This is a genomic window from Umezawaea sp., assembly GCF_057122925.1.
The window spans coordinates 1-55,990 of record NZ_DBNGPQ010000043.1 but is presented as its reverse complement, the minus strand read 5'-3'; the positions used below and the strand labels follow the sequence as shown (position 1 = coordinate 55,990).

At 72.9% G+C, this 55,990-nt stretch carries 56 protein-coding genes (1 of these 56 cut by a window edge); 24 read left to right on the top strand and 32 right to left on the bottom strand.

The window, feature by feature from the left end; genetic code table 11:
• The 14 genes from AC156L_RS07995 to AC156L_RS07930 all read right to left on the bottom strand — a co-directional run.
• Window positions 1-220, bottom strand: the 5' portion of a protein-coding gene (locus AC156L_RS07995; protein ID WP_330873892.1) for a beta-ketoacyl-[acyl-carrier-protein] synthase family protein. 1,001 nt of this gene lie to the left of the window's left edge; the window shows 220 of its 1,221 coding nt (coding positions 1-220); it begins with the start codon at window positions 218-220; its stop codon lies off the left edge, out of view.
• On the bottom strand, window positions 204-938 hold the full coding sequence (gene fabG, locus AC156L_RS07990; RefSeq protein WP_330873891.1) for a 3-oxoacyl-ACP reductase FabG: 735 nt from the start codon (window positions 936-938) through the stop codon (window positions 204-206). The genes AC156L_RS07995 and fabG overlap by 17 nt, the downstream gene beginning before the upstream one ends.
• Window positions 938-1,990 (bottom strand): beta-ketoacyl synthase N-terminal-like domain-containing protein, encoded by a 1,053-nt coding sequence (locus tag AC156L_RS07985; RefSeq protein WP_330873890.1) that lies wholly within the window; start codon window positions 1,988-1,990, stop codon window positions 938-940. The genes fabG and AC156L_RS07985 overlap by 1 nt, the downstream gene beginning before the upstream one ends.
• Entirely contained in the window at window positions 1,990-3,225 is a 1,236-nt protein-coding gene (locus AC156L_RS07980) for a beta-ketoacyl-[acyl-carrier-protein] synthase family protein (protein WP_330873889.1), read from the bottom strand. The genes AC156L_RS07985 and AC156L_RS07980 overlap by 1 nt, the downstream gene beginning before the upstream one ends.
• Window positions 3,222-3,506 (bottom strand): acyl carrier protein, encoded by a 285-nt coding sequence (locus AC156L_RS07975; protein WP_330873888.1) that lies wholly within the window; start codon window positions 3,504-3,506, stop codon window positions 3,222-3,224. The genes AC156L_RS07980 and AC156L_RS07975 overlap by 4 nt, the downstream gene beginning before the upstream one ends.
• Window positions 3,487-4,488, bottom strand: a complete 1,002-nt coding sequence (gene sbnA / locus AC156L_RS07970; protein WP_330873887.1) for a 2,3-diaminopropionate biosynthesis protein SbnA — start codon at window positions 4,486-4,488, stop codon at window positions 3,487-3,489. Before sbnA ends, AC156L_RS07975 begins: the two co-directional genes overlap by 20 nt.
• 32 nt (window positions 4,489-4,520) lie before the next feature.
• Window positions 4,521-5,240, bottom strand: coding sequence for a nitroreductase family protein (locus AC156L_RS07965; protein WP_330873886.1), 720 nt, complete (start codon window positions 5,238-5,240; stop codon window positions 4,521-4,523).
• The gene (locus tag AC156L_RS07960) at window positions 5,237-6,607 is read right to left on the bottom strand and encodes a salicylate synthase (RefSeq protein ID WP_330873885.1); all 1,371 of its coding nucleotides are present in this window, start codon (window positions 6,605-6,607) and stop codon (window positions 5,237-5,239) included. The genes AC156L_RS07965 and AC156L_RS07960 overlap by 4 nt, the downstream gene beginning before the upstream one ends.
• The gene (locus AC156L_RS07955) at window positions 6,604-8,274 is read right to left on the bottom strand and encodes a (2,3-dihydroxybenzoyl)adenylate synthase (protein ID WP_330873884.1); all 1,671 of its coding nucleotides are present in this window, start codon (window positions 8,272-8,274) and stop codon (window positions 6,604-6,606) included. Before AC156L_RS07955 ends, AC156L_RS07960 begins: the two co-directional genes overlap by 4 nt.
• A complete protein-coding gene (gene aroF, locus AC156L_RS07950) occupies window positions 8,271-9,173 on the bottom strand; it encodes a 3-deoxy-7-phosphoheptulonate synthase (RefSeq protein ID WP_330873883.1) in 903 nt (300 codons plus the stop codon). Before aroF ends, AC156L_RS07955 begins: the two co-directional genes overlap by 4 nt.
• A gap of 31 nt (window positions 9,174-9,204) precedes the next feature.
• Window positions 9,205-10,590, bottom strand: coding sequence for a helix-turn-helix transcriptional regulator (locus AC156L_RS07945; RefSeq protein WP_330873882.1), 1,386 nt, complete (start codon window positions 10,588-10,590; stop codon window positions 9,205-9,207).
• A 286-nt stretch (window positions 10,591-10,876) separates the two neighbouring features.
• On the bottom strand, window positions 10,877-11,596 hold the full coding sequence (locus tag AC156L_RS07940; protein WP_330873881.1) for a PucR family transcriptional regulator: 720 nt from the start codon (window positions 11,594-11,596) through the stop codon (window positions 10,877-10,879).
• The gene (locus AC156L_RS07935; protein WP_330873880.1) at window positions 11,593-12,357 is read right to left on the bottom strand and encodes a thioesterase II family protein; all 765 of its coding nucleotides are present in this window, start codon (window positions 12,355-12,357) and stop codon (window positions 11,593-11,595) included. The genes AC156L_RS07940 and AC156L_RS07935 overlap by 4 nt, the downstream gene beginning before the upstream one ends.
• A 518-nt stretch (window positions 12,358-12,875) precedes the next feature.
• Window positions 12,876-13,952, bottom strand: coding sequence for an HD domain-containing protein (locus AC156L_RS07930; protein WP_330873879.1), 1,077 nt, complete (start codon window positions 13,950-13,952; stop codon window positions 12,876-12,878).
• Window positions 13,953-14,022: 70 nt separating this feature from the next.
• On the opposite strand from AC156L_RS07930, the gene AC156L_RS07925 reads away from it, so the two are divergent.
• Complete coding sequence (locus tag AC156L_RS07925) at window positions 14,023-15,012, top strand: GlxA family transcriptional regulator (protein WP_330873878.1); 990 nt, start codon at window positions 14,023-14,025, stop codon at window positions 15,010-15,012.
• Here AC156L_RS07925 and AC156L_RS07920 read toward each other — a convergent pair.
• Window positions 14,936-15,424 (bottom strand): SDR family oxidoreductase, encoded by a 489-nt coding sequence (locus AC156L_RS07920; protein WP_330873877.1) that lies wholly within the window; start codon window positions 15,422-15,424, stop codon window positions 14,936-14,938. The two genes, AC156L_RS07925 and AC156L_RS07920, sit on opposite strands and share 77 nt — an antisense overlap.
• A 29-nt stretch (window positions 15,425-15,453) precedes the next feature.
• On the bottom strand, window positions 15,454-16,314 hold the full coding sequence (locus tag AC156L_RS07915; protein WP_330873876.1) for an SDR family oxidoreductase: 861 nt from the start codon (window positions 16,312-16,314) through the stop codon (window positions 15,454-15,456).
• A gap of 90 nt (window positions 16,315-16,404) precedes the next feature.
• On the opposite strand from AC156L_RS07915, the gene AC156L_RS07910 reads away from it, so the two are divergent.
• On the top strand, window positions 16,405-16,974 hold the full coding sequence (locus AC156L_RS07910) for a TetR/AcrR family transcriptional regulator (protein ID WP_330873875.1): 570 nt from the start codon (window positions 16,405-16,407) through the stop codon (window positions 16,972-16,974).
• A 120-nt stretch (window positions 16,975-17,094) separates the two neighbouring features.
• Here the strand turns inward: AC156L_RS07910 and AC156L_RS07905 are convergent, their stop codons facing one another.
• Window positions 17,095-17,283 carry a hypothetical protein gene (locus AC156L_RS07905; protein ID WP_330873874.1) on the bottom strand — a complete coding sequence of 63 codons (189 nt, stop codon included), beginning with the start codon at window positions 17,281-17,283 and terminating at the stop codon, window positions 17,095-17,097.
• Window positions 17,284-17,663: 380 nt separating this feature from the next.
• Here AC156L_RS07905 and AC156L_RS07900 point away from each other — a divergent pair, with 380 nt between their 5' ends.
• From AC156L_RS07900 to AC156L_RS07880, 5 genes are all read left to right on the top strand, one after another.
• Window positions 17,664-17,963, top strand: coding sequence for a DUF2089 domain-containing protein (locus tag AC156L_RS07900; RefSeq protein ID WP_414719783.1), 300 nt, complete (start codon window positions 17,664-17,666; stop codon window positions 17,961-17,963).
• Between the two features lie 2 nt (window positions 17,964-17,965).
• A complete protein-coding gene (locus tag AC156L_RS07895; RefSeq protein WP_330873872.1) occupies window positions 17,966-18,217 on the top strand; it encodes a hypothetical protein in 252 nt (83 codons plus the stop codon).
• A gap of 10 nt (window positions 18,218-18,227) precedes the next feature.
• Complete coding sequence (locus AC156L_RS07890) at window positions 18,228-18,650, top strand: SHOCT-like domain-containing protein (RefSeq protein WP_330873871.1); 423 nt, start codon at window positions 18,228-18,230, stop codon at window positions 18,648-18,650.
• 41 nt (window positions 18,651-18,691) lie between these two features.
• Window positions 18,692-19,942, top strand: coding sequence for a serine hydrolase domain-containing protein (locus AC156L_RS07885; protein ID WP_330873870.1), 1,251 nt, complete (start codon window positions 18,692-18,694; stop codon window positions 19,940-19,942).
• A 242-nt stretch (window positions 19,943-20,184) separates the two neighbouring features.
• Window positions 20,185-20,835, top strand: coding sequence for a TetR/AcrR family transcriptional regulator (locus AC156L_RS07880; RefSeq protein ID WP_330873869.1), 651 nt, complete (start codon window positions 20,185-20,187; stop codon window positions 20,833-20,835).
• 13 nt (window positions 20,836-20,848) lie between these two features.
• On the opposite strand, the gene AC156L_RS07875 is transcribed toward AC156L_RS07880, so the two are convergent.
• Entirely contained in the window at window positions 20,849-21,661 is an 813-nt protein-coding gene (locus AC156L_RS07875; RefSeq protein WP_330873868.1) for an SDR family oxidoreductase, read from the bottom strand.
• A 119-nt stretch (window positions 21,662-21,780) separates the two neighbouring features.
• Between AC156L_RS07875 and AC156L_RS07870 the strand changes: the two genes are divergently transcribed.
• Window positions 21,781-23,172, top strand: coding sequence for an MFS transporter (locus AC156L_RS07870; RefSeq protein WP_330873867.1), 1,392 nt, complete (start codon window positions 21,781-21,783; stop codon window positions 23,170-23,172).
• 51 nt (window positions 23,173-23,223) lie between these two features.
• On the opposite strand, the gene AC156L_RS07865 is transcribed toward AC156L_RS07870, so the two are convergent.
• Window positions 23,224-24,000 (bottom strand): DUF2306 domain-containing protein, encoded by a 777-nt coding sequence (locus tag AC156L_RS07865; RefSeq protein WP_330873866.1) that lies wholly within the window; start codon window positions 23,998-24,000, stop codon window positions 23,224-23,226.
• Between the two features lie 296 nt (window positions 24,001-24,296).
• Between AC156L_RS07865 and AC156L_RS07860 the strand changes: the two genes are divergently transcribed.
• The gene (locus AC156L_RS07860) at window positions 24,297-24,962 is read left to right on the top strand and encodes a TetR/AcrR family transcriptional regulator (protein ID WP_330873865.1); all 666 of its coding nucleotides are present in this window, start codon (window positions 24,297-24,299) and stop codon (window positions 24,960-24,962) included.
• 10 nt (window positions 24,963-24,972) lie between these two features.
• Here AC156L_RS07860 and AC156L_RS07855 read toward each other — a convergent pair whose 3' ends face one another.
• Window positions 24,973-27,084 (bottom strand): 2Fe-2S iron-sulfur cluster-binding protein, encoded by a 2,112-nt coding sequence (locus tag AC156L_RS07855; RefSeq protein ID WP_330873864.1) that lies wholly within the window; start codon window positions 27,082-27,084, stop codon window positions 24,973-24,975.
• 179 nt (window positions 27,085-27,263) lie between these two features.
• Between AC156L_RS07855 and AC156L_RS07850 the strand changes: the two genes are divergently transcribed.
• The 4 genes from AC156L_RS07850 (at window position 27,264) to AC156L_RS07835 (ending at window position 31,600) form a co-directional block, all read left to right on the top strand.
• Window positions 27,264-27,836 (top strand): TetR/AcrR family transcriptional regulator, encoded by a 573-nt coding sequence (locus AC156L_RS07850; protein ID WP_330873863.1) that lies wholly within the window; start codon window positions 27,264-27,266, stop codon window positions 27,834-27,836.
• A 247-nt stretch (window positions 27,837-28,083) separates the two neighbouring features.
• Window positions 28,084-28,851 (top strand): hypothetical protein, encoded by a 768-nt coding sequence (locus AC156L_RS07845; RefSeq protein ID WP_330873862.1) that lies wholly within the window; start codon window positions 28,084-28,086, stop codon window positions 28,849-28,851.
• A complete protein-coding gene (locus AC156L_RS07840; RefSeq protein WP_330873861.1) occupies window positions 28,848-29,891 on the top strand; it encodes a nucleotidyltransferase domain-containing protein in 1,044 nt (347 codons plus the stop codon). The genes AC156L_RS07845 and AC156L_RS07840 overlap by 4 nt, the downstream gene beginning before the upstream one ends.
• Window positions 29,892-30,043: 152 nt before the next feature.
• Window positions 30,044-31,600, top strand: a complete 1,557-nt coding sequence (locus AC156L_RS07835; RefSeq protein ID WP_484406718.1) for a GMC oxidoreductase — start codon at window positions 30,044-30,046, stop codon at window positions 31,598-31,600.
• 24 nt (window positions 31,601-31,624) lie between these two features.
• On the opposite strand, the gene AC156L_RS07830 is transcribed toward AC156L_RS07835, so the two are convergent.
• From AC156L_RS07830 to AC156L_RS07820, 3 genes are all read right to left on the bottom strand, one after another.
• Window positions 31,625-32,104 carry a carboxymuconolactone decarboxylase family protein gene (locus AC156L_RS07830; protein ID WP_330873860.1) on the bottom strand — a complete coding sequence of 160 codons (480 nt, stop codon included), beginning with the start codon at window positions 32,102-32,104 and terminating at the stop codon, window positions 31,625-31,627.
• Window positions 32,101-33,180, bottom strand: coding sequence for an NAD(P)H-dependent amine dehydrogenase family protein (locus tag AC156L_RS07825; protein ID WP_330873859.1), 1,080 nt, complete (start codon window positions 33,178-33,180; stop codon window positions 32,101-32,103). Before AC156L_RS07825 ends, AC156L_RS07830 begins: the two co-directional genes overlap by 4 nt.
• Window positions 33,181-33,310: 130 nt before the next feature.
• A complete protein-coding gene (locus tag AC156L_RS07820; protein WP_330873858.1) occupies window positions 33,311-34,297 on the bottom strand; it encodes an aminoglycoside phosphotransferase family protein in 987 nt (328 codons plus the stop codon).
• A gap of 160 nt (window positions 34,298-34,457) precedes the next feature.
• On the opposite strand from AC156L_RS07820, the gene AC156L_RS07815 reads away from it, so the two are divergent.
• Window positions 34,458-34,904 (top strand): MarR family winged helix-turn-helix transcriptional regulator, encoded by a 447-nt coding sequence (locus tag AC156L_RS07815; RefSeq protein WP_330873857.1) that lies wholly within the window; start codon window positions 34,458-34,460, stop codon window positions 34,902-34,904.
• A 50-nt stretch (window positions 34,905-34,954) separates the two neighbouring features.
• Here AC156L_RS07815 and AC156L_RS07810 read toward each other — a convergent pair whose 3' ends face one another.
• Both AC156L_RS07810 and AC156L_RS07805 read right to left on the bottom strand, forming a co-directional pair.
• Window positions 34,955-37,657 (bottom strand): MFS transporter, encoded by a 2,703-nt coding sequence (locus AC156L_RS07810; protein ID WP_330873856.1) that lies wholly within the window; start codon window positions 37,655-37,657, stop codon window positions 34,955-34,957.
• Entirely contained in the window at window positions 37,654-38,175 is a 522-nt protein-coding gene (locus tag AC156L_RS07805) for a MarR family winged helix-turn-helix transcriptional regulator (protein ID WP_330873855.1), read from the bottom strand. The genes AC156L_RS07810 and AC156L_RS07805 overlap by 4 nt, the downstream gene beginning before the upstream one ends.
• A 540-nt stretch (window positions 38,176-38,715) precedes the next feature.
• Here AC156L_RS07805 and AC156L_RS07800 point away from each other — a divergent pair.
• Window positions 38,716-40,509 (top strand): glycosyltransferase, encoded by a 1,794-nt coding sequence (locus AC156L_RS07800; RefSeq protein ID WP_330873854.1) that lies wholly within the window; start codon window positions 38,716-38,718, stop codon window positions 40,507-40,509.
• A 274-nt stretch (window positions 40,510-40,783) separates the two neighbouring features.
• Here the strand turns inward: AC156L_RS07800 and AC156L_RS07795 are convergent, their stop codons facing one another.
• Window positions 40,784-41,221, bottom strand: coding sequence for a nitroreductase family deazaflavin-dependent oxidoreductase (locus tag AC156L_RS07795; RefSeq protein ID WP_330873853.1), 438 nt, complete (start codon window positions 41,219-41,221; stop codon window positions 40,784-40,786).
• Between the two features lie 284 nt (window positions 41,222-41,505).
• The gene (locus tag AC156L_RS07790) at window positions 41,506-42,183 is read right to left on the bottom strand and encodes a class I SAM-dependent methyltransferase (protein ID WP_330873852.1); all 678 of its coding nucleotides are present in this window, start codon (window positions 42,181-42,183) and stop codon (window positions 41,506-41,508) included.
• Window positions 42,184-42,272: 89 nt separating this feature from the next.
• Between AC156L_RS07790 and AC156L_RS07785 the strand changes: the two genes are divergently transcribed.
• From AC156L_RS07785 to AC156L_RS07765, 5 genes are all read left to right on the top strand, one after another.
• Entirely contained in the window at window positions 42,273-43,178 is a 906-nt protein-coding gene (locus AC156L_RS07785) for an NAD(P)H-binding protein (RefSeq protein WP_330873851.1), read from the top strand.
• On the top strand, window positions 43,175-43,927 hold the full coding sequence (locus tag AC156L_RS07780; RefSeq protein WP_330873850.1) for a CPBP family intramembrane glutamic endopeptidase: 753 nt from the start codon (window positions 43,175-43,177) through the stop codon (window positions 43,925-43,927). Before AC156L_RS07785 ends, AC156L_RS07780 begins: the two co-directional genes overlap by 4 nt.
• A gap of 568 nt (window positions 43,928-44,495) precedes the next feature.
• The gene (locus AC156L_RS07775) at window positions 44,496-44,888 is read left to right on the top strand and encodes a GntR family transcriptional regulator (protein WP_330873849.1); all 393 of its coding nucleotides are present in this window, start codon (window positions 44,496-44,498) and stop codon (window positions 44,886-44,888) included.
• Window positions 44,885-45,760: an ABC transporter ATP-binding protein gene (locus tag AC156L_RS07770; protein ID WP_330873848.1), complete on the top strand. Its 876-nt coding sequence runs from the start codon at window positions 44,885-44,887 to the stop codon at window positions 45,758-45,760. Before AC156L_RS07775 ends, AC156L_RS07770 begins: the two co-directional genes overlap by 4 nt.
• Window positions 45,757-46,719, top strand: coding sequence for an ABC transporter permease (locus AC156L_RS07765; protein WP_330873847.1), 963 nt, complete (start codon window positions 45,757-45,759; stop codon window positions 46,717-46,719). The genes AC156L_RS07770 and AC156L_RS07765 overlap by 4 nt, the downstream gene beginning before the upstream one ends.
• 45 nt (window positions 46,720-46,764) lie before the next feature.
• On the opposite strand, the gene AC156L_RS07760 is transcribed toward AC156L_RS07765, so the two are convergent.
• The gene (locus AC156L_RS07760; RefSeq protein WP_330873846.1) at window positions 46,765-47,289 is read right to left on the bottom strand and encodes an AMIN-like domain-containing (lipo)protein; all 525 of its coding nucleotides are present in this window, start codon (window positions 47,287-47,289) and stop codon (window positions 46,765-46,767) included.
• Between the two features lie 214 nt (window positions 47,290-47,503).
• Here AC156L_RS07760 and AC156L_RS07755 point away from each other — a divergent pair, with 214 nt between their 5' ends.
• Window positions 47,504-48,463, top strand: a complete 960-nt coding sequence (locus AC156L_RS07755) for a DUF7669 domain-containing protein (RefSeq protein WP_330873845.1) — start codon at window positions 47,504-47,506, stop codon at window positions 48,461-48,463.
• 63 nt (window positions 48,464-48,526) lie between these two features.
• The gene (locus tag AC156L_RS07750) at window positions 48,527-48,760 is read left to right on the top strand and encodes a hypothetical protein (RefSeq protein WP_330873844.1); all 234 of its coding nucleotides are present in this window, start codon (window positions 48,527-48,529) and stop codon (window positions 48,758-48,760) included.
• A 4-nt stretch (window positions 48,761-48,764) separates the two neighbouring features.
• On the opposite strand, the gene AC156L_RS07745 is transcribed toward AC156L_RS07750, so the two are convergent.
• The 3 genes from AC156L_RS07745 to AC156L_RS07735 are packed head-to-tail and all read right to left on the bottom strand — an operon-like array spanning window position 48,765 to window position 53,247.
• Complete coding sequence (locus AC156L_RS07745; RefSeq protein ID WP_484406715.1) at window positions 48,765-51,575, bottom strand: AfsR/SARP family transcriptional regulator; 2,811 nt, start codon at window positions 51,573-51,575, stop codon at window positions 48,765-48,767.
• 31 nt (window positions 51,576-51,606) lie between these two features.
• On the bottom strand, window positions 51,607-52,005 hold the full coding sequence (locus AC156L_RS07740) for a hypothetical protein (protein WP_330881506.1): 399 nt from the start codon (window positions 52,003-52,005) through the stop codon (window positions 51,607-51,609).
• A gap of 30 nt (window positions 52,006-52,035) precedes the next feature.
• Window positions 52,036-53,247 (bottom strand): FAD-dependent monooxygenase, encoded by a 1,212-nt coding sequence (locus AC156L_RS07735; RefSeq protein WP_330881505.1) that lies wholly within the window; start codon window positions 53,245-53,247, stop codon window positions 52,036-52,038.
• 118 nt (window positions 53,248-53,365) lie between these two features.
• On the opposite strand from AC156L_RS07735, the gene AC156L_RS07730 reads away from it, so the two are divergent.
• Both AC156L_RS07730 and AC156L_RS07725 read left to right on the top strand, forming a co-directional pair.
• Window positions 53,366-53,812, top strand: a complete 447-nt coding sequence (locus AC156L_RS07730; RefSeq protein ID WP_330881504.1) for a MarR family winged helix-turn-helix transcriptional regulator — start codon at window positions 53,366-53,368, stop codon at window positions 53,810-53,812.
• 44 nt (window positions 53,813-53,856) lie between these two features.
• Window positions 53,857-54,879: an LLM class flavin-dependent oxidoreductase gene (locus AC156L_RS07725; protein WP_330881502.1), complete on the top strand. Its 1,023-nt coding sequence runs from the start codon at window positions 53,857-53,859 to the stop codon at window positions 54,877-54,879.
• On the opposite strand, the gene AC156L_RS07720 is transcribed toward AC156L_RS07725, so the two are convergent.
• Window positions 54,845-55,768 (bottom strand): SDR family NAD(P)-dependent oxidoreductase, encoded by a 924-nt coding sequence (locus tag AC156L_RS07720; protein WP_330881500.1) that lies wholly within the window; start codon window positions 55,766-55,768, stop codon window positions 54,845-54,847. The genes AC156L_RS07725 and AC156L_RS07720 overlap by 35 nt on opposite strands.
• Window positions 55,769-55,990 lie beyond the last annotated feature (222 nt).

The window sequence follows — 55,990 nt, the reverse complement described above, 5'->3', positions numbered from 1 at the left end:
TCCGCGTGGCGCGGCCGTACTCGGACCGCTCGTCGTCGGCGAAGTCGGGGACCTCGCAGGACAGTCCGTGGGCGAACCCCTCGGTGTCGAAGGCGGTGACCGGTCCCGCGCCGTCCCGGCCCGCCCGCAGGCCGGCGAGGAAGCCCTCCCGGCCGCTGCCGATGGCCGAGATCACGCCGAAGCCGGTGACCACGACCCGCCGCTCAGGCACCGTACCCACCGTGGACCTCCACGACCGAGCCGGTGACGTACGTTGCGCGGTCGGAACTCAGGTACGCCACCAGGTCCGCCACCTCCTCCGGCCTGCCCGCCCGTCCGAGCGCGATCCGCTCGGACATCTCGCGCCGGACCGCCTCGGACAGGTCCTCGGTCATCCGGGTGTCGATCAGTCCCGGCGCGACGACGTTGGCCCGGACGCCGCGGGGGCCGACCTCCCTGGCCAGCGACTTGGCGAAGCCGATGATCCCGGCCTTCGCCGCCGCGTAGTTGGCCTGCCCAGCCCTGCCGTGCACGCCGGAGACGGACGAGATCATGGTGATCGACCCGGACCTCCGCTTCACCATCGGGAAGAGCACGGCCCGGCAGACGTGGAAGACGCCGTCCAGGTTGGTCCGCAGCACGTCCTCCCACCTGGCCGAGGACATCGACACCACGAGGCCGTCGGAGACGATGCCCGCCGACGTGACCGCCGCGCTGATCGGGCCGAGTTCGCGCTCGGTGCGCGCCACCCAGTCCGCGACGGCCCCGGCGTCGGTGACGTCGACCCTCGCGGCGAGCGCGCGCACGCCGAGTTCGCCGATCTCCTTCTCCAGCTCGACCGCGCTCGCCTCGTCCGACCGGTAGGAGAACCCGACGTCGAACCCGTCGGCCGCGAGCCGCAGGACGCAGGCCCGACCGATGCCGCGCGAGCCGCCGCTCACCAGCGCCACGCCCGCCATCAGCGCTCACCCGCCAGGCGCAGCAGGACGGCGGCGACGGTGCCGTGCGGATCGCCCGACACGACCACCACCGGTCGGCCCGCCGCCTCCGGCAGGCGTTCGGCGATGCTGAGCACGGACGCGATGGCGAACGCCGAGGACGCCGCCCCGGTGTCGCCGATCTGGTGGCCACCGGGAACGCGGGTCAGCGTCCTGAGGTCGAACAGCTCGGCCAGCGCCTCCCGCTCCGGCTCGGACGCGGTGGTGGACACGACGGCCCACACGTCCGCCGCGGGCACGGACGCCCGGTCCAGCAGCGCGCGCACGCAGTCGTGCAGCGCCGGACGGGCGGAGCCGTCCAGGCACACCCTGGTCTCGACGCCCAGCACCTCGGCCAGCGCCGCGCGGTGCGTGGAGCCCGGTTCGAGCCGGAAGAACGCGCCCCCCTCGCCCAGCGGTGACCCGGAGCCCCTGCCGTGGTGCGCGAGCCAGGCCCTCGCCGACGAGTACTCCTCGACCGCGCCGACGATCACCGAGTCCGCCCGGCCCGCGGCGAGCAGCCTGTCGGAGTAGCGCAGCGCGTGGACCGCGGCGCTCCGACCACCGGCCAGGGTGGTGTTCGGTCCGGTGATGCCGTAGCGGATGGCGCACTGGGCCGCCGCGCAGTTCATCGACCCGCTCGCCAACGTCTTGGTGTTCAGCAGGTGCGGCCTGCTCTTCACCAGCGAGTCGCGCATGTGGTCCATCTCGGTCTGGACGCTGCCCGACGTGGTGCCGAGCACCACACCGGCGCGCTCCCCCGTGTCGACGCCCTGCTCGACCAGTCCGCCGACGGCGACCAGCGCCAGCGCGCTCGCCCGGTCGAGGTGCCGGAGCCCCTTGCCGCCGACGAGTTCCTCCACGTCGAAGTCGGGCACCAGGCACGCCCGGTCCTCCGGCACCGACCACCGCTCGGGGTCGACCGGGACGGCCGTCGGCCGTCCCGACCGCACGCCCGCCGCGTAGGCCTCGCGGCCGTGGCCGAACGGCGACACCGCCGACCATCCCGTGATCACCGGCGCAGCGCCCGCCATCAGACCGTCCTCCCGTGCTTGCCGAGCACCAGTACCGCGTTGTCCCCGCCGAAGGCGAGGCCGTTGTTCTGCACCACCCGGAGATCCGCGTCCACCGCGTGGTTGGGCACGCAGTCGACCCCGCACGCGGGGTCGGTCACCCGGTGGTTGGTGGTCGGGGGGATGAACCCCCTCGTGATCGCCAGCGTGCTGGCGACGGCCGCCAGCGCGCTGGCGGCGCCCATGGTGTGACCGAGCATCGACTTGATCGACACCGTCCTCGGCGGCTCGTCCCCGTGGACGTCGCGGATCGCCTCGCACTCCGTCACGTCGTTCAGCTTCGTGCCGGTGCCGTGCGCGGAGATCAGGTCGACCTCGTCGGGCTTCACCCCCGCGTCGTCGAGCGCCAGTTGCACGCACCTGGCGACGCTGGACCGCGACGGGGACACCGGGTGCCGGGCGTCGCAGTTCAGGCCGTAGCCCAGCACCTCGGCGTGGATCGTCGCGCCCCGCTCCAGCGCGGAGTCCAGGCTCTCCAGCACGAGCACCGCCGACCCCTCGCCGGTGAGGATGCCCCTGCGGTCGCGGTCGAACGGCCTGCACACGTCCGGGGCGACCAGCCCCAGCCGGTGGAAGGTCGCGAACGTCCGCCTGCTCAGCGCGTCCGAGCCGCCGCACAGCGCGAAGTCCACCTGGCCGAGCCGCACCGCGTCGACCGCGTCGCCGATGGCGTAGTTGCCCGCCGAGCAGGCCGTCCCGATGACGTAGGCGTCCACATCGGACAGCCGCAGCTCGCGGGCGATCGACAGGGCCAGGTTCTGGGCCGACACCCGGTCGACGAGGTCCGGGTCCATCCGCTCCGGGCCGTCCACGACCGCGGTCTCGGCCAGCCGGTCGACGTCCTGCGACTCGCCGCTGGTCGTGCCCATCACCACCAGGCCGCGACGTTCACCCAGCGCGCAGGCGTCGCCGCCCGCGTCCTCCACGGCCATCCGCGCGGCGGCGACCGCGAACCGGCTCGCCCGGCCGAGGTTCGCCGCCGGGACGGTGCGGATCCACCGGTCGGGGTCGAACCCCGTGACCTCGCAGGCGACGTCGGACGGGAAGCCCGAGGCGTCGAACGCGGTGATCGGACCGGCGCCGCTGCGACCGGAGCGCAGGCCGTCGGCGAACGCGTCGACGCCCACACCGATGCTCGACACCACGCCCATGCCGGTCACCACCACCCGGCGGCGTTCCTCGACCCGCGCGGTCATCGCACCGCGACGTTCTCGTCCACGGTCGACGACCACCCGGCGAACTCCGCCACGACCTCGTAGACCGAGTCGAGGTCGACCATGCGCGGCAGCTCGTCCTGGTCGATCGCGATGCCGAACTCGGTCTCCAGGTTCGCCAGCAGGTCGATCGTGCTCAGCGAGTCGACGCCGAGGTCATCGGTGAACAGCGTCGTGTCGTCCAGCTCGTGCGGTTCGACCTCGAAGGCCGCGCACGCCAGTCTCTTGATGGTGGCCTTGCGCTCATCGACTACCGCGCTCATCGGCGTATCCCTTCGTTCGTCCTGCCGGTGGCCGCGGAGCGGGGTCGAAGTTGCTCCGCAGCCAGTTGTCGTCGTAGATCGAGTCCAGGTAGCGCTCACCGAGGTCCGGCGAGATCAGCACCGCGGTGCCGCCGCGCGACTCCTCGTGGGCGTCCAGCCAGGACATCGCGCCCGCCAGCACCGTGCCGGTCGAGCCGCCGAGCAGGAACCCGTGCGCCGCCAGCTCCTGGCACATCGCGATGGAGTCCGGTTCGGCGACGTGCACCACGTCGTCCACGTAGGACCGGTCGAAGATCTCCGGCCGGGTGCTCGTGCCGAGGCCGGGGATCAGCCTGCGGGCCAGCGGTGTCCCGAAGGTCACCGATCCCACCGCGTCGACCGCCACCACCGTGACCGGCAGCCCCTCGTCGCGGAAGTACCTGGCGCAGCCCATCAGGGTCCCGGTGGTCCCGGCCCCGACGAACAGCACCTCGACGTCGGGGAACTGCTTGACGATCTCCGGGCCCGTGGTCCGGTGGTGCGCCCGCCAGTTGCCGGGGTTCGCGTACTGGTTCAGCCAGAGGTTCCGCTCGTCCCGCGCGCACAGGTCCCGCACGTGCTCCAGCCGCGCGCCGAGGAACCCGCCGTCGGCGCCCGGCTCGGTCACCACGTGCACCACGGCCCCGTAGCTCTCCATGAGCCGCACCGCCGCCCGGTTGCACCGGACGTCGGTGACGCAGGTGAACCGGTACCCGCGGCTCGCGGCGATCATGCTCAGCGCCACGCCGAGGTTGCCGGAGGAGGACTCCACCAGCGTCGTGCTCGACGTGAGCAGGCCCGACCGCTCCGCGGCGTCGACCATCTCGGTCGCCGCCTTCAGCTTGATCGACCCGGCGAAGTTGAAGCCCTCGCACTTCATGTAGAGCCGACGGCCGACGACGTGTTCGAGATCGATGTACAGATCCTCAACGTTGAACTCGTGTGGCGCGGTGATGACCGGCACGGCAAACCTCCTCGGGGCGTCTCTTCCGCTGGTCAGTCACTGGTCCACGCCTCTCCCCACCGCTCCCGGTAGGCGACCTCGGGCACGGGTGTGCGCCTGCCGACCGAGAACCGCCCCACCGGCCAGCCGACCGGCACCAGCGCGGCGGGCACGACCCCGCTCGGGATGTCGAGGATCTGCCTGAGCTCGTCGTAGATCGACACCGGACCGGCGGCGTCGCCCTCGGGCGTGATGCCGCCCAGTGCCTGCAACGTGGTCAGGGTCGCCCCGAGCCCGACGGCGCGGGCGGCGAGCAGCATGTTCTGCACGGCCGGGTAGATCGACGCGGCGTTGAAGAAGTCGGCCGGGTTGCGCCGGGTCGGCAGGTAGCACACGACGATCACGACCGGGACCTCGTCGAAGTGCGCGGCCAACTGGCCGGCCGCGGCCATCTCGCGCCCCTCGTCGGGTGCGGCGTCGTTGCGGACCACCTCGGTGCGGGACCACGCGAGCACGTCCTGGTAGCCCTGCTGGTACCACTGGCCGAGCCTGGTGCGCTGCGCCGGGTCGCGGACCACCACGAACCGCCACGGCTGGCGGTTCTTCGCCGACCCGGCCTGGATCGCGTGCCGCAGCACGAAGTCCACGAGTTCCGGTCCGACGTCGGCGCGCTGGAAGCGGCGCACGGCGCGCATCGTGGTGATGCAGTGCGACACCGCGGAGATCGCGCTCGCGGACAGCGCCTCGCTGTTCGGCGCCTTCACGACGGTCATGACGTGCCTCCCTCGTACGGCGTCAGCGGAACCAGGTGCCGCGAGATCGTGCGGAGCTTCTCGCGGGTCTCCTCGCGCTCCCGCTCCGGACGGGACCGCGAGACGATCCCGGCGCCCGCGCGCAGCCACGTGCGGCCCCGGCTGTGGAACAGCGAGCGCAGCGCCAGCGCGGCGTCGAGGTCGCCCCGCGCGCCGCAGGTGAAGACCGTTCCGCTGTACAGGCCCCTCGGTTCGGTCTCGAACCGGTGCACGGCCTCGTACGCGGCGTCCCTCGGGATGCCGGAGACCGCCGCCGCCGGGAACAGCCGGGCGAACGCGTCCCAACAGGACAGTCCGAGGTCGAGCCGCCCGGTGATGGTCGAGTCGAGGTGCTGCACGCTGCCGCGCTGCCGCACCGACATGAAGTCCTCGACGTGCGCGGTCCCCGGCAGGCAGATCGTCGCCAGGTCCTCGCACGCCGAGCGCACGGAGATCGCGTGCTCGAAGACCTCCTTGGGGTCGTTGAGCAGGTCGTGGCGCAGCCGCGCGTCGGTCGCGTCGTCGCCGGTGCGGGCGCACGTGCCCGCCACCAGCCTGGTGGTGACGCGGCCGTCCGGTTCGACCTCCAGCAGCGTCTCCGGGCTGAACCCGGTCGCGGCCAGGCCGCCCATGTCCAGCAGGAACGACCGGGCGGGCGTGTTGGCCCGCCTGCCGACCACGTAGGTGCCGACGAGGTCGACGTCGAAGTCGACCGGGACGACGCGGGACACGACGACCTTGTCCAGCTTCCGCGCGCGGACCTCCTCCACGGCCGAGGCCACCGCGTCGAGGTACTCCGCCCCGTCGTCGTCCGACGTCAGCGGCCGGGTGGTGTGGACGGGCTCGGGCACGTCGGCGCGGACGAGGTCGGCGACGCGCTCCAGGGTGTCCCGGTCGGTCGCCCGGACCACGGCCCGGTCGCGCTCCAGCCTCACCTCGACGTGCGGGACGACGAGGTGCAGCACCACGTCGTCGCCGACCAGGTCCGTCCGGCCCGACTGGAGGTGCCCCAGTTCGAAGGCGGCGTAGCCGTAGGCCCGCCAGTCGCCGACCGGGACGCCCCGCAGGAACTCCTCGACCAGGTCGAGCGGCCGGACGTCCAGCGGCTGCCACTTCTCCTGCTCGGTGTCCCACCGCGTGGTGGCGCCGAGGCGGTCCACGACGACCTCGCCGAGGGCTCCGCCCGCGAACGTGGCGGTGCCGCCGGCCTCGTAGACCACGTGCGGGTCGAAGCCGCCCGAGCGGGCCAGCCGCGCCGCGACGGCCACCGGGTCGGTGGCGACGTCGAGCACCAGCTCGTGGTAGCGGTTCGCGGCCGTGCCGGGAACCGGTTCGTGGTAGCGGGTCACGCCCCGACCTCTTCCACCTGTCGGGCGGACCGCACCCCGGCGGCCAGCTCGCGGAGCCGCTGCTTGCGGATCTTCCCCACGGGGGTCAGCGGCATCTCGTCCACGACCTCCAGCCGTTCCGGGAACTTGAAGGCGGCCAGACCGCTGGCGGCGAAGACCTCGCGGACCTCCTCCAGGGTGAGCGTCCGGCCGTCGCGCAGGACCACGCAGGCGCAGACCACCTCGCCGAGTTCCCGGTGGGGTGCCGCCACCGCGGCGGCCCGCGCGATCTGGGGCATCCGGTTCAGGACGTCCTCGACCTCCTCGGCGTGGATCTTCTCGCCGCCGCGGTTGATCACGTCCTTCACCCGCGACTCGACCACGAGGTTGCCGCTCGGGTGGCGCCGCACGACGTCGCCGGTGCGGTACCAGCCGTCGACGGTGAAGCACTCGGCGTTGTGCTCGGGGACCCGGAAGTAGCCGGGGATCGTGGTGGGGCCCCGCACCAGCAGCTCGCCCGCCTCGCCGTCCTCGACCTGCCGCCCGTGCTCGTCGACGACGCGGATCTCGTCGGCCGCGCTCATCGGACGGCCCTGCGTGGCGACGACGACCTCGATCGGGTCGTCGAGCCGGGTGAAGTTCAGCAGCCCCTCGGACATCCCGTAGACCTGTTGCAGCGCGCAGCCCAGTGCGGGCTCCACGCGCAGCGCCAGCTCCCGCGACAGCCGCGACCCGCCGACCTGGAGCAGCCGCAGGCTGGACAGGTCCCACTCGGCCGACTCGGACGATTCGAGCCACCGCTGCACGACGGCGGGCACGGCCGCGGCGACGGTCACCCGGTGCGTGGCTATCGCCTCGAACGCGACCTCGGGTCGCGGGGACGACACCACGACGACCCGCCCGCCGTTCATCAGCGTGCCCAGGAGGCCGGGGCTGCCCAGCGGGAAGGTGTGCGCGGCGGGCAGCGCGACCAGGTAGGCGGTGCTCCGGTCGAAGCCGCAGACCCGCGCGCTGTGCCGCGCGCCGTACTCGTAGTCGTTGTGCGTCCTGGGGATCACCTTCGGCACACCGGTCGTGCCGCCGGACAGCAGGAACAGCGCCGTGCTCGACGGGTCGGGGGCGAGCGCGTCCAGCCTGCGCCTGCGCTCCCACGTCTCCGCGTCGGGCCGGACCAGCGCCCGCAGGTCGACGTTGCCCGGCTCCACGTGGTCGCCCGCCACCAGGACGTGCTTGACGCCGCCGCAGGTCGAGGCGACCCGCCGGGCCAGGGCCTGGTGGTCGTAGTCGTGCACCCGGTCGGGCACGACGACCGCCTTCGCCGCCACGTGCCGGGCGATGTGGGTCAGCTCCTGCTCGCGGTGCGCGGTCAGCATCATCGTGGGCACCACGCCCACCCGCGTGCAGGCCAGCATCAGCACGATGAACTCGGCGCAGTTCGGGAGCTGCACGACGATGCTGTCACCGGAGCGCAAACCCAAGCCCAGCAACCGTTCCGCGAGCACGTCGACCTCGGCGGCGAGGTCGAGGTAGGTCAGGCTCCTGCGCTCGTCGACCACGGCCACGTCGGACCCGTAGCAGTCCGCCCAGGACGTGACGAGCGAGCCGATCGCCCGGCCGCGCCAGTGGCCGAGCGCCCGGTAGCTCGCCGCCCGCTCGTCCGGCCAGGTCACCACTCCGCTGGGGGTCATCGGCGGGAGCCCTCACCGCTGGAGGTCGCCGCCGGGGCGGTGGCGACGAGCCTGCCCGCGAGCAGCGGGACCTCGCGCATCAGACCGGCGAGTTCCGCCATGTCCTCCGGTGCCAGGGCCTGCGGTCCGTCGCACAGCGCTTCCTCGGGCCGGGGGTGCAGGTCGACGATCAGCCCGTCGGAGCCGACCGCGACCGCCGCCCTGCTCAACGGGAACACCAGGTCGCGTCTGCCACCGGAGTGCGAGGGGTCGACGATCACCGGGAGGTGGGTCAACTGCTGCACGATGGGCACGGCGCTGATGTCGAGCGTGTTGCGGGTGGACTTCTCGAACGTGCGGATCCCCCTCTCGCACAGCACGATGTCGAGGTTGCCCTGTTCCGCGACGTACTCCGCGGCCATCAGCCACTCCTCGACGGTGGCGCTCATGCCCCGCTTGAGCAGCACCGGCAGGCCGGTCGCGCCCGCGGCCCGCAGCAGCGCGAAGTTCTGCATGTTGCGGGTGCCGATCTGGAGCATGTCGGCGTGGGACGCGACGAGGTCGACGTCACGGGTGTCGAGCACCTCGGTGACGAACGGCAGACCGGTCTCGTCCCGCACGTCGCTGAGGATCTTCAGCCCGTCCTCGCCGAGGCCGTGGAAGGAGTACGGGGAGCTGCGCGGCTTGTACGCCCCTCCCCTCAGCATGGCGGCACCCGCGGCGGCCGCCATCAGCGCGGACTCCATGGTCTGCTCGGGCGTCTCCACGGCGCACGGGCCCGCGACCAGGGTCACCGTGCCAGGGCCGAACGGCACCCCGCCGACGGTCACGGTCGACCTGTCGCGCTGGTGTTTCGCACTCACTAGCTCATAGGGCGCGGTGACGAAGTCGCGCCGAACTTCCAGCCGGCTGTCGGGCACTGCAACTCCTTGCTATCGGTGTAAGGGGGAGTCAGGCGACTCGGTAGCGGAGGCCGGTCAGCTCGACCCGCGAGTTGACCGCGAGCTTGCGGAAGATCCGCCCCAGGTGGGCGTGCACCGTGTGCGGGGAGACGAACATCCGCGCGGCGATCTGCCGGTTGGTGAGCCCCTCGGCCACGAGGTCCGTGACCTGGCGCTCGGTCTCGGTGAGGCTGTCCCAGCCGGTGGCGGAGCGCTCGGCGTGGGTCCAGTGCTTCCGGCGGACGCCGAGCGCCCTGAGTTCGCTGCGCACCCTGGCCACGTCGCCGGTCGCGCCCGCCGTCTCGTACCTGGCCATCTCCTCTTCGAGGGCGGACACCAGGTGTGCCGTCGCCTTCGGATCGGAGTTGTTGCGCTGCAACAACATCTGGCCGACCTGGCGGTGCAGCGCGGCGGCGACCGGCGCGGCGATGGTCTCGTGCACCGCCCGCCAGACGAGGTCGTGGCTGAACGACAGGGTGTCCGCGTGCTCGTCGCAGTCGAGCAGGCCGACCCGCAGGACCTCGCGGATGCCGCGCAGGACGTCGGCGGACGTCCGGCCGAGCACCTCGGCCACGTCCGCGAGCCGGAACGACCTGCCGAGGATCGCGGCGATCTCCAGGACGCCGATCGTGTCGGTGCTGAAGCCCTCCAGCCTGGTCCGGACGGCCGACGTCAGGTGGCGGGGCAGGCGGCGCGTGGTGAGCCGGGCCCCCGACTCGCCGACCTCCACCGCGTCCTCCGCGCGCAGGCCGTCGAGCAGCTCCGTCAGCAGGGCGGGGTTGCCGCGCGCGCCGGCGGCCAGCTCGGCCAGGTCGTCACCGGGGGGCGCGGCGAAGTGGTCGGTGACGATCCTCGCGACGGCGTCGTCCGGCAGCGGTTCCAGCCGCAGCCGGGTGGCGCCCAGCGCGGTCAGCCGGTCGAAGAGCCTGCCGACCGTGATCGCCTCCCCGGCCCCGTCCCGGCAGGCGAGCAGCCACACCACCGGGCTGTTGCGGAAGTGCGCGACGAAGGACTGCACCGCCGCCAGCGTGATCTGGTCGGCCCACTGGAGGTCGTCCAGCGCGATCACCAGCGGTCCCGCCGCGGCGCGTTCCTCGATCTTGCCCAGCAGTTGCGCCGCCAGCTTCATCGGGCTGCCCGCCAGCGCCCAGATCGTCTCGCCGAGGGCGGAGACGACGGGTGCGAGCGGGGTCCAGCGGGTCAGCTCGTCGGCCTGGGCCGAGCAGGTCCGGATCCCCTGCTCGGCGGCGACGGCGAGCGCGTCGGCGATCATCCGGCTCCGGCCGATACCGGGAGGACCCTCCAGCAGGACGACCGAACCACGTCCGTCCCGAACGTCGAGGAGGGACAGGACCAGACGTTGCCAGTCCTGACCATGGTCGTTTCCGGAATTCATCGGCACTATTTCCTCCCTCTGCCCGAACGGATCCGGCACGGCCGATCCGTGAATTCGACGCTATGACAAGTCGCGCAAGTCCGTCCATGCGCAGAATGCGGAATTCGAGATAACCCGTCAGCTAACACCAAAAGAGACGCGAGAGGTGGCGAGTTGATGCCCGAATTTACTTCACGGGATTCCCTTATCACCACAAGCGCTGATCGGAACCGGTATTGCGGTGCCGGCAGAACGCGGCCGGGCCGCGGTTCGCGAGCCGTCGAACGGAAACCGGGCCCGCGCCGCCCTAGGCGGCTTCGGAGAGCGCGTACGCGGTCATCGCCGCGCCGAGCACCCGGACCCCGCGGCTGCTCATCGGGTCGTACCCGGTCAGCTCCTCGATGCGGCGCAGCCGGTAGTCGAGCGTGCTGCGGTGGATGCGCAGCTCGGCGGCGGCGCGGGAGCGGTTGTAGTCCGCCCTGATCAGCGCGGCGAGGGTCTCGTACCAGACGCTGCTCGACGAGGTCAGGGACGCGATGATGGCCACCAGGCTGTTCGCCACCGCGTCGTTCTGGGTGACCGCGTACTCCACGAGCACGTCGTCCAGGACGTAGACGCCGGGGGAACGCCCGGCCGCGAGGACGAGGTCCAGCACGTCCGCGGCTTCCCGGTACCCGGCCGGGACCTCGGTGCCCGGCCTGCTCGCCATGGCGCACCAGGCCCGCCCGTCGAGCCACTCGCCGAACTCCTCGACGAGCCAGGTCGTGCGGAGGTCCTCGCCGTCGGGCACGAGCACGACGGCGCCCCTCTCCCCGATCACGTACCGCGTGCCCGCGACGCCGTACCCGTCGAAGTACTCGGCGACCTGGTCGACCACCGCGGCGGTCGGGTCGCCGAGCACCAGGACGAGGTACGCGGCGCTCGTGTCCGGTCCGCCGGGCACGAGCGCCGCGACCTCCTCCTCGGCGGGTCTGCCGATGGGCGTCCGCGCGGACGGGCCGCCGGGACCGTGGTCGACAGTGGTCATGCGGTCGTCTCCCCTGCTGCTCCGCGAACTGCGTCGAAGTGGTGGTCGAGCACGTCGAGCACCTCGGCTTCCCGTGCGTCGAGGTAGAAGTGGCCGCCCTGGAAGGCCAGCACGTCGAACGCGCCGGTGGTGTGCCGGGACCACATGACGGCCTCGTCCATGCCGGTCAGCGGGTCCTCGTCGCCGACGAGGACCGTGACGGGGCACCGGACGGTCGCGTCCGTCCGACCCCGGTAGGTCTCGACAGCCCTGAGGTCGGCGCGCAGCACGGGCAGGAACAGGCTCGCCATGCCCTTGAAGTCGAGCACCGCCGAATCCGTGCCGCTCAGCAGGCGCAGCTGCGCCACGAGCCCCTCGTCGTCGCGCAGGTGCACCGCCTCGTCGCGGTGGCTCGACGGGGCGCGGCGGCCGGACGCGAACAACCGCGTCAGCTCGCGCCCGTCCGCCTCGGCCCGCTGAGCGACCTCGAACGCGACGACGGCGCCCATGCTGTGCCCGAAGAACGCGAGCGGCAGGTCGTCCTCGTCCCGGAGCGCCTCGTGGACCCGGTCTGCGAGCACCCCGATGTCCTCGACGAACGGCTCGCCCCTGCGGTCCTGCCTGCCGGGGTACTGGACCGCGAGGACGTCGATCCCAGGGCTGAGCGCCGCGGACCAGGAGAAGTACCTCGACGCCGCTCCCCCGGCGTGCGGGAAGCACACGAGGCGCGCGACCGCCTGCGACGTGCGGTGGTACCGGCGAATCCACGGGTTGACGTGCATGGGTGGAGGAACCATCCGAATCTTCAGCTCACCTGACGGGCGGCGCGCGCGGCGCGGACTCGCCGGACGCCGAACTCGCACCACCGCACCCGAAATAGGAAAAGAGATTTACCCACCGAAGTCCGCCGGGTCCGACCCGAACGTCGCAGGTGAGCCGAGAAAAGCACCGACCGCATTAGAACTCCTGCGATCCACCGCACACGGCTACTGCCTCTCCCGATCCACACACATTTCCGGCGTGTGAATAAAGATATCAGCGGGTTCGGGCGCAGTCAGCCGACGGAGGTCGTTTGAGCCTTAATCTCGTGGCCGTGCGGCCGGATGGTTCGGTGTCGGCCGCCGCGAGCATCGGAGGTTTGGTTCGGGTGCGGGCCGGTCTTCGGCGCGAGGGCGACCAGATGTGACGCAGGACTCTCAGCCACGGCTATCGCGGGCCCGGACGCACGCCTACCACCCGGTCACCGACAGCGGTGACCGGGTGCTGTCGGCAGGCGCGCCGGGGAAGCGGCACGGGACGTCTACGGCTCGCGGGTGAAGAACGGGTCGTCGAACACGTAGAGCCAGCGGCCGTCGGGCTGTCGGCGGGCGACCTCGGTGGTGTCCACGACGGTGGCGGCCCCGTCGGGTCCGGTCAGCGTCGCGGTGTGGGACATCAGCGCCAGCCCCGGCCCGTGCAGAACCGAGCGGCGGACGAGGTCGACGGCGACCCCGGCCCGGACCAGTTCCCGGAGTTCGGCGCGGATCGCCTCGTGGTCCACGGCCGGGTCACCCGAGGCCCGCCCGAGGAGCGCGCCCGCTTCGTACAGCGCCACCAGGCCGTCGAGGTCGCGGGCGCGGAGGCGTTCGACGAACAGCTCCCCGAGCCGTTCGGGGGTGCGGGCGACCTCCGCCGCACCCGGACGGAGGTAGGACGGCCGGTCGCCCCAGCCCGCGGCGGTGACCACGTCGAACCAGGTGACCACGTCACCGGGCGGGCCGGCGATGGCGGCGACGTGGCCGGGGAAGTTGATCGGCGACGCCTTCGCGGGCGTCCTGGCGATCTGGGCGGCGATGTCCTCCGCCAGGGTGTAGCCGATGTCCTGGCGTGGCCACGCGAGGAGGGCGGCGGTCACGAGGTCGTCGGGGAGGGCGGCGCGGCCGACGCCCGCGATGTCCGCGGCGATGCCGAGCTGGGCGGCACCGGCTTCCGGCGACACCCCGGCGGCGATGCCGTCGGAGGTGTGCAGGGCGATCCCGGTCCACACGGCGGCGGCGCGCTCGGCGTCGACCCCGGCGTCGAGCAGGAAGCTCCGGGCGAGGTCGGCGCCGTCCACCTCGAAGCGCTGCTCCCCGTTCCCCGCCTCGCACAGGCCCAGGTCGTGCAGCAGGCAGATCAGGAAGACCAGCTCCTCGTCGTAGTCCCTGCCCGGTTCCATCCCCGCCGCGGCGGCGGTGGGTCGGACGAACAGGAAGCTCCGGGCGCTGTGGGCCATGACGTGGTCGGGCAGGAGGGAGGCGGCGTGGGCCACCGCGGCGTCGGCGACGGCACTGGGGCCGGACAGGCCGAGATCGCTCGACGTCAGCCGTCCGCCGGTCTGCTGGGAAGTGTTGATCATCCTTCGATTCTGGGCAGCCCGCACCGGTCGAACCAGTGGCTCGAACAACGAATACTGTTAAGATCGCGCCATGCACCGGGTAGCCGTCCTGGCGTACGACACGGTCGTGGCGGCCGAGCTGGCCATGGTCGTCCAGGTGTTCGCGACGGCGAACCACTGCGCGGACGCCGCCTTCTACGAGGTCGGCGTGGCGGGTGCGGCGGGCTCCGTGGTGACCGCGTCGGTGCCCGGCCCCTCGCCCGCGCACATCCCCTCGCCCGCGCACGTCCCCTCGTACACCCTCGGCCCCGACCGATCCCTGGCGTGGGCCGTGCCCGCGGACACCGTCGTCGTCCCCGCGCACGGGTCGTTCCTCGACCCGCCGCCCGACGCCGTGCGCGCGGCGCTGCTGACCGCGCACGGCCGAGGAGCGCGTCTGGCGTCGCTGTGCGTCGGCTCGTTCGTCCTCGCCTCCACCGGCGTGCTCGACGGCCGCCCGGCCACCACGCACTGGTACTGGGCCGACGAGTTCGCCGTCCGCTTCCCCGCCGTCGACGTGCAGCGGGAGAAGCTCTTCGTCGGGCGGGACGGCGTCTACACCTCCGCGGGCATCACCGCCGCGCTCGACCTGGCGCTCAACCTGGTGGAGCAGGACCTCGGCGCCGCCACCGCCGCCGCCACGGCGCGCTTCCTGGTCGCCCCGATGCGCCGCGAGGGCGGCCAGGCCCAGTTCATCGAGTACGACGTCCCCGGCAGGGCGGACGCGCTGAGCGACACCCTGCGCTGGGCCGAGGAGCACCTCGCGGACGACCTGAGCGTGGCGGACCTGTCCGCCCACGCGAACATGGCCCCGCGCACCTTCACCCGGCACTTCCGCGCCGGTGTCGGCACCACCCCCGTGGACTGGCTGCTGCGCACGCGCGTCCGCCGCGCCAAGGAACTGCTGGAGCGCACGACGTGGTCGATCGACCGCATCGCCGCCGAGACGGGTTTCCGCTCGACCGTCACCTTCCGCCACCACTTCGGCAGGCTGGTGCGGGTGACCCCCGCCCGGTACCGGCGGACGTTCGGGTCGGCGTAGCCGAGCGGGGTAGCGGTGCACCACCCGCTCGGAACCGGTCGGCCGTCAGGCGACGGCGCCGAGTCCGGAGCCGCCGTCGGCGACGATCTCGGTGCCGGTGGCGAAGCGCCCGGTCGGAGGCGGCGAACAGGATGAAGTCGGCGATCTCGTCCGAGGTGGCCGTGCGCGGGATGGCGAACCCGTCGACCGGCACCGGTTCCCGCCCGTCGGGGCCGTAGGCCAGCGGCGTGTCGATGACATCGAGGCGCACCCCGAGCGCCGGACCGGGCAGCGCGGCGGCGCTCCGGTCGGCCCCCGTCCTGGCCGCGACGACGGTGTTCGCCCCGGCCTGGGCGAACCGGGTGGACAGCACGGTGCCGAGCGCCCCAGGGGCGCCGGCGACGAGGACGGTCTTGCCGGTGAAGGCGAACACGGGACCGACTCCTTCGTGGTCGGTGGTGATCAGTTGCTCGCGGCGGCGGTCACGTCGTCGGCGTCGGTCGAGTGCGCGAGGTCCCGTCCGGACTCCAGTGCCCGCAGGCGGTCGCGCAGCGCGCCGGTGGCGAGCGCGTACGCGTCGGAGCCCAGCGTCAGGCGCAGCGGGGGCTCGGCCTGGTCGGTGGAGGCGATGATGGCCGCCGCGATCTTCGCGGGGTCACCGGGCGCGGGCAGCGGGGGCAGTTCGCCCGCGACCGCGCGGCGCAGCCGCCCCGACGGGCCTTCGGCGTACTCGGGCAGCGCGGGGCCGAAGACCGAGCCGCCCTGGCCGAAGTTGGTGCGGGCCATGCCGGGCTCGACGATCGTCACGCCGATGCCGAACGGCGCGAGTTCGGCGGCGGCGGACTCCCAGAAGCCCTCGATGCCCCACTTCGTCGTGTGGTAGAGGCTCATGCCGGGGAAGGCGATCTGGCCGCCGACGCTGGCGACCTGGACGAACCGCCCGCCGCCCTGGCGGCGCAGGTGCGGGGTGGCGGCGCGGGCGAGCTGGATCGACGCGGTGAGGTTGGTCGCGATCTGCCGGTCGATCTGCTCGTCGGTGGCCTCCTCGGCCGCGCCGAACAGGCCGTAGCCCGCGTTGGAGACCACGACGTCGATCCGGCCGAGGTCGGCGAAGGCGCGGTCGACGGCCTCGCGCAGCGCGGGGGTGTCGGTGACGTCCAGCCCGGTGCGCCAGAGCCGCTCACCGTGGCGGACGGCCAGGTCGTCGAGCACCTCGGGGCGGCGCGCCGTGGCCGCGACCCGGTCCCCTCGGCTCAGGAGCTGCTCGGTGAGGTGGCGGCCGAAGCCGGACGACGTGCCGGTGATGAACCAGGTGCGGGTCATGTGGACTCCTCCGTAGGTAACTAACTAGATACATTCCTACACGACGGCCTGTCCTATGTAAATACCTGGATGGTTATGTACGATGGCCCCATGCCACCCGACGCCACCGAGACCAAGCGACGCCTCCTCACCGCGGCGGTCGAGGAGTTCGCCACCCACGGCCTGGCCGGTGCCCGCGTCGACCGCATCGCCGAGAACGCCTCGGCCAACAAGCGGTCGATCTACATGCACTTCGGCACCAAGGAGGAGCTGTTCGACCGGGTCGTCGCCGACAGCATGTCCGAGCTGGCGCAGGCGGTCTCGATCGACGCGGGCCACCTGCCCGACTACGCGGGCGCCCTGTTCGACCGGCTGCGGCAGCGCCCGCACATCACCCGCCTGTACCTGTGGGCCGGGCTGGAACGCCAGCAGCCCATCGACGCCGAGGTGCGGGAGTACCGGCGCAACGTCACCGCGATCGAGGCCGCGCAGGACGCGGGTCGGGTCCGCACCGACATCCCGGCGGTGGAGCTGATGGCCATGGTGATCGCGCTGGTCATCAGCTGGGACACGGCATCCTGGTCGCTGAAGGCGCTCCAGGCCGGGACCGGGCACGACCCGGTCGACGACCGCAGGGCCGCGGTGACCGCCGCCGTGGCGGGCCTCGTCCACCCGCGCTGAGCACGCGGACGCGCGTCAGCGGCCCTGGCGAGGGCGTCCGCGTGCCACCCGGCCGGCGCTGGACGTGCCGTGGTCGGGTGTCGGGCAGCGGCTCCGCGACGGGCACCGGGCCCGTGCGCGTCAGATGACCGCCGTGAGCGGCAGGTGGACCACGGGCGGCAGGGGCGCGCTGGACGACTCGGTGTCGAACGACCGGACGAGCAGTGCCGCGAAGCGGCGGGAGGCGGCCACGGCGTTCGCGTTCGAGGTGGCGCGGATGCCGCCGTTGGCCATGAGCACCATGATCAGGTCGTCGAGCACGAGGCGCACGCCCTGCCGCGCTACCCGACCACCGCCCACGGCGGGCGGCACCGGGTCGCGCCGGCCGACGGCGAGGCCTGCGGCGAGGTCATCCGCGCGGGCGAAGGGGCGATCGCGTCCAGCGACAGCGGCCACCGCGAGCCCGAGGCCGTCCCCGGCGACCCGAGATCTTGCCCGACAACCCCGAGACCTTCCCCTCCGACGTCCGGCAGGTCGCGGCCGTGTGCCCGGCGCTGACCATCACCGTCCAGGGCTGGTTCAATTATCTTAAGATCCACATCTTGAAAATTAAGGTTTTGACGGGTATAAATTGAACTATGGCCGACGAGGCACTGGACTGGCAGGAACTCACGAATCTGACCCGTGGTCGGCCCTTCACGGTTGAACGGGTGCGCCTGGCCGACAGCGGCATCGCGATCGAGGGCGGGTTCGAGCTGCCGCAACTGGCTCAGCTCACCGTCGAGGACCAGGTCTTCGTCACGGCGTTCGTGCGGTGCCACGGCTCCATCAAGGAGATGGAGCGGATCTTCGGGGTGAGCTACCCGACGATCAAGTCCCGCCTGAACCGGATCACGCAGATGCTCGACTTCGTCGAGACCGATCCGGCGCCATCGCGGGCCGACGTCATCGACAGGCTGCGCCGCGGGGAGATCGACGCCCAGCAGGCTCTGTCCGAACTGGACGGTTGATCGTGCTGCCCCAACTGGTGACCGTGCGGGTTCGCCGCCCGCGCGGTCGCACCATCAGGGTCTGGGTGCCGCTGCTCCCCTTCGTGCTGCCGCTCCTCCCCGTCGTGGCGCTGGCGGCGGTCGTGGCCTGCCTCCTGCACCACGTCAGCGTGCCGCGGGCGCTCGTGCGCGGCTGGCGCTTCGTCTCCGCGCTGCCCGGCACCCGGTTCGACATCGAGCAGGGCGGCACGGCCGTGCTCATCACCATCAAGTAGGGGGAACGCGATGAACGAGCAGCGCAAGGACGTCCTCGACCTGCTGGCCGAGGGCAAGATCACCGCGGACGAGGCCGAGCGGCTCATCACCGCGCTCGAACGGGACCAGCCGCCCGCGGTGGTGGACCTCGACGCGCGGCCGAGGGGCAGGGCGAAGTACCTGCGGCTGGAGGTGGACACGCTGGACAACGGCGAGCCGGGGCGGATCAACGTCCGGGTGCCGCTGCAACTGCTGCGGGCGGGCGTCCGGCTGGCGGCGCTGATCCCGCCGCAGGCACTGGACCGGGCGTCCGCCGAGTTGGCCAAGTCGGGTGTGCCGATCGACCTGAAGCAGCTCAAGCCCGAACAGCTCGAAGCCCTCGTGGAACACCTGGACGACCTCGTCCTGGACGTCGACCAGCCCGACGCCAAGGTGCGCGTCTTCTGCGAGTAGGCCGTCATCACCACATCACCTTCTCGGAAAGGATCGACAGCATGACCGCAACACAGGACCAGCGGCGCGGTGACCTGGTCGAGGACGGCTGGGGCCGGGTCGCCGACGTGTTCCGCGCGAACTTCGAGGGCGACCCCGGCGAGGTCGGCGAGGTCGGCGCGGCGTGCGCCGTCTACGTCGGCGGCCGTCCCGTGGTCGACCTGTGGGCAGGCCTCGCCGACCGCGAGGCGAACCGGCCGTGGGGCGGCAGCACCGTCGTCCAGGTCGCGTCCACGACGAAGGGCGCCACCGCGATCTGCGCGCACCTGCTGGTGCAGCGCGGTGAACTGGACCTGGACGCCCCGGTGGCCCGGTACTGGCCGGAGTTCGCCGCCGCAGGCAAGGAGCGGATCCCGGTGCGCTGGCTGCTGTCGCACCAGGCCGGGCTGCCGGTCCTGGACGGACCGCTGACGTTCGAGCAGGCGTGCGCCTGGGACCCGGTGATCCGTGCGCTGGAGAAGCAGCCGCCCCTGTGGGAGCCGGGCACCGAGCACGTCTACCACGCCGTCACCTACGGGTTCCTGGTCGGCGAGGTCGTGCGCCGGATCTCCGGCAGGTCGCTGGGCACGTTCTTCGCCGACGAGGTGGCCCGCCCCCTCGGCCTGAGCGCGTGGATCGGGCTGCCCGAGGAGCACGAGGACCGGGTGGCCGCGCTCCACTACGCCGCACCGTTCAGCGTGGAGGAGCTGATCACCGGGCTGGTCGGGCTGACCGGGCTGGACGCGGACACGGTCACCGCCTGGGTGCGAGCGCTGTACTCGCCGGGCTCGGTCCAGATGCGCGCGGCGGAACTCGGTGGGGCGCTCGACAACTCGTCCGACTACTTCACCTCGCGCGCCTGGCGCGCGGCGGAGTTCCCGGCCGCCAACATGGTCGCGGACGCGCACTCGCTGGCACGGATGTACGCCGCGACGGTGAGCGAGGTCGACGGCGTGCGACTGCTGAACCCGGCGACGGTCGAGACGATGACGGCCGTCCACACCGACCGGACACCGATGCACGGCCTGCCGCCGGGCCTGAACATCCCGGCCGACCGCTCGTTCTACATGTCGCTGGGCTTCATGCGGGCGGCGCCGCCGATGCCGATGACCGGGCCGAGCTCATTCGGCCACCCCGGCTCAGGCGGATCCATCGGCTTCGCCGACCCCGACTCCGGCGTCGGCTTCGGCTACGTCACCAACAACTGGAACTTCCGCCCCGACGACCCGCGTGCGGCAGACCTGGCCAGGGCCGTCCGCGACTGCCTCGGCTGACAGGTGTCGCGGTCGGTCGGCGCAAGACCGACCGCGACACCCGCGGCAGACGGCCGCGTACTCCTCGACCGGGTCCTCCCCGTGCGCGGACGCGGCCTCCGCGGGGTCGAAGGACACCGTCCCGGACCGGACCGCGCCGTCCGGCAGTCCACTCCGGACGGTTGTCTCCCCCGCATCGCGGCCACCTGCCGGAACTCGGCCGCGCAGACCGACCGGTGCGGCTCACCAGTACGATGACCGGCGTGAATTCCCCACGACGGCGCAGGATCGACGAGATCGGCGAGGAGAGCCGCCGCCGCATCCTGGACGCGGCGGAGGAGCTGTTCGGCGAGCGCGGGTTCGACCGGACGTCCTTCGTCGACATCGCCGAGCGCTCGGGCATCAGCCGCGGCTCCATCCCGTGGCACTTCACGAACAAGGACGGTCTCGTGATGGCCGTCGTCGAGCGCGCGATCGACCGCGCGATGCCCCCGGAGCGCTACCAGTTCGTGCCGCCGCTCGCCGAGGTGTTCGAGGACTCCGCGGCGCTGGTGCGCGACGAGAACGCGCCGCTGCTGTTCATGATCCTGGCCGAGGCGATGACCGGCAGGGGTGCCGTGCACGGTCAGTACCAGGCGTTCCTCACCCGGAGGCGGGAGGGCCTCGCGCGCTGGTTGCGCGCGCAGCGCCCCGAGGGGGTGGATCCCGGGACGGCGACGGCGAAGGAGCGGACGTTCGCGGGGGTGCTCAACGGGGCGCTGCTCGGGATCCACCTCCAGGCGCGCGTCGACCCGGACGGCTTCGACCTCGACGAGGCGCTGCGGTCGGCCGCGGCCCTGTTCGAGAAGGACCTCGCCGAACTCTGGGACACCCCGCCCGCCGCGGGCCGGAAACCCCGCGAGCGCACCGGTTGAGCCGCGTTCCCCCTCAGGCGGTCGGGACCGGGATGGACTCCAGGAGGGCCGCCATCCGCGCCTCCAGGTAGGGCCGCACGGCGTCGTCCGTGTGGATCCACAGCGCTCCGGCCTCCATGCCCGCGACGACCATCTCACCGACGGAGTCGATGTCGGTGCCACCAGCGAGGTAGGCCTCGACGGCCTCGCGGACGCTTCCCCCCAACCCGATGCCCACGCCCTCGTCCGCCGCCAGGGTGTTGCGGACGATGTCGGTCGCGACCGGGCCGGGGCACAGCACGCTGACCTCGACGCCGTGCCGCGCCACCGCCGACCGCAGCGACTCCGACAGCCCGACCACCGCGAACTTCGCGGTCACGTACAGCACGTTCGGCGAGGCATCCGCCACCAGGCCGGAGCCCGACGAGGTGTTCACCACGTACCCGCCCCGACCGCGCTCGATCATGCGGGGCAGGAACGTCTGGATCCCGTTGACCACACCGGTGAGGTTGACCCCGAGCGCCAGGTCCCACTTGTCGTACCCCAGCTCCGACACCGGCGAGTACGGCGCGATGCCCGCGTTGTTGAACAGCAGCGTGACGTGGCCCAGCTTCGCCTCGACCTCGTCGGCGGCCGAGGCGAACGCGGCGCGGTCCCGCACGTCCAGGCGAACGGCCTCGACGGCCGTGATCCGCGACAGCTCGTCGCGGCTGCGCTCCAGCGCCGCCTCGTCGACGTCGGCCAGCGCCAGGCGCACACCCCGTTCGCCCAGCGCCCGCGCGATGCCCAGACCGATGCCCTGGGCACCTCCGGTGATGAACGCGACCGAACCTTCCCATTCCCGCACGGGACCGCCTCTCCTCGACGTGCTGCCGGACCTACCGACCAATCGCTATGCTGACTAACATAGAGAATGTCGGCAAGCATTGTCTACGCCGTCCGAAGCAGAGCCGTTGAGGGGCCGTGATGACCGAAGAAGACCGTGCCGTGACCAGCCGTCCCCCCGCGCCGGGACCCGGCGGCGACGCGGAGCCCGCACCCGAGATGGGGTTCCGGGAGGTCGTGTCCGCCGGCGGGGGCACGACGCTCGTCGTGATCGCCGGGTTCCAGGCCCTCGACAGCGTCGACAACGCGATGTTCGGCGTGTTCGCACCGGACGTCCGCGAGTCGCTCGGCCTCACCTCGTCCGAGATCACCCTGGTCGCGGCGCTGGCCGGCGTCATGGTGGCCGTCGGCGCACTACCCCTCGGCTGGCTCGGGGACCGGCGCCGCCGCACCACCGTCGCGGGCCTCTGCGCCCTCGTCTGGACCGCCGCCATCGCGTTCCTCGGCGTGGTGCAGAGCTTCTGGCAGCTCGTCACGACCCGCGTCGTCGCGGGCATCGGCAAGGCCAGCGAGGGGCCCGTGCAGGTCTCGATCCTCTCCGACGCCTACCCGCCCGCGGGCCGCGGCCGGGTGCTCGGCATCCACCGCGGGGCCCAACCTCTCGGCATCATCGCGGGCCCGGTGCTGGCCGGGATCTTCGCGCTGCTCGTCCCCGAGGGGCACGAGCCGTGGCGGTGGGCGTTCCTCTTCCTCGCCGTGCCGGGGCTGGTCGTCGGCCTGAGCGCCCTGCGGCTGCGCGAACCGGTCCGCGGCCACTTCGAGCAGGAGGCGCTGCTCGGGGGCGACCCGTCGCCGAACCCGAGCGCCACGCCCGTGCCGCTGCGCGTCGCGTTCGCGCGGTTGAGGAAGATCCGCACCTTCTCCTTCGTCATGGTCGCGCTCGGCGCGTTCGGCCTGTGCGTGGCCACGGTTCCGCTCTACCTGAGCTTCATCCTCGAAGACCACTTCGGGCAGGGGGTCGTGGCGCGCAGCGGGATCGCCGCCGTCAGCGCCGTCGGCGGTCTGGCGGGCGCGGCGCTCGCGGGCGTGCACAGCGACCGGCTCTTCCGCCGCAGCCCCAAGGCGGCCCTGTTCCTGGCCGGCGGGGCGCTCGCCGCGCTCGGCGTCGGCTTCGCCTTCCAGGCCTACTCCCCCAGCATCCTGGCGTTCACGCTCATCGGGATGTTCACCCAGGCCATGACGTTCGGCGGCCTGGTGCCGTTGAGCCTCGTCGTCGCCTCGGTGACCCCTCCCGAGTTCCGCGCGACGGCGTTCGCCGTGGTGGGCCTGTACCTGGCGTTCGTCGGCGGCCTCGGCGGCGCCCTGATCACCGACGTGGCCGAGCAGCTGTGGGGTGCCCGGACGGCCGTCGCCGTGGTCGCGCCGACCGCGTCCGTCCTGGCGGGCCTCGTCCTGGCCGCGGGCGCGGGCCACCTGCGCGGCGACATCGCACGGGCCGCCGCCGACGTGGTCGGGCAGCGGCGTCCCGCGTGAGGGCGCCGTCCACGGTGGACGGACGGTGGTCCACCGTGGACGGACTCCGGGTCACACCTCGACGGGCACCGCGTCGGCCCGTGCCGCTCCCCGCGGCGAGGGGGACGGGGAGAACCGGAGGCCGGGGAGGTTGCGGCGCCGGACCATGATCTCGGCGACGACGATGTTCGGCAGCCAGCACAGGAACGGCACGGCGGCGTACGCGTCGGTCATCAGCTGGTCCACCTCCGCGTCCGGGCCACCGACGCCGAGCGCCACCTGGAACAGGATCAGCACCCCCAGCCACAGCCTCAGCGTGGGAGCGGCGAAGGTGAGCGCGAAGCTGCGGATCATCCACGCCTGGTGGCTCGCGACGTCGCCCTCGCGGACGGCGCGGTAGCCGCGCCACGTGGTCCAGCCCCAGAGCACGGACAGCGTGCCGAAGCCGAAGAACCCGACGAACGCGGCGGAGCTGAACGCGGACATCACCAGCCCCGAGACCGAGGCGAACGCGATCGACACCGCGTAGGTGCGGCCGATCCAGCGGTGCACGGCCCGGTAGCGGCGGCGGATGGCCTTCGCGAACTGGAACGGCCCCACGACGAGGGCGGTTCCCGCCGTGGCGATGTGGACGTAGAACGCGATCCGCACGGGGAACGGCCTGCTCGCGTAGGTGGAAGCCAGGCCCACGCCCTGCTCCCCGAGGGTCGCGAGGCTGCCCACCGCGTACTGCCCGACGAAGTACCCGGAGATCGCCAGGGAGATCAGCGTCACCGCGGTCCAGCTGACGGGGGAGGCGCGGCGGGGCCGTTCCGGGGCCGCGATCGGTGGCGAAGTCGGCGCGGTCATCGCGATGAACCTGCTTTCCGGGGGTGTGCGGGTGGTCCGCGCGTGAGGGCGGACCCCAGCGAGGAGGGGCGTGGGGGAGGGACGAGAACGCGCCGGAACACCGTGCGGGAACACGCGCCGCCGAGGGCTGCGCGGTCGACGACGCGGCGTTCCGGATGCAATCTGGACAGTGTGAGTTTCACTCGCGCGGCGCGCGGTTGTCAAGTGGCGGCCCCACGTCCTCGAACCCTCCCGGCAGGACGTCGACGGCAGCCCGCCGGGACGGGGGGCACGTCCGCGCGTGTCAGGATCTCCCCATGGAACAGCGACGGAAGCGCACCACCTACCACCACGGTGACCTGCGGGCGGCGCTCGTCGAAGCGGGCGTGGAACTGGCCCGCACGGGTGGTCCGCACGCGGTCGTCCTGCGGGAGGTGGCCAGGGTCGTCGGCGTCGCGCCGAACTCCGCCTACGGCCACTTCGCGACGCTGGGCGCGCTGAAGCGCGCCGTGGCCCAGAAGGCGCTGCGCGAGATGGGCGGCGCGATGCTCGCCCGGCTCGCCCGGTTCGAGGAGCCCGCCGACCCGGCGGAGGCCGCGAAGGCGTACCTGCGCGAGGTCGGCCGCGCCTACGTGCGGTTCGCCCTGGACGAGCCCGGCCTCTTCGCCACGGCCATGGGCGGCGATCCCGCGGGCACGAAGACACCCGGTTTCGTCGAGGACACCGCGGATCCGAGCTACGAGGACCGCCCCAAACCCGACACGGTGGTCCTGGACGCGCTCTCCCGGCTGACCGAGGCGGGCTACACGACGCCGGGGACGGTGCAGGCCGCGGTGATGGCCTGCTGGGCGACGGTCCACGGCCTGTCCACGATCCTGCTCGACCTCCAGCCGAACCTGCCGGAGGCCGAGCGGGACGCGGCCGTCGACTCCGCCCTCGACGTGCTGATCCTGGGGCTCACGACGTCGAGGCGGCAGCCGTGAGCCGCACCCGTCAGGGCTCCGCGATGTCCAGCGCGACCCCGGACAGCGGGCGGCCGACGCACGTCAGCACGTAGCCGTCGGCCTTCTGCCGCGGTGTCAGGCAGTTCGGCTCGTTCATCGCCACCTCCCCGCCGCGCAGCTTCACCGCGCAGTCCCCGCAGTTGCCGACCGTGCACGAGTACGGCATCGGCAGCCCCGCCGCGAGCCCGGCGTCGAGCATCGTCTGGCCGGGCTCGACCACCGCGGAGCCGACCGGGCTCGTCCCGTCCTGGACGACCATCTCCTGCGGCGCGGTGGCCGCACCCGCCGGGTCGGCCCCGCTGGTGTAGCGCTCGCGGTGCACGCGGTCGTCGGGCACGCCGAGTCCGGTCAGGACACCCTGGACGGTGTCCATCAGCGGCTCGGGCCCGCACAGGTAGAACCGGGCGTCCCGCGCGGGTCGCAGTTCGGCGAGCCAGTCGCGCACGCCCTCGGCGTCGAGCCGTCCGCGCTGCCCGGTCAGGACGTGGGTGACCGTCAGCCGCTCCGGGTTCTCCCCCGCCAGCCGGAGGAGTTCGCCCGCGAAGATGACGTCCTCCTCGCGGCGGTCGCTGCACAGCAGCGCGACCCGGCCCGCCCCCGGTGCCGCCAGCAGGGTGCGGATCACGCTCATCATCGGCGTGACACCGCTGCCCGCCGCGACCAGGACGACCTCGTGGCCCGCCGCCGCGTCGACGTGGAACGACCCCGACGGGCCGCGCAGCGCCAGCCGGTCGCCCACGCGCAGGGTCCGGTGGACGTGGGTCGAGAACCGGCCGCCGTCGACGTGCTTGACCGTGACCTCCAGCCGGGACGCCCCCGGCGCCGACGACGCGGAGTAGGCGCGGCGCACCGGCCTGCCGTCGACGTCGGCGACCAGCGTGAAGAACTGGCCGGGCCGGAAGTCGAAGGTGCCCGGACCGTCGGCGTCCTCCAGCACCAGGGTGACCGCGTCGGGCGTCTCCCGGCGCACCTCGGCGATCCGCACCTCCCGCGGGCGGTTCACCGCGGGGTGGACGGCGGGGGCGGTCGGCCGCGCGTCGACCTCCACGTCGTCGTAGCCCTCCTTCCGCAGCCCGGACCGGTAGGCGAGGTTCATCACCCGCCTCAGCAGCCCGCCGATCCCCGGCACGCCCGCGACGCCCTTGAGCACGCGGGCGAGCATGCCCTTCTCGGCGGCGGCCACGTTCGCGGCGAGGTGGTCGCCCGCCAGCACCATCAGGTCCGGCACCGCGCCCCGCTCGGGAGGCGCGGCGGTCCACACGCGCGAGCGCGCCACGGCGTCGTTGGCCGTCACCTCGGCGCGGTCGACGTCGACGAGCAGCGCGGCGTGCGGGGGTGTGCCCCGCAGGGCCATCGTCGCCAGCAGCGCCGGGTCGTCCGTGATGGAGCCCCGGCCGCTGACGTGCAGCACGCCGGTCCGGCCGGGGACGAGGGCGGCGAACGACAGCCGGTCGTCCTGGAGGAGGTTGCGCAGGCTGTCCGCGCGCTTGTTGCCCCTGCGGTCCGCGATGACGAGCGTCCGGCCGTCGAGGACGCGCGCGACGGTCGGCTGGTCCCCGCGCGGACTGGTGTCGCCGCCGCCCGATCCGTCCCAGGTGGACAGTGCGAGGAACGGTGCGGCGGCCAGGAAGTCCGCGACGCCGGGTCCACGCAGCGGCCCCTCCCCCACGACCTCCGGCGCGGGTCCCGCGGGAGCGGAGGGCTGCCACAGGCGCGACCGGATGACGGCCTGTGCGCAGTGGACGTACGCCTCCTCCACGTCGACGACCGTCTCGGCGCCCGTCCGCTCGACCGCGGAACCGTTGACGCGCAACGTCTCCCCCACCCCCGGCAGCAGGAACACGAACGACACCGGGCCGTGCGCGCGCCCGTCGGGCAGGGTGAACGAGATCTGCGTGGGCGAGTGGACGCGCACGAAGCCCGGCGCGCCGCCGATGAACGTCGTGCGGGGGACGCCGTCGGCGTCGCGGTAGCCGAAGCCCGCGAGCGGGCAGTGCGCCAGGACGGCCCGGCACCCCTCGTCGAGCGCGCTGATCTGCTTCAGCTTGATCATCGACGGGGGCCGCCCGAGGGCCGCCTCGACCTCGTCGACCGTCGTCATGCGGTGCGGCGATAGCTGGGGCTGGCTCACGAGGCGCCACCTGAAGTTTTGTTTCCGCAGCTCATAGGACTATTGTGAGCATTAGCTCAGATATTTTCCACTCGCTTTTGCCCACCGCCGGGAGGACTCGGATGCCGTCGGCCGACCGCCGCCTAGAGCCACGTCGCAAGCCCCGCCAGGTGCGTGCCGAACTCACGCGCGACCGCATCCTCACCGCGGCTGCTCACATTTTCGCCGAGCACGGCTACGCCGCGGGCACCACGAACCGCATCGCCGAGCGCGCCCGCATCTCCATCGGCTCGCTGTACCAGTACTTCCCGAACAAGGACGCGATCCTCGCCGAACTGCTGATCCGGCACATCGACCGCGGCACCTGGACCGGCGCCGACGACCTCGACCTCTCGCCGGGGACGCTGGGGGCGACGGTCAGGGCCCTCGTCCGCGACGCGATCGACAACCACGGCGACGACCCCCAACTGCTCCGGGTGATGATCGAGGAGGCGCCGGTCTCCCAGGAGCTGCGCGACACGATCGACCGGCACGGCACGCGGCGCACGGCCCAGCTCCGCGACGTCATCGTCCGGCACCCGGACGTGCGCGTGGGCGACCCCACCGTGGCCGCGGAGATCATCCTGCTCACGGTGGAGATCAACACGCACAAGTTCATGGCGGCCCCGCGCACCACCCCCGTCGAGACGTTCGAGGACGAGCTGGTCGCCATGGTCACCCGCTACCTGCGCGGGGACCGGTGAACCGCGCCAGACCTCCAGCGCCGCGGGCGTGAACCCGCCCTCTCGAACACCCCGGACGCACCGAACGGACTCGCCGGGTCCACCGCCCCGGCGTCGGTGAGCGGGGTGGGCCCCGCGCGCACCGGGTCGACGCCTGCCACCGCGCACACCGCCGTCGCCGGTCGTCCGGCCGGGACGTCCCCGGTGCGGTGGCCGCCCTAGCAGGATGGGCGATGTGGCCGGGCGCGCACCCGGACAGGCTCGGGCGATGCGTTGCCACATCGCGTTCCTGGGGATCGACGGCGCCGGGAAGTCGACGCTCGCGTCCGCCCTGGCGACCCGGCTGCGGCAGGAGGGCGAGCGGGTGCGGCTGGTCTCCCTCAAGGACTACCTGCGGGCCGACTCCGACGTCCCGCTGCTGCGCACCGTGTACCGCTCGGCCCTCCAGGCGGCGTACGCGGGCGCGAGGACACCCGGCGGCGACCCGGCGCTGCCGCTGGTGCCCGCCGACGTCGAGGACCCGGACGAGGCCCTGGGGTCGATCCCGGTGGCCTCGAACGACCCGGCCTCGATCCTGGCGGCCGGGCTGCTGGGCGTGTCCGCCGAACTCCTGCTGCACCAGCTCGTCGTGGCGCCCGCGCTGGCCGGGGGCGAGGTGCTGGTGCAGGACGGCCACGGGCTGAAGACCGCCGTGAAGGCGGCGCTGATCGCCGAGGCGGCGGGCGGGGACGGCACCCGTTTCCTCGGTTACGCCACCGAGGTGCTCCCCCGGCCGACGCTCGGGGTGTTCGTCCGCGGCGAGCCCGCGCTGGCCTCCCGGCGGCGGCTGGCCCAGCACGGCCGGTTCGGCTTCTCCGAGCACCTGGGCCTGGCGGGACGGCCGCGGGCGACGTTCACCTCGTTCCAGCACCGCGCGCAGCAGCTCTACGCCACCGTGGCGGCCGACCGGGGGTGGCTGACGGTCGACATGACCGACCGGCCCGTCGAGGAGAACGTCCGGGCGGCGCTGTCCCTGATCGGCGAGGAGCTGGCGTGACACCGGACCGCGGGTTCACCGCGCGGCACCGGGAGGTCGCCGCGGACCTCCTCGCGACCCGCCTCCCCCACCGGGAGCGGATCGGGGCGGTCGTGCTCAGCGGCAGCCGGGCGGCGGGCCTCGGGCACGCCGAGTCGGACCTGGACGTGTACGTGCTGCTGCCCGACGAGGAGACCAGGACCGCGTTCCGGGCCCACCTGCCCCCGTCGGCGGAGCTGGAGGAGCGCTACGGCGTGCGGATCGACGTGAACCCGCTGACGGTGCCGCAGGTCCGCGGCTTCGGGGAGCGGCTGGCGGGGTTCCCGGTGCGGATCGCCGACCGCAGGGACCTGTGGGCCACCCAGTACGAGTACTACGACTGGTCGCGCACGATCCGGCTGGTCATCGGCGAGCGGGTCTTCGCCACGGCGGCGGGCCACGACCTCCTGGCCGGGCTGGACCGCACCGTGCTGCGGCGGTGGCTGATGGCGATGTGGTCGGCGCGGCAGACCTCGCTGCTGGAGGACGCGTCGGGCGCGGTGCGGACCGGGGACCACCTGACCGCGCTGGCCGCGGCGGAGGCGACCCTGCGGTGCGCGCTGGAGGTCGCGCTGGTCGGGCTGGACGACCTCTACCTCGGCGACAAGTTCCTGTGGCGCCGGATGGCGAACCACCCGGACCTCGCGGGCCTGCTCGACGACGGAGACCTGTTCGGGCTCGGCGGGCGCGACCCGGAAACCGTGGTGCGCCACCGCCTGTGGCTGGCGGGCCACCTGTCGGCGACCACGCTGCTGTCCGCCTGGTCCGCTCCGGTGCGCGCGGTTCCCGCCCCCGCCGTGCCCGACGGCGGACCGCGGCGCAGTCCCTACCGGACGCTCCTGCGCCTGGCCGACGGCTTCGTGCTGGGCGGGCTCGACGACGGCGTGGTGATCACCGAGGAGACCGCCCGCCGCTGGTGCGCCCTCGACGGCAGACCCTGGCACGGGGAGGTCCCCCGTGAGCTGCGGCCGTTCGTCCTCGACGCCCACCGGGGCGAGTCGGGCACGGCGGCGCACTACTAGGTAGTGACTAACCACGCAAGCACCGGTATAACTTGTTCTTATAAGTCAAGAGTGAGGAACATCACATGGCCCGCACAATGACGTGTGACAATGACTCCGGGGGAATCTCCCGCCGTACCTTCATCGCTGGAACAAGTTCTATTCTGGGAGCCGTGGCCCTCACCGGCCAGGCTTCAGCGGCACCGGTGGGGGCCGCCTCCGCGCCCACCGCGATAGCCGACGCGGCCACCGTCCCCGCCCTGGTGATCGGCACCGGGTACGGCGGTTCCGTGACGGCGCTGCGCCTCGCCGAGGCGGGCGTCGACGTGCACATGGTCGAGATGGGCATGGCGTGGGACACCCCCGGCGCGGACGGCAAGGTCTTCGCCAACACGACGAACCCCGACCAGCGGTCGTTCTGGCTCCGGACCAGGACGAAGCAGCCGCTGAGCAACTTCCTGGGCTTCCCGATCGACCGGACGATCCCCCGCTACACCGGGATCCTCGACGCCGAGGACTTCAGCGGCATCACCGTCTACCAGGGCCGCGGCGTCGGCGGCGGCTCGCTCGTCAACGGCGGCATGGCCGTCACGCCCAAGCGCGAGCACTTCGGCGGCGTCCTGCCGTCGGTGGACCCGCGGGAGATGTACGACGTCTACTACCCGCGCGCCAACGCCGAACTCGGGGTCGCCTACATCGACCCGGCCTGGTTCGACACCACCGCGTGCTACCAGTACGCCAGGGTCGGCCGCAAGCACGCCCAGCGGTCCGGCTTCCCGTTCGTCTTCGTGCCCACCGTGTACGACTGGGACTACATGAAGCAGGAGGCGGCCGGGACCGCCACGAAGTCCGCGCTGGCCGGGGAGATCCTCTACGGCAACAACCACGGCAAGAAGTCGCTCCAGAAGACCTACCTCGCGAAGGTCAGGGCGACCGGCAGGGTCACCATCTCCCCGCTGCACAGGGTCACCTCGGTCGTGCCCGCGACGGGCGGCGGCTACACGGTCACCATGGACCAGCTCAACACCAACGGCGACACGGTGACCACCAAGGCCGTCACCGCGGCCAGGGTGTTCTTCGCGGCGGGCAGCGTCGGCACCAGCAAGCTGCTGGTCAAGCTGAAGTCGACCGGCGCGCTGCCGAACCTGAGCGCCGAGGTCGGCAAGGGCTGGGGCGACAACGGCAACGTCATGTGCGGCCGGGCCAACCACCTGTGGGACCCGACCGGCGACCTCCAGTCGTCCATCCCCACCGCCGGGATCGACAACTGGGCGGCCGGGGGCGCGTTCGCCGAGGTCGCGCCGCTACCGACCGGGATCGAGACCTACGCCTCGTTCTACCTGTCGATCACCAAGAACACCCACCGCGCCGAGTTCTCCTGGAACGCCGCCGCGGGCAGGGTCGACCTGAACTGGCAGACCGCGTGGAAGCAGCAGTCGATCGACGCCGCCAAAACGATCTTCGACAAGATCAATTCCAAGGAGGGGACGATCTACCGGACCGACCTGTTCGGCGTCTACAAGATCTGGGGCGACCACCTGACCTACCACCCCCTCGGCGGCGCCGTGCTGAACAGGGCCACCGACAACTACGGCCGCCTGCACGGGTACGCCGGTCTCTACGTCGTCGACGGCGCGCTGATCCCCGGCAACACCACCGTGAACCCGTTCGTCACCATCACCGCTCTCGCCGAGCGGAACATCGAGAAGATCATCGCCACCGACCTGTGACGGTGGTCCGGGGCGAACCCCGCCTCAGGGCTTGGGCAGCACGCACGCCGCGTCGAGGCCCAGAACGCGGTTCAGCCTGCCGAACGCGAGCCAGGCGCCGATGCTCATGCTCAGCTCCACGATCTCCACCTGGCCGTAGTGCGCGGTCATCCGAGACCAGAACTCGTCGTCGAGACCGTGGTGATCCAGTGCGTACCGCTCGGCGTACTCCGCGGCCAGCCTGGTGCGGTCGTCGAAGGCGTCGGTGGTGCGCCACTGGGTCACCGCGTCGGCGAACCCCTCCTCGACCTTCTGACCGTCCCGGTCGGTCCGCCAGTCCAGGCAGAACAGACACCCGTTGATCTGCGCGATCCGCAGCCGCGCCGCCTCGAACTCGCGCAGCCCCAAGGTGGTGTGGCTGTACACCGACAGCGAGAAGTTGGAGGCGGCGACCCCGATGCCGGGGACCATCTCGCCCCACACGTAGCCGATGGGGTCCTTGCCCGGCGGGATGTCGACGTTCATCGCGGTGTCCTTCCGATCTTGCCCGCCGCGGGGCGGAGCGGGACGTCCAGGGCGTCGTACAGTCCGGGATCGGCTTCCACGAGCCAGTCGACGGCGTTCACCAGGCGGCCGACCGCGGTCGCGTTGCCTCCCGCGGACCGGTTCTCGCCCTCGTCGTCGGCCTCGATCGAGACCTCGATGCGCGGACGGCCCTCGATGATCACCTTGTGCGCGCCGGAACCGGAGGGCGGCAGCGGCCAGTCCGTCGCGCACGACGGGTGGATGCGCGTGACGTGCTCGACGACGATGCGCGGCTCACCGCCGACGATGCCCTGCACCTCGAACCGGACCGCGCCCTGCGTGCCCGCCTCGAACTCGCCCATGGTCCTGGTGGTCACCGTGTCGTCGAGCGCGCGCCGGTCCACGGTCTCGCGGATCTCGTCCAGCTCGACGCCCAGCGCCCTGGCCATCAGCCGGATCTGCCCGCCCCACACCATCGTCGGGACCGTCTCCATCAACATCGGCGCCTGGTAGTCCATCGGCTGGCCGAAGCCGATCAGGAACCGCACCGCGTCGGGCTGGTCGTAGGTGGAGTAGTCGAAGACCTCCTGGCAGCGGATCCCGTCCACGACGCTGCCCAACCCGCTGACCAGCAACGGCATCACGTCGTTCGCCCAGCCCGGATCCACACCGGAGACGAACAGCGAACCCCCGCCCGCCTCGACGGCGGCCAGCACCGGGTCCCTCAGCTCCGGCGGGGCGCCGTGCCGGTCGTAGAGCGCGTACAGCGAGGGCGTGACGACCACGGCACCGGCCCGGATCGCCCTGGTGATGTCGGCGAGGGCGTCGTCGGGCCGGATGTCGCCGGACGCCGCGTACACCACGGCACCGGGGCTCGCGGCCAACACCGCGTCGACGTCGTCGGTCGCCGCGATCCCGAGTTCCACGTCGAGTCCGGCGAGGTCGCCCGCGTCGCGGCCGACCTTGTCGGGGTTGTGGACGAGCACGGCGGCCAGTTTCAGCGCTGGATGGGCGTCGACGGCGCGAATCGCGGCACGACCGACGTTCCCGGTACCCCACACCACTGTGGCGATCATGTGTTGCAGGCTAACGACATCACGCTCCCGTGCATACCGCCGCGGCGATCCCGGTCCGATGTCCACCCGCGGGGAGCAGTGGCGGCCGTCCGCGAAAACCTCCGCCGCTCCTGGGGTGTCGGGCCGGTCGTCACCGGGCCGCCGCGGCGAGCCCGCCCGCCGCGCGGAGGTACGGTTCCGCCTCCCCGTCGTGGCCGAGTCCCAACAGGAACAGCCCGGTGGAGACCACCTCGGTGACCGCCCACTGCCGGACGGCCTCCGGGTCGACCCCGGCCAGCCGACCCAGGTGCCGGCAGCCCCGTGCCATCGTCTCGACCGCCCGCCGCGGGTCGCTCGCCGCGAGCCCGTCGATCCACTCCCGCACACCGCGGGCCAGGACCACGCCGAGGTCGTGCGCGGGTTCGGAGGCGAGCCCCTCCGGGTCGACGAGCCGGAAGCCTGCACCCGCTCCCCGCAGGGCGTTGAACGCGTGCACGTCGCCGTGCACGAGCACCGCCCGGCCGGGGTCGGCGGCGGCCTCGCGGGCGGTGGCGCAGGCGACGGCCAGGTCCACGACCGCCTCGGGGCACGGGCGGGCCAGCGCCTCCCACGTCGAGGGGATGAAGTCCACGTGCCAGCGGGCCGCCTCCGCACCGTCGGGGAACCGGCCGTCGTCCGGGACCGGGCGCCACCCGCGGGCGGCGGTGCGCGCCAGCGCGTCCACCTGGCTCTCGACGGTCCAGCCCAGGTCCGCCATCGGTGGGCCGAGGCGTTCGAGCAGCAGGGCCTGGCGCGGGACGTCGTGGCGGAGCAGCCCGACGTACGGGTCACCGCCCGCCAGCAGCAGGGCGGACAGCACCCGGTCGAAGGGGGCGAACGCGTCGATCCCCGGCGGGATCGACACCTTGAGCACGACCGGCGTGCCCGCGCGCGTCACCGCCTCGGCGACGTACGCGGCCTGACCACCCTCCAGCGGCGCGCCGACGGTGATCGACCAGTCGGCCTCCAGGCTCGCGACCAGGGCGGGCAGGTCGGCCAACCACGCCCGCCCGACGGCACCCAGCGCCCGCGCCGACCGCGCGAGCCGGTCGGGGACGACGGCAGGTGCTCCGTGCCGAGGATCTCCTTGGTGGGACATGGCTTCCCCGTTCCGGCGGGACGAACCGGCGGCCCGCCCGGCTGCCGCCCGCGGGCGGTCCTGGTGCGCGCGGCGGCGGAACAGCGCACGCGACCACCGTAGCCGATGTCCGGCGCACCGACTTGACCTCTACTTTGGTCGAGGTCTTAGCGTTCTTCGCATGACGCGACCACCCATGCAGCCACCCGCTGATCAGCCGATCGGGTTCTGGACCTTCCGCGCGGGAGAGGCGATCCGCGCCCGCATCCGCGGCGCCCTGGAGGAGAGCGGGGTGGCACAACCGGAGTGGTGGGTGCTCCACCAGCTCTCCCGGTACCCGGACGGCGTCGACCGGGCCGTGGTGGTCGAGACGATCGGGTCGAACGACACCCCGGCCGCCATCGAGTCGGCCATCGACGGGGCGGTCGAGAAGGGCTGGATCCGGGTCGACGGCGCGGCGCTGCACCTGTCGGAGGTCGGGACCGAGCGGTTCGAGCGCGCCGCCGCCGTGCAGAAGGTGCTGCACGAGGAGCGGATGCGGGGCATCACCACCGAGGAGTACGCGACCACCATCTCCGTGTTGCAGAGGACGATCACCAACGTCGGCGGCGAGGCCTGGCACTGGTGACGGCGGTCGGGGCGCGCCGCGGCGCCCCCCGACCGTCCACTGTGGACGTCCTACGACCCGGCCGGGGCCCTGGCGTCGAGCGCGTGACCGAGGCGCACGTCGTGGTCGGCCTCGCCGTCCGCGAGCACCACCTCGCTGCTCGCGGGCGGGTAGCCGCTCGCGACCACCGTGTAGGCACCCGAGGGCAGGTCCCGCACGACGTACCGGCCCTCGCCGTCCGTCCACGCCACCGCGGCCACGTTGCCGTCGCGGTCGAGCACGGTGATCCGCGCGTCCGGGACGACCTTGTCGCCCACCGTCCTGGCGACGCCGGACAGCAGCACCGAGTTGAGCAGCGCGACGTCGTGGTGCAGCGCGCCGCCCGCGGGCATCGTCAGCGGCACGGCGGCCGACCGGAAGCCCGGCCCGCTGACGATCAGCGTGTACGTCCCGGCCCCGACCTCGCGGAAGGCGTAGGCGCCGTTCGCGGTGGTGATGGAGGCCCCGTTGACCTCGCCGCGGGAGTCGATCAGCGTCACGGTCACGTTCGCGACCGGAGCGCCGGTCGCGGTCGCCGTGACGGTGCCGGTCACCTCGCCCGCGCCGACCAGCGTGACGTCCACCGCCTCGGGGCCGCCGCCGACCACGACGTTCCAGGCCTGCGGCTGGTGCCCCTGCGCGGACACGATGAGGACGTAGTCGCCGGGGCCCCGGCTGCGCACGGAGTAGCTCCCGTCGGGGCCGCCTGTGCCGCGGGAGACCTGGCGGCCGAACCGGTCGAGCAGGGCCACCGCCGCGCCGGGCACGCGGGTGCCGTCCTGCCTGCGCACGTGCCCGGTCACCGGTGCCCCGTGGGCCTCCTGGCGCCGCTCCCGCGTCGGGGTGCCGAACGCGCCGTCGAAGCGGTTGAGCGGGCGCCGCCGCTGGAGCGGGGGTGCGGCTCCCCCGCGGTCGGCGGGCGGCGGTGCCTGCTCCGGGGAGCGGCGGTGGTCACCGGGCTCGAACCCCTCGGGTGCCGAGAGCCACCCGCCGATCAGGGCAGGGCCGCCGTCGGCCGCCACGGCGACCTTGATCGCCTCCATGACCTCGGTCGGCTCGTCGTCGGCCCGCGGGACGGCGATCGGCTCGACACCGGCCTGTTCGACGGGGGCGGGAGCGGCGACGGCGGGCGCGACCGCGGTCGGCTCGACACCGGTCGGGGCCGGGGCCGCCCCCGCGGCGGCGAGCGGGATCTCCTTCATGGCCAGCAGCACCAGCGTGGCCAGCAGCGCCACGGCACCCGCGACGTAGAACACGGTGGTGATCGACTCGGTGAAGCCGATCAGCACCGGGGTGCGGATCGCCTCCGGCAGGTCCCGGATGCCGCTGGTGTTGCTCGCCAGGTCCGGGAGCCGGTCCCCGGAGCCCGCGGGCACCTCGTCGCCCAACGCCCTGGTGATGTTGCCCGGCAGCACGGTGAACAGGATCGTCAGGAACACCGCGACACCGGCGGTGCCACCGATCTGGCGGAAGAACGTCGCCGACGCGGTGGAGGCACCCATGTCGCTGCGCGGGCCCGCGTTCTGCGCGGCGAGGACCAGCGTCTGCATGCACTGCCCGAGGCCGAGCCCGATGACGGCGGCGGCGACCAGCGGGTGCCACAGCGCGGAGTCGTAGTCCACCTGCGCGAAGAGGAACGAGCCGCCCGCGATCAGCACGGTGCCGAGGATCGCGAAGACCTTGTACCGCCCGGTCTTCGACGTGACCAGACCGGACAGGATCGAGCTGATCATGATGCCCGCCATGAGCGGCAGCATCAGCAGGCCGGACTTGGTCGGCGTGTGGCCCTGCACGACCTGGAGGAACTGCGGCATCATCGTGATCGCGCCGAACATCGCGACGCCGACGATGACGCTGCCCAGGATCGCCATGCTGAACGTCGAGTTCTTGAACAGCCGCAACGGGATCAGCGCCGCGTCCCGCATGCCCCGTTCGACCAGGGTGAAGGCGAGGACGCCCGCGCTGCCGACGGCGTAGCAGTAGATCGACCGCTCGTCGCCCCAGCCCCACTTCTGGCCCTGCTCCGCGACGAGCAGGAACGGCACGACCGCGACGACCAGCGTCAGCGCGCCCCACCAGTCGATCCGGTGGTCGTGCCGCTCGTGCGGCACGTTCAGCACCTTGGCGACCACGATCAGCGCGATGATGCCGATCGGGACGTTGATGAGGAACACCCAGCGCCAGCCCGCGACGCCGCCGAGGGAGTCGAAGCCCGCGAGGAGACCGCCGAGGACCGGTCCGAGCACCGTGGACAGACCGAAGACGGTCATGATGTAGCCCTGGTAGCGCGAGCGTTCGCGCGGCGGGACGATGTCCCCGATGATGGTCATCGCCAGCGACATCAGGCCACCCGCGCCGAGGCCCTGCACCGCGCGGAACGCCGCCAGCTCGTACATCGACTGCGCGAACGTCGAGGCGAGCGAGCCGCCGACGAAGATCGTGATCGCGACCAGGTAGAACGGCTTGCGGCCGTAGATGTCGGACAGCTTGCCGTAGATCGGCGTGACGATCGTCGAGGTGATCAGGTACGCCGTGCTCACCCACGCCTGGAGGTCGAAGCCGTCCAGGTCGTTGGCGATCTCGACGATCGCGGTGCCGACGATGGTCTGGTCGAGCGCCGCGAGGAACATGCCGCACACCAGGCCGCTCAGGATCGTGACGATCTGGCGGTGGGTCAGCCGCGGCGGTTCCTCCACTTCGGACACCCGCTCGCGTTCTTCGACGGTGGAAGTCATGTGGAAGCCCCCCTGGCCTGTGACACCTCGGTGTTGTCCGCGAACTGCGCGGAGTTCTTCTCGATGCCCGCGTTGAGCTTGCCGAACAGCCGGTTCAGGTTCTGGCGGTCGTCGTCCGCCCAGTCCTCCAGCACCTCGGCCAGCCACTGGTTGCGCTGCTTGCGGTTCTCCTCGAACACCCGCAGCCCCTCGGCCGTGGGCGCCAGCAGGCAGGCCCGGCCGTCCTTGGGATCGGACTGGCGTTCGAGCAGCCCGTGCTGGACCAGCAGGCTCGACTGCCTGCTGATCGTGGAGATCTCCGAGTGCAGCGACTCGGCCAGCCAGCTGGCCCGCTGAGGGCCCTCGTGGATGAGGGTGAAGAGCATCGCGTACGCCATCCGCTCGATCCCGTCCGGACCCTGCTTGATGACCTGCGACTTCGTTCTGTTGATCAGGCGGACGAAGCGCACGAGCTCGTGGCCGAGCTGGTCCGCGAGGTCCAGCTCGGCCTTCGGCCTCGCGGAGCTGTGGGGAGCCATGGTGTTCCTCCGCACGACGAGCTGTTGGTTGACGAGCGCAACTAGTTGCCGAACGCAAGGATGCACGGCGACAGCGGTGGGGGCAAATGTTCGAGCACGCGGTGGAAATGGCGAAAAACTGGCAATACCGGATGGTTGACACGAACTGCTGCCACATGGGATGGAATTCCGCATCAGCGCCGGTCATAACGTGGTGACCACGAATTCCGGAATGTGTCCGATATCAACCCTTTGTCGCGAAAGCCGTGAGCGAGGGGCCACCACCCCTATCTTGTTGACCGTTGGCGCCGTGCCGCACATCACGGCCGAGGCCCGCCCGCCGACCGGCATCGGAACCCCTGCCAGGGCATCCGCGGCGAAGGTGTCCGCAGTGCGGTTGGTCCCGCTTCATCGGGGTATGCACCCATCCGGGTAGCGATGCCCTTCCCCGACACCGAGCACTACCGACGGTGATAAGACTGGTAAACGGTCCGATTGAGCAGCCAACCGTGGCCGATCGGTCGTTTCAGGCGACCACGATCCGGAACGACGGAGGCCACCATGCTGCACGTGGACCTGACGGTGAGTTCGAGCGGTGACGTGGTGTTGGCGATGGCGGGCGAGGTGGGTCCGGCCGCGGCGGGTCTCCTCGCCGAAAGCCTCGACCGCGCCCGCGCGGCGGTCGCGGGGTCGGGCGCGATCGTGGTGGACCTGACGGGGATCCGGCTGCTGGACGACGCGGGCGTGGCCGTGCTGCTGGCGTTCGGCCGGGAGTGCGACCGGCGCGGCGTGCCGCTGCGCGTGGTGAGCGAGCACCCCGCGCCGGCCGGGCACCCCGCACCCGCCGACCACTCCGCACTGGTCGACCACGACGCCGCACCCGTCCCGGACACCGTGGCGGTGCCCGCCGCGCGGCGGCCGGAGGAGGTCGACCACCGGGCCGTCGTGGGCCAGGCACTCGGGATCCTGATGGCGGACCTGGGTCTCGACGAGGAGCGGGCGCGGGCGCGGCTGACCGAACTGGCCCGCCGCTCCGGCCTGGACGAGGTCGCCGCCTCCATCGAGGTCGTCTCCCGGACGGCGGCCCGCCCCACCGCCGCGACGCCGTCGAAGGCCTCCGCGACGCGCACGGCGCCGCGACCGCTGGAGATCGACTTCGTCGCCGCGTCGTGGGAGGCGGAGTCGACGGAGTACCGGACCCACATCGCCGACCTCGCCGCGGCGCTGAGCCGCTCGGGCCACGCGGTCACGCTGCACATCCGCCGCGACTCCCCCGAACTCCCCGACGTGGCGCGCACCCGACGCGGGTACCGGCTCGTGCGCGTGCCCGCCGGGCCGCCCTTCCCCCTGTCGCAGGAGGCCCTGCTGTCCTGCCTGGACGGGTTCGCGGCCTGGCTCGACCACCGGTGGGTCGACCACGTCCCCGACGTCGTCCACCTCCACTCGTGGATGTCGGGGCTGGCGGTCCGCGAGTGCGACGCGCCGCTCGTGCAGTCGTTCCACGGGCTCAAGGTCGCCGAGCGGCACGGGCTCCACGCGGTCGAGCGCGAGATCGGCCGGGGCGTCGGAGGCCGGGCGAACCTGGAACTGCTGATGGCGCTGGCCGCCGACCACGTCATCACCGCCAGCGGTGACGAGAAGCGGGGACTCGTGCGCAGCGGGGTGCCCGCCACGAGCGTGTCGCTGGTGCCGTGGGGCGTCGACACCGACAGGTTCAGCCCCGAGGGCCCCCGCGCCGTCCGCGGCCCGCTGCGCCGGGTGGTCGCGTTGGGCGAACTGGTGCCCCACAGCGGTTTCCGCGCGGTCGTCGAGGCGGTGGCCGGTGTTCCCGACGCCGAACTGCTGTTCGTCGGCCCCTTCCGCTCGCCCTTCCGGTACGAGACACCCGAGCTGCGCGGGCTCGCCCGGCACGCGCGCGACCACGGCGTTGCCGACCGGACGCGGTTCCTCGGGCGCGTCGAGCGCCAGGACCTGCCCGCGCTGCTGCGCTCGTCCGACATCGCGGTGCACGTGCCGCGGCACGAACCGTCGGGCATCGCCGCCCTGCGGGCGATGGCGTGCGGCGTCCCGGTGATCGCGTCGGCGGTGGACGCGCTGGCCGACATCGTGGTCGACGGGCTGACCGGCAGCCTCGTCCCGCCGCGCGCCCCGGTCGCGCTCGGCCGGGCCCTGCGGCGCCTGCTCGGCGATCCGACGCGGCGCGGGATCTACTCGGCCACGGGCGTCGACCGCGTCCGCAGCCGGTACTCGTGGAACCGCGTCGCCGCGGACGTGGCCGACACCTACCACCTCGCCGTCGGCACGGCCCGCCGCAGGTCGAGGACCGAGACCCCACGCGGGCGCGGGCAGCTCTGACCGCGCGGGCGGGCGGTCGCCGTCGGGACGACCGGGGGCCGCCCCGGAGAGGGCGCGCAGATCGGCGAAGGCTCGGAGGAGTTGCGCGTCCACACCCGGCGAGGGGTCGGGGGCCCAGGCCTGGACGGCGTGCTCGAAGGCGGCCCAGCCGGTCCGGGCGGCCGGGTGCGCGAGCCCTTCGGGGACGCCGCGCGGCCGGACGTGACGCGCACCGCGCGCGTCGGGCCGGTGCTCGGTGCACCGGCCCGGCCGCGGGTCGAGCCTCAGCGGGTGGTCAGGCGTCCTTCGGCTCCAGCACGAACACCGGGATCTGCCGGTCGGTCTTCGTCTGGTACTCCGCGTAGGACGGGAAGGCCGCCACGGCGCGCTCCCACCACTCGGCGCGCTCGTCGCCCTCGACCTCGCGGGCGGCGTAGGTCTTCGTCACGGTCCCGTCCTGCAACGCGAACTCGGGGTGCGCCTTGATGTTGTAGTACCAGGTCGGGTGCTCGGCGGCACCGCCCTTGGACGCCACGACCGCGTACCGGCCGTCGTGCTCCACCCGCATGACGGGCGTGTAGCGCAGCGCTCCGGTCTTCGCACCGCGCAGCGTCAGCAGCACGATCGGCGCTCCGAGGACCCTGATCCCCTCCGTGGTCCCCGTCTCCAGGATCTTCTTCGTCTGGTCCTGCACCCACGAGGTGGGGCTGAGTGCCACAGTTTCGTCCGACATGCCCCACCCCAACGATCGCGGGGCCTCCGTTATTCCCGACCCCCGACCTCGATCGGCGGGACTCGGTGGCGAACCGGTCGGTGCCGACCACGACGAGCAGGGCGAGCGGCGGGCACGTCAACACGCGTTGTCGATCAGGACGTCGAGGTCGCCGGACCGGGCACGGGCGAGTTCGCGGGCCGTGGTCAGGCCCGGTCCACCCGGTCGTGGGTACCGGCTCCGTTCGCCGGTCGATGACGGCCCCACCGGTGAACGGAGTCCTCGGGAGCGGAGGGAGGACGCGCTCAACCGCTGGACGGGAGGTCGTGGTCCAGCGCGTCCGGCCGTGCCTTGCGGGCGAGCAGGTTGACCTCCTGGAACTGCCTCCGGTCGGCGGGCTGGGGCTCGCGCACCATCCGCGCCACCTCGGCCAGCCCGGCCTCGCGCAGCAGCGACGAGAGGTGGTCGGGCCACCACCGGTAGGCGGGCGCGACCGCGTGGTCGAAGACCTCGGTCGGGTGGTCCGGGTCCCCGCTCGCCCAGAACCCCACCAGGAGGTGACCGCCGGGCGCCAGCACCCGGTGGAACTCCGCCAGGACGGCGGGCAGGTCCGGCGGCGGGGTGTGGATGACGGACCACCGCGAGAGCACGCCGGCCAGCGCGTCGTCCTCGATGGCGAGCGCGGCCATCGAGCCCACGTCGAACCGCAGCCGCGGGTAGGCCCGGCGGGCCAGCTCGATCATCGCGGGAGAGGCGTCGACGCCGAACACCGCCGGTCCCAGCCCGTCCAGGTGGGCGGTGACGTCGCCCGGCCCGCAGCCCAGGTCCGCGACCCTGCCGTCCCCCACGACCTCGGCGAACACGCTCAGCATCGCCCGGTCGAGCGGCCGGTCGCGCAGCGCGTCGCGGAACAGCCGCGCGTAGGTCGGGGCCGCGGCGTCGTAGGCCTCCCTGGTGGCGCGGAGGGCGTCGTCTTCGACCATGCGCGGGAGGGTAGTGCCCCGGCCGCGGGCCGGGCGGCGTGCCCGGCGCCGTTCGGCGGAACCCGGCCCGGTGCGACAGGCTGGTGGTCGTGCGCGTACTCGTGACCGGAGCGTCGGGATTCATCGGCGGCAGGCTCTGCCCCGTCCTCGTGGAGGAGGGGCACGACGTGCGCGCCATGACGCGCCACCCGGAGGACTACCGGGGCGCGGGGACGGCGGTCCGGGGCGACGTGCACGACCCGGACTCGCTGGCCGACGCGCTGGAGGGCGCCGAGGTCGCCTACTACCTGGTCCACTCGCTGGACGACCCGCGCTTCGCCGACCGCGACGCCGAGGCCGCCCGGACCTTCGCCAAGGCCGCGGCGGACGCCGGGACGCGCCGGATCGTCTACCTGGGCGGCCTGGGCAACGACTCCGACGACCTGTCCGAGCACCTGCGCAGCCGCCGGGAGGTGGAGTCGCTGCTCGCGGGCTCGGGGGTGCCGGTCACGACCCTGCGCGCCGGGATCGTCATCGGGCACGGCGGGATCTCGTGGGAGATGACCCGCCAGCTCGTCGAGCACCTGCCCGCGATGGTCGCGCCGCGCTGGGTGCGCACCCGCTGCCAGCCGATCGCCGTCGCCGACGTCGTGCGCTACCTCGTGGGGGTGCTGGGCGTGCCGGAGACCGAGGGGCGGCCGTTCGACATCGGCGGGCCGGAGGTCCTGGAGTACGCCGAGATGCTGCGCCGGGTCGCCGCGATCGAGGGCCGCCGCGTGCCGGTGCTGCCCGTTCCGCTGCTCACCCCCGGGTTGTCCTCGCGGTGGCTGGCGCTGGTCACCGACGTGGACGTGCAGACGGGGCGGTCGCTGATCGACTCGATGGCCAACGAGGTCGTGGTGTGCGACGACTCGATCCGCTCGCTGGTCCCGTTCACCCCGGCCGACTTCGACGCCGCCGTGCTCACCGCGCTGGGCGAGCGGGCCAAGGCCCGGCGCGGCGGTGACCGCGGATGACGCTGCGGCAGCGGCTGCTCGCACGGGTTCCCGCCTGGCTGGTCGAGAAGGTCCCGCGCGAGCACGACGAGCCCGACGAGGTGTTCCACAGGCGCCGCCGGGTGGTCGCCGCGACGTCGCTGGCGGGTGCCGGGCTGCTCGGCGCGTCCCTGTCGTCCACACCGGACTCGGCCCGCTTCTACGGCCTGACCGCGGCGACCGCGGCCACGTGGGTCGTCGGCGGCCTCGCGTCCGGCCCGCTGCACCTGGGCCGGGTGCGCTACCGCGACACGCTGCGCCGACCGGTCGTGACACCGGTCCTGGTGGGCGTCGGCGCGTTCGGCGTCTTCTACGGGTGCGCCCTGGTGTGCAGGCACGTGCCGTTCCTGGACCGCGCCATCTCGCGGGTCCTGCGCTACGCCGACCGCGGCTCGACGGCCCCGGTGCTGGCCACGACGCTGCTCAACGGCGCAGCCGAGGAGGTCTTCTTCCGCGGCGCGCTGTACGCGGCGGCCGGTCGACGACGTCCCGTCGTGACGTCCACGGCGGTGTACGTGCTGGCGACCACCGCGACCCGCAACCCGTCGCTGGTGCTGGCGTCGGGCGTGATGGGGGCGCTGTTCGGCCTGCAACGCCGGGCGACGGGCGGCATCCAGGCCCCGCTCATCACCCACCTGACCTGGTCGGTGCTCATGCTGCGCTTCCTGCCGCCGCTGTTCCGCCACCACGGCCTGCCGGTCGACCCGGACCTGCCGTCGGACACCGGCTGACCCTCACGCGCCGGCGGTGAGCGGGCCGCGACGGCGTTCGAGGGCGGCCCGCCCGCACCGTCACCGTCGTGAGCAACCGGGTCGCGGCGTCCGCGCGCTCCGGGAGGGCAGGGTGTTCCGCGTCCGCCGGTACGTGGACAGCGCTCACCTCCAGACGTCCGCCGCGCACGTCGTCGAGGCGGCGGGTTCGGGGCCGTCCGGAACGGGCTGAGCCTCGTTCCGACCACGCCAGGGGCGTGGCGGGCACGAACCCCGCGGCGAGCCCCGGCACCGGGAGCACGCCCCGACGGCGAACGTCCTCGGCGCAGCCGTCACGAGGCTCGACCGGGTCTCGGCCCGCCGACGGCCGCGATCGCGCTGCCCGGAAACACCCTCCCGAGCGCCGTCGCCCTGCCCTCCCACCGCCCTGACCGGGTGCGCGGCGCCGTCGTGAACTCGGCGGGCGTGGCTGACCTGACCCGGTGGTCCCGTTCCCCTCGGCGGCTCGGCTGAGCCGCTCCCCCGACTTGACGTCGACTCTGCCTATTCACCTATAGTGCTAGGTACCTAGTTAAACAGGAGCGCCCCAGTGATCGAGTTCCACTTGGACCCGAGGTCCGGCCTGTCGCCGTACCAGCAGGTGGTCCAGCAGGTGCGGCACGCGTTGCGGCTGGGCCTGCTCCAGCAAGGCGACCAGCTCCCCAAGGTGAAGGAAGTGGTCAAGGCACTGGCGATCAACCCGAATACGGTCCTGAAGGCCTACCGCGAACTGGAGCACGACGGCCTGGTGTCCGCGCGCCCCGGCGTCGGCACCTTCGTGATCGGCACCCTGGCCTCCCCCGCGCCAGAGGACCTGGCACCGCTGCGCAGCGGCCTGGCCCTCTGGCTGAAGCAGGCACGTGCGGCGGGCCTGGACGACGAGGGCATCGAAGCCCTGTTCACCACTTCCCTCCGCGACAGCACCACCGAGGAGAATCAGTGACCTCAATCGTGAGGACCTCAGCGCTGACCAAGCGCTACCGCAGGACCGCGCTCGACAACTGCACGATCGACGTCCCCGCTGGTCGGGTGACGGGCCTGATCGGGCAGAACGGCGCGGGCAAGTCGACCCTGCTCACCATCGCGGCGGGCATGCTGGAGCCGACGTCCGGCTCCATCGAGGTGTGCGGCGGAACACCGGGCAGCGGCAGGGAACAGCTGGAGAAGGTCGGGTTCGTCGCGCAGGACACCCCGACCTACTCGCAGCTGACCGTGGCAGAGCACCTGCGGATGGGCGCGGCCCTGAACCGGCGCTGGGACGCCGCGCTCGCCGAGAAGCGCGTGGCGGCCCTCGGGCTCGACCCGCGGCAGAAGGCGGGCACGCTCTCCGGCGGTCAGCGCGCGCAGCTGGCGCTCACGCTGTGCGTGGCCAAGCGGCCGGAGCTGCTGCTGCTCGACGAGCCCGTGGCCGCGCTGGACCCGTTGGCGCGCAGGAACTTCCTCAGCGACCTGATGGAGGTCGTCGCGGACACCGGCATGAGCGTGGTCCTGTCGTCGCACCTGATCGCCGACCTGGAACGGGTCTGCGACCACCTGGTGCTGCTGGTGACGGGCCAGGTGCGGATGGCGGGCGACGTGGACGACCTGCTGGCCACCCACCACCGCCTGACCGGCCCCCGGACCGAGCGCGAGGAGGTGCCCGGCGCGCACGTGCTGCACGCGAGCCACACCGAGCGGCAGACGACCCTGCTGGTGCAGGCGGACAACCCGATCGACGATCCCCTGTGGACGGTGAGCGACGTGTCCATCGAGGACCTCGTGCTGGCCCACATGGAAGCCGCGCAGTCCGCGCGGGCACTGGAGGTGGCACGATGACCTGGTTGACCCTGCGGCAGTTCCGCGTCCAAGGCATCGCCATGGTGGGTCTGGTGGGAGCGCTGGCGGTGCTCTTCGCCGTCGCGGGCAAGGCGGGCCCGGCCCCCAGCACGCTCGTGAACTCCCTGTACTACGTGGGGAACATCGCGATCTTCGTGCTCCCCGCGCTGCTCGGCGCGTTCTGGGGCGCGCCGATGGTGGCGCGCGAGGTGGAGGCGGGCACCCACAGCCTGGCGTGGAACCAGGGCATCACGCGGGGGCGGTGGCTCGCGACGAAGGTCGTGCTCGTGGGCGGTGCGGCCGCGCTGCTCACCGGCCTGGCGAGCCTCGCGGTGACCTGGTGGGCCGGCGGCGCGTCGCAGGAGGCGATGGGCCGCCTGCTCCCGGTCACGTTCGGCGCGCGCGGCGTGGCGCCCGCGGGCTACGCGCTGTTCGCGTTCTCCCTCGGTCTGGCCGCGGGGATCCTGCTGCGCCGGGTGCTCCCGGCGATGGCCGTGACGCTGGCCGTGTTCCTCGCGGTGCAGATCGCCGTGCCGGTCGTGGTGCGCGACCTGCTGCTGCCCACCACGCAGGAGACGGTGGCGATCACCCCGCAGAACATGGAGTACGTCTACCTGGTGAACGCGGGCCGCCCCGAGGACGGGGTGCGGGAGGTGGGTGTCCGCGGTCCGGAGAACGCGTGGGTGATCGACAACACGCTGGTGGACGCGGCGGGCAACCCGACCGCGGTGCCGCCGGTGCTGGCCTCGTGCATGATCAAGCTGCACACGACCGGGGTCGCCAGGGACGAGTTGGAGACGTGCCTGGCGAAGACCTCCGAGGCGGGCTACCGGCAGCGCGTGACGTACCACTCGGCGAGCAGCTTCTGGCCGTTGCAGTGGACGGAACTCGGGCTGTTCCTCGTGCTGAGCGGCGGCCTGGTCTGGTTGTCGTTCCGCAGGATCCGCAAGGTCCACTGACCGGTGCGGTGGGCCGCGGCGACGCGGCCCACCACCCGTGCGGGCTCACCAGGTGTGCGCGACGTCCACCACCAGTTTGTCGGTCAGGGTGAACGCGCGGAACGGCAGCCGCGCCCGCACGCCGAGCCCGACCATCGTCTGCCCCTCGAACGACCCCGCCCACGCGACCTGCCGGAACGTCCGGTACCCGGCCACGTCCACCAGTTCATCGCGGTTGGCGTAGGTGTAGGTCGGGTTGAACGACTCGTCGTACGCGGGCGAGTGCGCGACGATCCGCAACTTGGCCCCACCGCGGAGCGGCACGAGTCTGCCCGATCCGTCCTCGTGCACGTCGCTCACGTAGTCGACCTGGAACCCCTCGCTGGTACCCCGGAAGTCGAACACCACCCGGTCGTAGCAGTCGTGCCGCCCGGCCCGCAGGTCGGTCATCTCCCCGGTCGCGCCGGGCGCGGCCACCTTCGCCGCCGACCCCCACGCCGTGTCGCAGACCGACTCCGCCGAGGCCGCCGCGGGCACCCCCACGACCGCCGAGGCCAGTACCGCAACCAGCAGGACCGCTTTGCTCACCATCACCGTCACCCCTCTGCTGAACGAGTCGAGAACTCGACCCTGCCAAGGTGACGCCTGCCACGTCCGAGGGTTGCTCACAAATCCTGATGGCATCGATCCCCATAGCCCTGCCCTATCGGCGGGATGTCGCGAACCCGGAACAGGACGTCGCGGCGGCTAACGCTCCACCGCCGGGGAACGACGTGGAATAGGTGGTGCGAATGGGAAGCACGTGATGCCCGCGGCAGCCGGTGGCGGCCCGCGCGCGCGGCCGTGGTGGCTTGACGCGGTGTGGACGGCGGTAGCCGCCGAGCTGCGGGGCCACCTGCGAAGCGGACTGCGCGGGGTGCTCACGGAGGACGTGGTGCGGTTCTCCACCGCACGAGCCTTGGTGGCGGCGGGTGTCGACGCGACCGGGCTGCGGGTCGAGGCACCGCACCCGACGTTGAAGGGCTCGCGGGTCGACCTGGTGGTGGGACGGGATCGTCCGGCGGCGCTGGTCGAGTTCAAGTTCCCCCGAGAACCGAACGGGTGGAACGCCCCGTGGACGATGACCATGGGCGAGGTCCTCAAGGACTTCTACCGGCTGGCCGCCTACCCCGGCGAGGTCGACCGGATCTTCGTCTACGTCGAGGGAGCCCGCCTGCGCGGGTACATGGCGGGCGTCGCGAGGCGGCACGGAATCGACCTGGACACCGACACCGTCACGCTGACCCCCGCTGCCATCGCGAGCCTGCCCGCGACGGCGTCGATCGCCGTCGGCACCGACCTGACCAAGCATCCCGTCACCGCGACGCGTTTCGCACTCATCCCGGTCGACGACACCCTCCGCCTGGCCGTCTACCACGTCGACCCGCAGGTCGACAGCGCGAGCGCGAGCAGGCCCGACCTGGGTCGGTGGCCGAACCCGGTCGCCGCCGCGCCGCCGCCGCCGAGTTCTGCCGCCGCTCGGGCAGGTGCGCGCCGGGAGATCCTCGACGCGGTGCGAGCCGTGCTCGGCAGGTCCGGCGCGTCCACCTTCACGCTGGCCGAGATCGTTGCCGAGATGACCAGGCGGCACAGCGGCTACGCCGAGTCCACCGTCCGCACCATGGTCACCTCGCACCTGTGCCGCGACGCCCCGGACCACGCTTCCACCACCTACGACGACCTGGAACGAGTGAGCCGAGGCGTCTACCGTCTGGCGAGGGACTGACCGTCGCGTGGAATCGCGACGCAGGAGCCCGTCCGCAAGCGGTTCGGAGGCGATCGCCTCTCCGTGCACGGCGCGATCGCACACCACCTGCCCGCCGTTCACGCCCTCGCGCACGACCCGCCACCGCTGGCCGAGCTGGTCAGCCGCATTTCCGAGGTGCACCCCCGTGCCGCGGCACCCCACGCCACCAGCTCGGTGCCGGGCCCGCACAGCCGCACGACGTCCCCCGACCCGTCGACCGCCGCCACCACCCGACTCGTCACCCCGATCACGCGCGCGGTCTCCCGCCGCCCCTGACGGCTCACGCGGTGCCCCGGCCGGCGTCCGCCGCACCGTGCAGGTCGTCGAGCTGCCGCTGCACGCGTTCCGCGTCGGCGTCACGGCCCTGTTCCCGGTACAGCTCGACCGCTTCCCGCCACGCCGCGCGCGCCTGGTCGTGGGTGCCGAGGGCGGCGTGGGGGTGGCCGAGGTTGTCGAGGGTGTTGGCGGCCTCGCTGGCGTTGCCCAGGGTGCGGTACAGGGCGAGGGCCTGGTGGTAGTGGTGGACGGCTCGCTGGTGGCGGCCGGTGTGGTGCTCGATGTAGCCCAGGCTGTCGAGGGTGGCCGCCTCGCCGTCCAGGTGGTGGTGTCGGCGGCACAGGGTCAGCGCGTTCCGGCAGTGGTCGCGGGCGGTGTCGTAGTCGCCCAGGCGGGCGGCGAACCAGCCCACCGCGTTGAGCGCCTCGGCCTCCCACACCGGGTGGTCGAGGGTGCGGTAGATGTCGAGTGCGTGGTGGACGTGCTCCAGCGCCCGCCGGTCGTCGCCCTGGGACTCCCACGCCTCCGCGATGGCGTGGTGCGTGGTGGCCCGCTGGACGGGGTCGTGGTGGTGTTCGGCCAGCGCCAGCGCCTCGTGCAGGTGGGCGACGGCCTCGTCGTGCCGTCCCAGTTCGGCGTGGGCGTCGCCGAGGAGCCGGTGGGCCGCGATGCGGTGGGTCGCGTCGGGCAGGAACGCCGCGGCGTCGAGCGCGGCCCGCCACGCGGTCAGGTCGTCGTGGCGGCGCCCGCGTCGGTGGTGGAAGGTGCCCAGGGTCCACGCCAGGTGCCACACGACCTGGTGGCGGCCACCGGCGGCGGCGGTCTGCTGGGCGGCCAGCAGGTGGGGGTGGTGGTCCTCCAGCCACGCCAGCGCCGCCGGGAGGTCGGCGAGGGGGTGCGGGTGGGTGCCGGGCGTGGGCGGGTCGAGCCGGACCGGCGCGCGGTGCGGGTCCAGCAGGCGGTCGGCGGCGTGGGCGGTGTGCAGGTAGAAGTCCACCACCCGGTCGAGCGCCGCTCGGCGCACCGGCTCGTCCAGGTCGTCGCGGGCGGTGGCGGCGGCGTAGGCGCGGGTCAGGTCGTGCATGGCGCACCGGCCGTGGGGGTGCCGGTCGAGCAGGGAGTGGTCCTCCAGCGCCCGCAACACCTTGCGCGCCAACGCCGGGGGCACGCCGGTGAGGGAGGCGGCGGCAGGCAGGTCGATGTCCGGGCCGGGAGCGACGCCCAGCAGCGCGAACGCGGTCCGCTGCTGGGCGGTGAGGTGGCGCAGCGACCAGGACAGCACCGCGGGCACGCTCGCCATCGGGTCGTCGTCGTCCAGCACGTCCAGGCCGAGGTCGCGCAGTTCCGCGACCAGCTCGGCGAGCGCGACGGACGGGCGGGTGACGGCGTGCCGGGTCGTGATCGCCAACGCCAGCGGGTGGTGCCCGCACAGCCCGATCAGCTCGTCGGTCGCGTCGGGTTCGGCGGCCACCCGCTCCGCGCCCAGGCGTTCGACCAGCAGGGCACGGGCTTCCCGCCGGGACAGGACGTCGAGCTGCACGTGCTCGGCACCGTGGCGGTCCACCAGCGAGGAGAGCCTCCGGCGGCCGGTGACCAGCACCGTGCAGGACGCGCTCCCCGGCAGCAGCGGAACGACCTGCTCCACCGTCGCGGCGTTGTCCAACACCACCAGCATCCGCCGACCCGCCACCGCACTGCGGTACAGCGCCACCCGCGCGTCCAGAGCGGCGGGCACCCGAGCGGGCGGCACGTCCAGCGCGTGCAGGAACCCCCACAGCACGACCGCCGGATCGAGCGGCTCACCCTCCGGGCTGAACCCGCGCAGGTCCACGAACAACTGCCCGTCCGGGAACCGCTCCACGTGGCGGTGCGCCCAGTGCAACGCCAACCACGTCTTCCCGACCCCACCCTCCCCCGCCAGCGCCGGGATCACCACCGTCGCCGACCGGCCCGCCGCCTCCACCACCGCGTCCAGCCGCTCCAGCTCGGCCTCCCGGCCGACGAACGACGCGGGCGGCGCGGGCAGCTGGCGGGGCACCACCGGACCCGCCGCGGGGAGCAGCAGTCCCGGATCAGCGGTCAGCACCCGCTGGTGCAGCTCCCGCAGCGCCGGACCGGGATCAGCCCCCAGCTCCTCGGCCAGCACCCGCCGCGTACGCCCGTAGTGCTCCAACGCCTCCGCCTGACGACCCGACCGGTACAGCGCCAGCACCACCTGCCCGGCCAACCGCTCGTCCAACGGATCCTCCGCCGCCCGCGTCGTCAACTCCGGCACCAGGTCCCCGTGCCGGCCGCACCCGAGCGCCCAGTCCACCCGATCGGCCACCGCGGCCCCGCGCTCCCGGTACAGGTGCTCACGCGACGACCGCGCCCACGGCGTGTCCAGCTCCGCCAACGGCTCACCCCGCCACAACGCCAACGCCCGCTCCACCACCACCAGCGCACGCCCCGGATCGTCACTGGCGCGCGCCTCGGCGAGCAGGCGGCGGAAGCGGTGCAGATCCACCCCCTCGGGATCGGCCGCGAGCAGGTAACCGTTGTCGCGCCACGTGATCGTGGCCCCGACCCGACGCAGGTTCGACACGTACGTCCGCAGCACCGACCGCACCCGCGCAGGCGGACGCCCACCCCACACCCGGTCGATCAGCCGGTCCACCGGCACCACCCGACCGACCTCGTCCGCCAGCACCGCCAACACCGCCCGCTGCCGCGCGTGCCCCACCGCGACCGGCACACCGCCGACGCGGACCTCCAGGCCACCCAGCACACCGACCTCGATGTCCGGAGCCGTGCCCCGCTCGCTCGCGCCCGCCACCGCTTCTGTGTACCGAACGCGATCCGGCCGTTCAACGCGCGAAGGAGAACTCCCGGCGTGCCGCCACCTCCCGGGCGGTGATCAGGTGCAGGAGGCCGAAGGCCCCGGTGCCCACCGCGCCGATCGGGTTCCTCGACCGCAGGCACAGGTAGGCGTCCCCGAACTGGGTGAGGCCCGCCGCGACGAGCAGCGCCGGTGACGGCGGCCTCCGCCGCAGGGCGGACCACAGCAGGGGTCCGGTCACCGAGTACGTCCGCACGGCGGTGGCGACGACCCAGAAGTCGAGGTCCTGGCCGTTGCCGGTGACGAGTCCGCGGCGGGTCTCCTCCGGGATGCCGACACCCGTGGTGAGGGCGGACATGACCGTGGAGGACACCGCGGCGAGCGCGCTGGCCACCACCAGCGTCGTGGTGCGGCGCGAGGACGGCACGGGAGATCGCTCCGATCGGGGTCGGGGGTTCTAGCGGCGGACGAGGTCGCGGTAGTCCGGCAGGTCGACGGCGTTGGCCGGACGGGAGGCGAACCTGTCCCCGAGGCGGCGCAGCGGCGGGCTGGAGATCACCTTGATCACCGCGGCGAAGGCGGCGACCCCGAACCCGCTGACGGGCGTGGCGAGCCGCGGCCCGAACGGCGGCAGCTTCTGCGCCCGCTCGACGAACGGCCGCATGATCCGCTCGTACTCGGCGAACGCCCCGGTGTGGTCGTCGTGCCGCGCGAGTTCGCCCGCCAGCACGTAGGCGCCGGTGAGGGCCAGGGTGGTGCCCATGCCGCTGAGCGGCGAGGCGCAGTGGGCCGCGTCCCCGGCCAGCACCGCCCTGCCTCGGGACCACCGCGCCGCCTTCACCTGCCCGAGGTGCTCGTAGTACAGGTCGTCGGCCCGGTCCAGGCCGTCCAGGACGCGGTCGGTCTGCCAGCCCGCGTCGGCGAAGGCACCGCGCAGGTGCGCCACCTGCTCGGCACGGGTCCGCCGGACGGCGGTGGCCGCCACCGCGGGCGGCACCAGCTCGGACAGGACGGCGCGGATGCCGCCGTTGGGGTCGGGGCGCAGCTGCACCGAACGACCGCGGCCGGGGTTGTACCAGCGCCAGTAGTCGTCGTCCTCGGGTGCGCGCTCGATGGTGAAGTACGTCGACTCCAGCCCGATGTGGTGAACGCGCGTCGACAGCCCGAGCACGTCGCGCGTGGTGGAGTTCAGGCCGTCGGCGGCCACGACCACGTCGACGTCGCGCACGCCGCCCGAGTGCAGGCGCACCCGCGCGTGGGCGGTGTGCTCCTCGACCTCCACGACGTGGTCGCCGTAGACGTGCTCGACCGCGCCCGCGCCCGCCTCGACCAGGAGGTCGGACAGGTCGCCGCGCAGGATCTCCAGCTCGGCGGTGGCGCCGTCGACGTCGCTCCCGTCGGCGGGGAAGACGCCGGCCACCTCGCCGTTCGGGCCGATGAAGGAGGCGCCGAGTTCGCCGGTGCGCCGGGCGGCGACGGCGTCGCGGATGCCGATGCGCTCCAGCACGGTGGCACCGACACCCCGGACGTCGATGTTCTGCCCCGCCGTGCGCGGGGCGGGCGCCCGTTCGACGACCACGACGTCCCAGCCGTAGCGGGACAGCCAGTAGGCCAGCGTCGGACCGGCGATGCTCGCGCCGGCGATCAGGGCGGTTCGGGGGGAGGTCACGGGAAAATAGTAAACTCAGTTAGCAATCCATGCAACAACCACGTTCGCCTCGGGGGTCGACGGTCGTGGTCGGCGCCCGTGAGACGATCGGCGGCCCGATCACGTGAGGAGGGTGGCCGTGACGACGGACTCCGCGGTCCCGCACCTGCGAGAACTGCTCCAGGTCATGGCCGTGCGCCAGCAGTGGTTCGAGCGCTCCATGGCGGCGGCGATGGGGATCGACCGCACGAGCCTCGAAGTCGTGTACCACCTCATCGCCCGCGGCCCGAGCACACCGACCGAGATCGCCAGGGCGGCGGGCATGTCGACGGCGGCCACCGCCCAGGTGCTCAAGCGCCTCGAAGCGGGCGGCCACCTCCAGCGCGCCAAGCACGCCACCGACCGGCGCAAGGTCGTGATCGCCGTCGCCCCCGAGACCGAGGCGCGGGCGACCCGGTACGTGGAGCCGGTCATCGAGGGCCTCGACGGGCTGCTGGCCGCCACCGACGCCGAGACCAGGGAGAAGATCTCCTGGTTCCTGCGGTCGGTGGCCGACGTCTACGCGCGGGCGCTGCCGGAGACCTGAGCGGCGCGGGGAATCAAACGCACCGCCGCGCGCTTGGACGGTGCGTGAAGAAGATTGGCTTTCTCTCGTTCGGGCACTGGTCGCCGGGCGGGCACTCCCTGACCAGGTCGGCCGCGGACTTCCTGCACCAGTCGATCGACCTCGCGGTCGCCGCGGAGGAGCTGGGCGTGGACGGCGCCTACTTCCGCGTGCACCACTTCGCGCGGCAGGCGGGCAGCCCGTTCCCGCTGCTCTCGGCCATCGGCGCGCGGACCACGAGGATCGAGATCGGCACCGGCGTGATCGACATGCGCTACGAGAACCCGCTGTACATGGCCGAGGACGCGGGCGCCGCCGACCTCATCTCCGACGGACGGCTCCAGCTCGGCATCAGCCGGGGATCACCCGAGCAGGTGATCGAGGGCTGGCGGCACTTCGGCTTCTCCCCCGCCGAGGGCGAGACCGACGCGGACATGGCCCGCAGGCACACCGAGAGGTTCCTGGAGGTGATCGGGGGAGAGGGCTTCGCCGAGCCCAACCCGCGACCGATGTTCGCGAACCCGCCGGGGCTGCTGCGGATCGAACCGCACTCGGAGGGGCTGCGCGAGCGGATCTGGTGGGGTTCCGCCTCGAACGCGACCGGCGTGTGGGCCGCGAAGCTGGGGATGAACCTCCAGAGCAGCACGCTCAAGTTCGACGAGACGGGCGAGCCGCTGCACGTCCAGCAGCGCAAGCAGATCGAGGCCTACCGCGAGGCGTGGAAGGAGGCGGGCCACGTGCGCGAGCCGCGGGTGTCGGTCAGCCGCAGCATCTTCGCCATCACCAACGACCTGGACCGCGCCTACTTCGGCCGCGACCGCGACTCGCGCGACCAGATCGGCATGATCGACGAGAACACCAGGGCGATCTTCGGCCGGTCCTACGCCGCCGAGCCGGACGTGCTCGTCAAGGAACTGCTGGACGACGAGGCCGTCCAGGCCGCGGACACGCTGCTGCTGACCATCCCGAACCAGCTCGGGGTCGACTACAACACCCACGTGCTGGAGAACATCCTCACCCACGTGGCGCCGGAACTGGGCTGGCGCTGAGCACTACCGCCGGCACCGGTCCGCGCCGATCCGCGAACCGGTGCCGGACCGGTGCCCAGGCGGCGCGGGCCGCGAGCAGCCCGACGGTCAGCTCGTGCAGCCGGTCCGCGTCCTCGGCGTCGAACGCGGGCCCGTCCAGCGGGAGCGGCTCCCCCGCCACGGAGGCGGAGACCGGCTGGTCCGGTGGGGCGTCCAGGGCGGCGAGCACCGGCAGGATGCCCTCCTCCACCGGCCTCGCGCCCGCGCGCACGGCGTCGATCCGCTCGGCCGCGGCCGGGTCGTACTCGCCGGAGGAGCTGGTCCGCACGCCACCGGGGTCGAGCAGGACGTAGCGGATCCGGCTGCCCGGTCGTGCACGGGCGAACCCGACCCCGAGCAGGTCGTTGAGCCTGCTGCCCTGCATCAGCGCGTCGATGCCCGTGTAGTCCCGCTCCCGGCCGAGGTCGTCCCAGCGGCCCTCCCCCATCGGGATGCCGGGGCCGCACACGTTGACCACGACGGGCGCGGGCGCGGCCTCCAGCAGGTCGGCCAGACCGTGGCTGAGCACGAAGCGGCTCAGGTAGTACAGCGCGAAGGAGTTCTCGAACCCCTCCCCGGTGACCAGCCGGGTCGAGCGGAAGTGCTGCGCGCACAGCACGAGCCCGTCGACGGCGGCGAACCGCGAACGGATCTCGGCCAGGGCCCCTCGGGTGGCCTCGACCAGGCTGAGGTCCACCTGGATGAAGTGCACGCGGTCGGCGGCGCCGGACCCCTCGGCCTCGGCCACGAGCTGGGCGCCCTTGTCGGCGTCGCGGCCGAGGACGACGACCCGGTCGCCTCCTTGGAGACGAGCGAGGGCGACGGCCTTGCCGATGCCGTCCGTGCCGCCCGAGATGACGAACGTCTTCACGCCGTGAACCCCCTGAAGAGACCGCGCACTCTTGTCATCAGTTGATGACTTATCCGAAGTTAACGACGGCCGCGTATCGTGTCAACGAGCGACGACTTGAGGTCTAGGAGCCGGATTGACCGCGACACCGGACGGTCAGCCGCCGCGCAGGCGCGACCGGGACGCGACCCGAGCGGCCCTGCTGGCCTCGGCCAGGAACCACTTCGCCCGTGACGGCTACAC

Bases quoted from the DNA above. Each gene is read 5' to 3' on its own strand.
- AC156L_RS07980 (WP_330873889.1), bottom strand. From the start codon at position 3,225: ATGACCGCGCGGGTCGAGGAACGCCGCCGGGTGGTGGTGACCGGCATG.
- AC156L_RS07945 (WP_330873882.1), bottom strand. From the start codon at position 10,590: ATGAATTCCGGAAACGACCATGGTCAGGACTGGCAACGTCTGGTCCTG.
- AC156L_RS07985 (WP_330873890.1), bottom strand. From the start codon at position 1,990: ATGGCGGGCGCTGCGCCGGTGATCACGGGATGGTCGGCGGTGTCGCCG.
- AC156L_RS07830 (WP_330873860.1), bottom strand. From the start codon at position 32,104: ATGAACGTCGACATCCCGCCGGGCAAGGACCCCATCGGCTACGTGTGG.
- AC156L_RS07855 (WP_330873864.1), bottom strand. From the start codon at position 27,084: ATGACGACGGTCGACGAGGTCGAGGCGGCCCTCGGGCGGCCCCCGTCG.
- AC156L_RS07760 (WP_330873846.1), bottom strand. From the start codon at position 47,289: ATGGTGAGCAAAGCGGTCCTGCTGGTTGCGGTACTGGCCTCGGCGGTC.
- AC156L_RS07795 (WP_330873853.1), bottom strand. From the start codon at position 41,221: ATGTCGGACGAAACTGTGGCACTCAGCCCCACCTCGTGGGTGCAGGAC.
- fabG (WP_330873891.1), bottom strand. From the start codon at position 938: ATGGCGGGCGTGGCGCTGGTGAGCGGCGGCTCGCGCGGCATCGGTCGG.
- AC156L_RS07885 (WP_330873870.1), top strand. From the start codon at position 18,692: ATGACCGCAACACAGGACCAGCGGCGCGGTGACCTGGTCGAGGACGGC.
- AC156L_RS07890 (WP_330873871.1), top strand. From the start codon at position 18,228: ATGAACGAGCAGCGCAAGGACGTCCTCGACCTGCTGGCCGAGGGCAAG.
- AC156L_RS07975 (WP_330873888.1), bottom strand. From the start codon at position 3,506: ATGAGCGCGGTAGTCGATGAGCGCAAGGCCACCATCAAGAGACTGGCG.
- AC156L_RS07935 (WP_330873880.1), bottom strand. From the start codon at position 12,357: ATGCACGTCAACCCGTGGATTCGCCGGTACCACCGCACGTCGCAGGCG.
- AC156L_RS07845 (WP_330873862.1), top strand. From the start codon at position 28,084: ATGCGTTGCCACATCGCGTTCCTGGGGATCGACGGCGCCGGGAAGTCG.
- AC156L_RS07940 (WP_330873881.1), bottom strand. From the start codon at position 11,596: ATGACCACTGTCGACCACGGTCCCGGCGGCCCGTCCGCGCGGACGCCC.
- AC156L_RS07965 (WP_330873886.1), bottom strand. From the start codon at position 5,240: ATGACCGTCGTGAAGGCGCCGAACAGCGAGGCGCTGTCCGCGAGCGCG.
- AC156L_RS07805 (WP_330873855.1), bottom strand. From the start codon at position 38,175: ATGGCTCCCCACAGCTCCGCGAGGCCGAAGGCCGAGCTGGACCTCGCG.
- AC156L_RS07870 (WP_330873867.1), top strand. From the start codon at position 21,781: ATGACCGAAGAAGACCGTGCCGTGACCAGCCGTCCCCCCGCGCCGGGA.
- AC156L_RS07810 (WP_330873856.1), bottom strand. From the start codon at position 37,657: ATGACTTCCACCGTCGAAGAACGCGAGCGGGTGTCCGAAGTGGAGGAA.
- AC156L_RS07815 (WP_330873857.1), top strand. From the start codon at position 34,458: ATGACGCGACCACCCATGCAGCCACCCGCTGATCAGCCGATCGGGTTC.
- AC156L_RS07955 (WP_330873884.1), bottom strand. From the start codon at position 8,274: ATGACCCCCAGCGGAGTGGTGACCTGGCCGGACGAGCGGGCGGCGAGC.
- AC156L_RS07865 (WP_330873866.1), bottom strand. From the start codon at position 24,000: ATGACCGCGCCGACTTCGCCACCGATCGCGGCCCCGGAACGGCCCCGC.
- AC156L_RS07925 (WP_330873878.1), top strand. From the start codon at position 14,023: ATGCACCGGGTAGCCGTCCTGGCGTACGACACGGTCGTGGCGGCCGAG.
- AC156L_RS07930 (WP_330873879.1), bottom strand. From the start codon at position 13,952: ATGATCAACACTTCCCAGCAGACCGGCGGACGGCTGACGTCGAGCGAT.
- AC156L_RS07780 (WP_330873850.1), top strand. From the start codon at position 43,175: ATGACGCTGCGGCAGCGGCTGCTCGCACGGGTTCCCGCCTGGCTGGTC.
- AC156L_RS07910 (WP_330873875.1), top strand. From the start codon at position 16,405: ATGCCACCCGACGCCACCGAGACCAAGCGACGCCTCCTCACCGCGGCG.
- AC156L_RS07825 (WP_330873859.1), bottom strand. From the start codon at position 33,180: ATGATCGCCACAGTGGTGTGGGGTACCGGGAACGTCGGTCGTGCCGCG.
- AC156L_RS07755 (WP_330873845.1), top strand. From the start codon at position 47,504: ATGCCCGCGGCAGCCGGTGGCGGCCCGCGCGCGCGGCCGTGGTGGCTT.
- AC156L_RS07820 (WP_330873858.1), bottom strand. From the start codon at position 34,297: ATGTCCCACCAAGGAGATCCTCGGCACGGAGCACCTGCCGTCGTCCCC.
- AC156L_RS07860 (WP_330873865.1), top strand. From the start codon at position 24,297: ATGGAACAGCGACGGAAGCGCACCACCTACCACCACGGTGACCTGCGG.
- AC156L_RS07800 (WP_330873854.1), top strand. From the start codon at position 38,716: ATGCTGCACGTGGACCTGACGGTGAGTTCGAGCGGTGACGTGGTGTTG.
- AC156L_RS07915 (WP_330873876.1), bottom strand. From the start codon at position 16,314: ATGACCCGCACCTGGTTCATCACCGGCACGTCGTCCGGCTTCGGCCGC.
- AC156L_RS07790 (WP_330873852.1), bottom strand. From the start codon at position 42,183: ATGGTCGAAGACGACGCCCTCCGCGCCACCAGGGAGGCCTACGACGCC.
- AC156L_RS07765 (WP_330873847.1), top strand. From the start codon at position 45,757: ATGACCTGGTTGACCCTGCGGCAGTTCCGCGTCCAAGGCATCGCCATG.